General features: G+C 52.1%; 45 protein-coding genes and 1 riboswitch. Of the genes, 22 read left to right on the plus strand and 23 right to left on the minus strand.

Translation table 11 applies throughout. The annotated features are described in order from the left end of the window. On the plus strand, positions 1 to 498 hold a 498-nt coding region (locus tag AC2FNE_RS17465), incomplete at its 5' end, for a GlxA family transcriptional regulator (RefSeq protein ID WP_496805888.1). On the opposite strand, the gene AC2FNE_RS17470 is transcribed toward AC2FNE_RS17465, so the two are convergent. Further along, positions 495 to 1463: a GlxA family transcriptional regulator gene (locus AC2FNE_RS17470; RefSeq protein WP_496772907.1), complete on the minus strand. Its 969-nt coding sequence runs from the start codon at positions 1461 to 1463 to the stop codon at positions 495 to 497. The genes AC2FNE_RS17465 and AC2FNE_RS17470 overlap by 4 nt on opposite strands. Positions 1464 to 1517: 54 nt before the next feature. Here AC2FNE_RS17470 and AC2FNE_RS17475 point away from each other — a divergent pair, with 54 nt between their 5' ends. The 3 genes from AC2FNE_RS17475 to AC2FNE_RS17485 are packed head-to-tail and all read left to right on the plus strand — an operon-like array spanning position 1518 to position 5500. Continuing rightward, on the plus strand, positions 1518 to 2678 hold the full coding sequence (locus tag AC2FNE_RS17475) for an acyl-CoA dehydrogenase family protein (protein ID WP_170605738.1): 1161 nt from the start codon (positions 1518 to 1520) through the stop codon (positions 2676 to 2678). Between the two features lie 23 nt (positions 2679 to 2701). Next, positions 2702 to 4717 (plus strand): acetate--CoA ligase family protein, encoded by a 2016-nt coding sequence (locus tag AC2FNE_RS17480; RefSeq protein WP_496805889.1) that lies wholly within the window; start codon positions 2702 to 2704, stop codon positions 4715 to 4717. Positions 4718 to 4720: 3 nt separating this feature from the next. After that, positions 4721 to 5500, plus strand: a complete 780-nt coding sequence (locus tag AC2FNE_RS17485; protein WP_170479801.1) for a carnitinyl-CoA dehydratase — start codon at positions 4721 to 4723, stop codon at positions 5498 to 5500. Between the two features lie 74 nt (positions 5501 to 5574). Here the strand turns inward: AC2FNE_RS17485 and AC2FNE_RS17490 are convergent, their stop codons facing one another. Continuing rightward, positions 5575 to 5709 carry a hypothetical protein gene (locus tag AC2FNE_RS17490; RefSeq protein ID WP_302477830.1) on the minus strand — a complete coding sequence of 45 codons (135 nt, stop codon included), beginning with the start codon at positions 5707 to 5709 and terminating at the stop codon, positions 5575 to 5577. A gap of 216 nt (positions 5710 to 5925) precedes the next feature. Between AC2FNE_RS17490 and AC2FNE_RS17495 the strand changes: the two genes are divergently transcribed. The 3 genes from AC2FNE_RS17495 to AC2FNE_RS17505 all read left to right on the plus strand — a co-directional run bounded on the left by AC2FNE_RS17495 (position 5926) and on the right by AC2FNE_RS17505 (position 8380). Then, positions 5926 to 6831, plus strand: a complete 906-nt coding sequence (locus AC2FNE_RS17495) for a LysR substrate-binding domain-containing protein (protein WP_496805890.1) — start codon at positions 5926 to 5928, stop codon at positions 6829 to 6831. Between the two features lie 94 nt (positions 6832 to 6925). Continuing rightward, positions 6926 to 8080 (plus strand): aromatic ring-hydroxylating oxygenase subunit alpha, encoded by a 1155-nt coding sequence (locus AC2FNE_RS17500; RefSeq protein ID WP_496805891.1) that lies wholly within the window; start codon positions 6926 to 6928, stop codon positions 8078 to 8080. Between the two features lie 54 nt (positions 8081 to 8134). After that, positions 8135 to 8380, plus strand: a complete 246-nt coding sequence (locus tag AC2FNE_RS17505; protein ID WP_170605445.1) for a hypothetical protein — start codon at positions 8135 to 8137, stop codon at positions 8378 to 8380. A gap of 121 nt (positions 8381 to 8501) precedes the next feature. Here the strand turns inward: AC2FNE_RS17505 and AC2FNE_RS17510 are convergent, their stop codons facing one another. From AC2FNE_RS17510 to AC2FNE_RS17520, 3 genes are read right to left on the minus strand one after another with little or no spacing between them, the layout of a single operon-like run. Next, complete coding sequence (locus tag AC2FNE_RS17510) at positions 8502 to 9401, minus strand: metal ABC transporter solute-binding protein, Zn/Mn family (protein ID WP_496805892.1); 900 nt, start codon at positions 9399 to 9401, stop codon at positions 8502 to 8504. Beyond that, complete coding sequence (locus tag AC2FNE_RS17515) at positions 9398 to 10300, minus strand: metal ABC transporter permease (RefSeq protein ID WP_496805893.1); 903 nt, start codon at positions 10298 to 10300, stop codon at positions 9398 to 9400. Before AC2FNE_RS17515 ends, AC2FNE_RS17510 begins: the two co-directional genes overlap by 4 nt. Continuing rightward, entirely contained in the window at positions 10293 to 11051 is a 759-nt protein-coding gene (locus AC2FNE_RS17520; RefSeq protein ID WP_170605449.1) for a metal ABC transporter ATP-binding protein, read from the minus strand. The genes AC2FNE_RS17515 and AC2FNE_RS17520 overlap by 8 nt, the downstream gene beginning before the upstream one ends. Before the next feature lie 347 nt (positions 11052 to 11398). After that, a riboswitch (cobalamin riboswitch) is annotated at positions 11399 to 11608 on the minus strand. 239 nt (positions 11609 to 11847) lie between these two features. Between AC2FNE_RS17520 and AC2FNE_RS17525 the strand changes: the two genes are divergently transcribed. From AC2FNE_RS17525 to AC2FNE_RS17535, 3 genes are all read left to right on the plus strand, one after another. Further along, on the plus strand, positions 11848 to 13704 hold the full coding sequence (locus tag AC2FNE_RS17525; protein ID WP_496805912.1) for an SLC13 family permease: 1857 nt from the start codon (positions 11848 to 11850) through the stop codon (positions 13702 to 13704). A 390-nt stretch (positions 13705 to 14094) separates the two neighbouring features. Further along, entirely contained in the window at positions 14095 to 15816 is a 1722-nt protein-coding gene (locus AC2FNE_RS17530) for a type I secretion system permease/ATPase (protein WP_170605451.1), read from the plus strand. Further along, entirely contained in the window at positions 15816 to 17123 is a 1308-nt protein-coding gene (locus tag AC2FNE_RS17535; RefSeq protein WP_170479813.1) for an HlyD family type I secretion periplasmic adaptor subunit, read from the plus strand. The genes AC2FNE_RS17530 and AC2FNE_RS17535 overlap by 1 nt, the downstream gene beginning before the upstream one ends. Positions 17124 to 17144: 21 nt before the next feature. Here AC2FNE_RS17535 and AC2FNE_RS17540 read toward each other — a convergent pair whose 3' ends face one another. Beyond that, positions 17145 to 17627 (minus strand): dockerin type I domain-containing protein, encoded by a 483-nt coding sequence (locus tag AC2FNE_RS17540; RefSeq protein WP_496805894.1) that lies wholly within the window; start codon positions 17625 to 17627, stop codon positions 17145 to 17147. Between the two features lie 39 nt (positions 17628 to 17666). Beyond that, a complete protein-coding gene (locus AC2FNE_RS17545; RefSeq protein ID WP_496805895.1) occupies positions 17667 to 19190 on the minus strand; it encodes a beta-propeller fold lactonase family protein in 1524 nt (507 codons plus the stop codon). Between the two features lie 199 nt (positions 19191 to 19389). Between AC2FNE_RS17545 and AC2FNE_RS17550 the strand changes: the two genes are divergently transcribed. Beyond that, positions 19390 to 20697, plus strand: coding sequence for a beta-barrel domain-containing protein (locus AC2FNE_RS17550; RefSeq protein ID WP_496805896.1), 1308 nt, complete (start codon positions 19390 to 19392; stop codon positions 20695 to 20697). Between the two features lie 18 nt (positions 20698 to 20715). Here AC2FNE_RS17550 and AC2FNE_RS17555 read toward each other — a convergent pair whose 3' ends face one another. Together AC2FNE_RS17555 and AC2FNE_RS17560 are read right to left on the minus strand one after the other, a co-directional pair. Further along, positions 20716 to 21417 carry a response regulator transcription factor gene (locus AC2FNE_RS17555; RefSeq protein WP_170479816.1) on the minus strand — a complete coding sequence of 234 codons (702 nt, stop codon included), beginning with the start codon at positions 21415 to 21417 and terminating at the stop codon, positions 20716 to 20718. Further along, positions 21417 to 23312: a PAS-domain containing protein gene (locus AC2FNE_RS17560; protein ID WP_496805897.1), complete on the minus strand. Its 1896-nt coding sequence runs from the start codon at positions 23310 to 23312 to the stop codon at positions 21417 to 21419. The genes AC2FNE_RS17555 and AC2FNE_RS17560 overlap by 1 nt, the downstream gene beginning before the upstream one ends. A 237-nt stretch (positions 23313 to 23549) precedes the next feature. Here AC2FNE_RS17560 and AC2FNE_RS17565 point away from each other — a divergent pair, with 237 nt between their 5' ends. From AC2FNE_RS17565 to AC2FNE_RS17580, 4 genes are read left to right on the plus strand one after another with little or no spacing between them, the layout of a single operon-like run. Then, a complete protein-coding gene (locus AC2FNE_RS17565; protein ID WP_496805898.1) occupies positions 23550 to 24674 on the plus strand; it encodes an MlaE family lipid ABC transporter permease subunit in 1125 nt (374 codons plus the stop codon). Between the two features lies 1 nt (position 24675). Then, entirely contained in the window at positions 24676 to 25491 is an 816-nt protein-coding gene (locus tag AC2FNE_RS17570) for an ABC transporter ATP-binding protein (protein ID WP_496805899.1), read from the plus strand. Between the two features lie 5 nt (positions 25492 to 25496). Next, positions 25497 to 26813, plus strand: a complete 1317-nt coding sequence (locus AC2FNE_RS17575; protein WP_170605459.1) for an MlaD family protein — start codon at positions 25497 to 25499, stop codon at positions 26811 to 26813. Further along, the gene (locus tag AC2FNE_RS17580) at positions 26810 to 27466 is read left to right on the plus strand and encodes an ABC-type transport auxiliary lipoprotein family protein (protein WP_254442526.1); all 657 of its coding nucleotides are present in this window, start codon (positions 26810 to 26812) and stop codon (positions 27464 to 27466) included. The genes AC2FNE_RS17575 and AC2FNE_RS17580 overlap by 4 nt, the downstream gene beginning before the upstream one ends. A 21-nt stretch (positions 27467 to 27487) precedes the next feature. Here AC2FNE_RS17580 and AC2FNE_RS17585 read toward each other — a convergent pair whose 3' ends face one another. Beyond that, positions 27488 to 29068 (minus strand): FMN-binding glutamate synthase family protein, encoded by a 1581-nt coding sequence (locus tag AC2FNE_RS17585; RefSeq protein WP_496805900.1) that lies wholly within the window; start codon positions 29066 to 29068, stop codon positions 27488 to 27490. Positions 29069 to 29301: 233 nt separating this feature from the next. On the opposite strand from AC2FNE_RS17585, the gene AC2FNE_RS17590 reads away from it, so the two are divergent. After that, entirely contained in the window at positions 29302 to 29709 is a 408-nt protein-coding gene (locus AC2FNE_RS17590) for a fluoride efflux transporter FluC (RefSeq protein ID WP_367648136.1), read from the plus strand. Beyond that, on the plus strand, positions 29706 to 30068 hold the full coding sequence (gene crcB, locus AC2FNE_RS17595; RefSeq protein WP_170479827.1) for a fluoride efflux transporter CrcB: 363 nt from the start codon (positions 29706 to 29708) through the stop codon (positions 30066 to 30068). Before AC2FNE_RS17590 ends, crcB begins: the two co-directional genes overlap by 4 nt. Here crcB and AC2FNE_RS17600 read toward each other — a convergent pair. From AC2FNE_RS17600 to AC2FNE_RS17625, 6 genes are all read right to left on the minus strand, one after another. Then, entirely contained in the window at positions 30065 to 31486 is a 1422-nt protein-coding gene (locus tag AC2FNE_RS17600) for a DHA2 family efflux MFS transporter permease subunit (protein WP_496805901.1), read from the minus strand. The genes crcB and AC2FNE_RS17600 overlap by 4 nt on opposite strands. 91 nt (positions 31487 to 31577) lie before the next feature. Next, entirely contained in the window at positions 31578 to 32558 is a 981-nt protein-coding gene (locus tag AC2FNE_RS17605; protein ID WP_496805902.1) for an HlyD family secretion protein, read from the minus strand. A 36-nt stretch (positions 32559 to 32594) separates the two neighbouring features. Further along, positions 32595 to 32921: a cytochrome o ubiquinol oxidase subunit IV gene (locus AC2FNE_RS17610; protein WP_170605465.1), complete on the minus strand. Its 327-nt coding sequence runs from the start codon at positions 32919 to 32921 to the stop codon at positions 32595 to 32597. After that, the gene (locus AC2FNE_RS17615; RefSeq protein WP_496805903.1) at positions 32914 to 33546 is read right to left on the minus strand and encodes a cytochrome c oxidase subunit 3; all 633 of its coding nucleotides are present in this window, start codon (positions 33544 to 33546) and stop codon (positions 32914 to 32916) included. Before AC2FNE_RS17615 ends, AC2FNE_RS17610 begins: the two co-directional genes overlap by 8 nt. Continuing rightward, positions 33543 to 35633, minus strand: a complete 2091-nt coding sequence (locus AC2FNE_RS17620) for a cbb3-type cytochrome c oxidase subunit I (protein ID WP_496805904.1) — start codon at positions 35631 to 35633, stop codon at positions 33543 to 33545. Before AC2FNE_RS17620 ends, AC2FNE_RS17615 begins: the two co-directional genes overlap by 4 nt. Continuing rightward, positions 35630 to 36577 carry a cytochrome ubiquinol oxidase subunit II gene (locus AC2FNE_RS17625; protein WP_496805905.1) on the minus strand — a complete coding sequence of 316 codons (948 nt, stop codon included), beginning with the start codon at positions 36575 to 36577 and terminating at the stop codon, positions 35630 to 35632. Before AC2FNE_RS17625 ends, AC2FNE_RS17620 begins: the two co-directional genes overlap by 4 nt. Before the next feature lie 140 nt (positions 36578 to 36717). On the opposite strand from AC2FNE_RS17625, the gene AC2FNE_RS17630 reads away from it, so the two are divergent. From AC2FNE_RS17630 to AC2FNE_RS17645, 4 genes are all read left to right on the plus strand, one after another. Beyond that, positions 36718 to 37953, plus strand: a complete 1236-nt coding sequence (locus AC2FNE_RS17630; protein WP_496805906.1) for a lytic murein transglycosylase — start codon at positions 36718 to 36720, stop codon at positions 37951 to 37953. 325 nt (positions 37954 to 38278) lie between these two features. Continuing rightward, entirely contained in the window at positions 38279 to 39172 is an 894-nt protein-coding gene (gene galU, locus AC2FNE_RS17635) for a UTP--glucose-1-phosphate uridylyltransferase GalU (RefSeq protein ID WP_170479841.1), read from the plus strand. A 72-nt stretch (positions 39173 to 39244) separates the two neighbouring features. Next, positions 39245 to 40681: a mannose-1-phosphate guanylyltransferase/mannose-6-phosphate isomerase gene (locus tag AC2FNE_RS17640; protein WP_496805907.1), complete on the plus strand. Its 1437-nt coding sequence runs from the start codon at positions 39245 to 39247 to the stop codon at positions 40679 to 40681. Between the two features lie 218 nt (positions 40682 to 40899). Then, a complete protein-coding gene (locus AC2FNE_RS17645) occupies positions 40900 to 41976 on the plus strand; it encodes a DUF2793 domain-containing protein (RefSeq protein WP_496805908.1) in 1077 nt (358 codons plus the stop codon). Here AC2FNE_RS17645 and AC2FNE_RS17650 read toward each other — a convergent pair. The 7 genes from AC2FNE_RS17650 to AC2FNE_RS17680 form a co-directional block, all read right to left on the minus strand. Beyond that, positions 41973 to 43088 (minus strand): helix-turn-helix domain-containing protein, encoded by a 1116-nt coding sequence (locus AC2FNE_RS17650; RefSeq protein WP_496805909.1) that lies wholly within the window; start codon positions 43086 to 43088, stop codon positions 41973 to 41975. The genes AC2FNE_RS17645 and AC2FNE_RS17650 overlap by 4 nt on opposite strands. Positions 43089 to 43265: 177 nt before the next feature. After that, positions 43266 to 43943 carry a GntR family transcriptional regulator gene (locus AC2FNE_RS17655; RefSeq protein WP_170605477.1) on the minus strand — a complete coding sequence of 226 codons (678 nt, stop codon included), beginning with the start codon at positions 43941 to 43943 and terminating at the stop codon, positions 43266 to 43268. Between the two features lies 1 nt (position 43944). Then, positions 43945 to 44967 (minus strand): trans-3-hydroxy-L-proline dehydratase, encoded by a 1023-nt coding sequence (locus AC2FNE_RS17660; protein WP_170605479.1) that lies wholly within the window; start codon positions 44965 to 44967, stop codon positions 43945 to 43947. Positions 44968 to 44998: 31 nt separating this feature from the next. Then, positions 44999 to 45931, minus strand: coding sequence for a 4-hydroxyproline epimerase (locus AC2FNE_RS17665; protein WP_496805910.1), 933 nt, complete (start codon positions 45929 to 45931; stop codon positions 44999 to 45001). After that, positions 45922 to 46881, minus strand: coding sequence for a dihydrodipicolinate synthase family protein (locus tag AC2FNE_RS17670; RefSeq protein WP_496805911.1), 960 nt, complete (start codon positions 46879 to 46881; stop codon positions 45922 to 45924). The genes AC2FNE_RS17665 and AC2FNE_RS17670 overlap by 10 nt, the downstream gene beginning before the upstream one ends. Before the next feature lie 156 nt (positions 46882 to 47037). After that, a complete protein-coding gene (locus tag AC2FNE_RS17675) occupies positions 47038 to 48096 on the minus strand; it encodes an ABC transporter ATP-binding protein (protein ID WP_496772925.1) in 1059 nt (352 codons plus the stop codon). Further along, positions 48093 to 48899 (minus strand): IclR family transcriptional regulator, encoded by an 807-nt coding sequence (locus AC2FNE_RS17680; RefSeq protein WP_496805913.1) that lies wholly within the window; start codon positions 48897 to 48899, stop codon positions 48093 to 48095. Before AC2FNE_RS17680 ends, AC2FNE_RS17675 begins: the two co-directional genes overlap by 4 nt. A gap of 138 nt (positions 48900 to 49037) precedes the next feature. On the opposite strand from AC2FNE_RS17680, the gene AC2FNE_RS17685 reads away from it, so the two are divergent. After that, positions 49038 to 50297, plus strand: a complete 1260-nt coding sequence (locus tag AC2FNE_RS17685) for an ABC transporter substrate-binding protein (protein WP_170479858.1) — start codon at positions 49038 to 49040, stop codon at positions 50295 to 50297. Positions 50298 to 50570 lie beyond the last annotated feature (273 nt).

The following is a 50570-nucleotide window of genomic DNA, read 5'->3' on the forward strand; positions in this document are numbered from 1 at the left end:
GCGCGTTTTGTTAAGTCCGGCAATATTTTGACTTGTGGAGGTGCAAGTGCCGCGTTGGATCTTATGCTTGAGCTGATCAAAGAATTGTTCGGACCCGCCGCCGCGTTTGACGCGTACAGCATGTTTTTGTTTGACCCGGCCAGGCGACAAACTGCGACGAACGTTGCAAAGCCATTGAGCGACCGCGGCTCACCCAAGCTGTTGGAAGCACTGAATGTAATCGCTGAAAACGTCGAACAACCACTAACCACATTTGAATTGGCGCGTCAGGTGGCAATTTCAGAACGTAGCCTGAACCGCGTTTTCTCTGTTGAGTTAGGGATGACGCCCGGAAAATACTATAGGCTCTATAGGCTTCAGCATGCACGTTATTTGGTACAGGAAACGCGGTTAAGCGTGGAACAGATAGCGATGCGCTGCGGCTTCTCAGGGGCATCATCTTTGGGTCGGTCTTTTTTGCGCGAGTTTGGCAAACCAATTGGTGCGTTACGGGTTTAGGATCGCGACGCGTTTCGAATTGCTGACGGCGTCTGTCCAAATTCAGCCCTGAACGCACGCGTCATTGCGCTTGCGTCGTCATACCCGCAGCGGCTGGCTATTTCCGCTATAGATTGGTCAGTTTCACTCGCTAGTTTTCGTGCCAGATTCAACCTAAGCCGACGATAAAGCGCCTGTGGCGTTGTCTCAAGCGAAGCACGAACCCGGGTTTCAACCTTCTTTTGAGAACATCCAATTGTTTTCGCAATGCTATGGATAGACATAGGTGACTCGATGTTGTTTTGCATCAATGTCAGAATCCGGTTCACGATCGTATCCCTCGACTGCAGTGGACCGGAATATTGAGATGCTGCATCCTGGTTCATCAAAAGATTGGCAACCTCCATTGAAAGCAAGGCTCCGTGATCCTCGCGGATTAGTGCGGAAGCTAAATCAAAGGCGGCCATGGCCCCCATACAAGTCAGTAGATTTCCGTCTATGACGAACCTTTCCTGAACCGTTTCCACGTTTGGAAATTCTTCTTCAAAACGCGACAACTCATCCCAATGAATAGTCGCGCGGCAATTGTCCAATAATCCGGCGCGCGCCAATAACCAGCTTCCGGTGTCTAACCCTGCAATTTTTCCGTGCCGTCTCGAAGACGCGCGAAGCATTTTAGCGGTTTTTTCTGTGCTAAGGGAAACAAATCCATAGGACGGCATCACCACCAAAACGTCACCGGATTCGTCTTGCAACGCACCATTTGGCGATACCTGTAAGCCGCTGGAACTTTTGACTGGATGGCCATCCGGAGAGAAAAAGTTCCACGTATAAAGCCTTTGTCGAGACAAAGTATTTGCCGCGCGCAAGGGCTCCACCATGTTGGCCAGACAGTGGTTCGAAAAGCCATCAAATAAAAGAAAGTTAAAGATCTGCCCCAAAATTTTTGCCAACTCTGCATGAAAAATACTAACTATGCATTGCACTGGAATAGGCTCCGAGGTTTCATTCGTCAACTCCGTGCCAAAGGAATCCGCGCAATGAATTTTGGTTTGACCGACGAGCAGGAAATGATCGTCTCCACCGTTCGTAGTTTTGTGGAAAACGAAATTTACCCACATGAAAATTTGGTAGAACGCAACGGGCAAGTACCGCAAGAATTGGGGCAAGCGATAAAGCAGAAGTGCATTGATTTGGGCTTTTACGCCTGCAACTTTCCCGAAGAAGTTGGCGGCGCCGGATTGTCTCATCTTGACTTCACATTGGTCGAGCGCGAACTGGGCCGCGGCTCAATGGCATTGACGCATTTCTTTGGTCGACCTCAAAACATTTTGATGGCCTGTAAGGATAGTCAGCGCGAGCGGTACTTGCTGCCTGCCGTCCGTGGAGAAAAGATGGATGCCCTGGCTATGACAGAACCTGATGCCGGTTCAGATGTGCGAGGTATGAAATGCCAGGCCATGCGCGATGGCGGGGATTGGGTCGTAAATGGCTCAAAACACTTTATTTCGGGCGCGGAACATGCCGATTTTTTCATAGTGTTCATCGCCACGGGTGTAGACGAAACTCCCAAAGGTCCAAAAAAGCGGATTACAACTTTTCTGGTGGACCGCGGAATGCCGGGGTTTGAAGTTCGCGAAGGATACAAATCGGTCAGCCACAAGGGTTACAAGAACTACATTCTCTATTTCGACAATTGTCGCCTGCCTGATGCGCAGGTGCTAGGTGAAGTTGATGGAGGGTTCGCAGTCATGAATGAGTGGTTGTACGCCACGCGATTGACAGTTGCCGCCTTTTCAGTCGGACGCGCCCGGCGCTGCTTTGATTACGCGCTGAACTATTCGGCCGAGCGTAAACAGTTTGGTCAATCCATCGGCAAGTTTCAGGGCGTGAGTTTTCAGATCGCCGACATGATTACCGAGATCGACGCCGCCGACTGGTTAACACTGTCTGCCGCGTGGCGCTTGGATGAAAACTTGCCATCCAACCGTGAGATCGCTTCGGCTAAACTTTATGCCTCAGAGATGCTGGCGCGGGTCACTGATACTACGCTGCAGATATTTGGCGGTATGGGTTTGATGGATGATTTTCCAATTGAACGGTTCTGGCGCGACGCTCGGGTGGAACGCATCTGGGACGGCACCAGTGAAATTCAACGCCACATCATTAGTCGTGACCTTTTGCGTCCCCTTGGCGCGTAAGCTGGAATTTTGCGGTAAGAATTATGACGCCAGACCTTTCCCGATTGCTGCAGCCTGAGTCGATCGCTGTTGTTGGCGGCGGGTCGTGGTGCGAGCAAGTTGTCATGCAGTCGAAACGCATGGGTTATCAGGGAAGTATCTGGCCCGTGCATCCCAATGCTGAACAGATTGCTGGCCATGCTGCCTTTTCGTCTTTGGATGAATTGCCCGCTGCACCTGACGCTGCCTTTATCGGCGTTAACCGCCATTTGACCGTCGATCTTATTAAAACCTTGGCCACTATGGATGCGGGAGGCGCTGTTTGCTTTGCCTCGGGGTTTTCTGAGGCGTCGGCAGAGGATGAGACAGGGCGCTCTTTGCAGGAGCAGTTGATTCAGGCTGCAGGTGAAATGCCGATCCTGGGACCCAACTGTTATGGGTTCATAAATGCGCTGGATGGAGCCTTGCTTTGGCCCGATCAGCACGGGGCCAGCCCTGTGGACAAAGGCGTGGCGATACTGACCCAAAGTTCGAACATTGCGATCAATTTGACCATGCACAAACGGGCTTTGCCCATCGCCTATATGGTAACTTGCGGAAATATGGCGCAGACCTCGCAGGCGCAAATCGCGACCGCATTGCTTGACGATTCACGGGTTACAGCAATAGGCCTGCATATCGAAGGCTTCAAAGACATCCGCGAGTGGGAGGCACTTGCTTCAAAGGCTTATCAAAGGGGCATTCCCTTGATAGCACTCAAAGTTGGCGCGTCAGAACATGCACAATCTGCGACGGTGTCCCACACTGCGTCACTGGCTGGCAGCGATGCAGGTGCCCAGGCCCTGCTCAATCGGTTGGGGATACCCCGGCTTAGCGCGCTGCCCGATTTTCTGGAAACTCTGAAACTGCTGCATGTCTATGGCCCCTTGCCGGGGTTGAACATTGCAGCGATTAGTTGTTCGGGCGGCGAAGCCAGTCTGGTCGCGGACATGGCCATTGGCACTGGGCTGACTTTTCCCCCGCTCTCAGACGACAAATCAACTCGACTACGCCAAGCTTTGGGGCCAATGGTAGCCTTGAACAACCCTTTGGATTATCACACTTATATCTGGCGTGACGAAGACGCCATGACCAAAGCGTGGTCTGGCATGACAGGTGAAGACATTGATCTGACCATTGCCATTGTTGATTACCCTACGACCGATCCAACCGATTGGGTTTGTACAATCAAAGCAGCACTGAACACGCGCGCGCAAACTGGCGCCAGATTTGTTGTGGCCGCGACTCTGCCAGAGCTGCTACCGGAAGATATTGCCGAGGAGCTTTTGGTTGGAGGCGTAGTGCCCATTATGGGGCTGCGCGAAACTCTGGCGGCAACCCGTGCCGCTGGGCAAATCAGACCCCCATCGACGGTTCCCGTTTGCTTGCCCGGTTTAACTGCCGCGACCAGAACCTTGACTGAAGCGGAATCCAAACAAACACTGGCCGCCATTGGCTTGCGGGTTCCGCAAAGTCGAACTGTGACTGACGAAGACGGTATTTCGCTTGCCATTCAAGAACTGGATGCACCGCTTGCAGTAAAAGGTGTTGGCCTTGCGCATAAATCCGAACACTCTGCCGTAAAGTTGAACGTTCAGCCGGAGGACGTGCCAAAGATCGCGCTCGAGATAGGTACGTCTGAGATATTGATTGAGGAGATGATCGATGGAGCTGTTGCTGAGCTCTTGATTGGCGTTATCCGAGATTCAGCTCATGGCTTTGTCCTGACCCTTGGTGCAGGAGGGACACTTACCGAACTGCTACGAGATTCAGTTTCGCTTTTGGTTCCCAGTTCTTCCGAGGAAGTTCGTTCAGCACTTGGACACTTGAGGATTGCGCCTTTGCTTAATGGATATCGCGGCCAGCCAGCGGCTCAATTACAAGGGATTCTTGAAGCTGTCGAGGCAGTTCAATCCTATGTCATAAAAAACGCCGAAACGCTCGGCGAGGTTGAAATTAACCCGCTTCTCTGTACGCCTGAAAAGGCCGTAGCAGTAGATGCCCTTATTCGAAAGGCCTGACAAATGAACCCGATCAAAACCAGACGTGACGGAGCTATCCTCGAAGTTACTCTGGACCGTCCCAAGGCCAACGCTATCGACCTAGCCACCAGTCGGATTATGGGTCAGATTTTTGCCAAATTCAGAGATGATCCCGAACTTCGCGTGGCAATCCTAACCGCGACCGGCGAAAAGTTTTTTTGCCCTGGCTGGGATCTGAAAGCAGCGGCCGAAGGGGATGCGGTGGACGGCGATTACGGTGTCGGGGGTTTTGGCGGCCTGCAAGAACTGCGTGATTTGAACAAACCGGTTATCGCTGCGGTTAACGGCATCGCATGCGGAGGTGGACTGGAGTTAGCCCTGTCAACAGACATGATCCTTGCTGCTGAACACGCAACCTTTGCCCTGCCGGAAATCCGTTCCGGAACTGTTGCGGACGCAGCCAGCGTCAAACTGCCAAAGCGCATCCCCTACCATATTGCGATGGAACTGTTGCTTACCGGCCGTTGGTTTGACGCAGAAGAAGCTCACCGTTGGGGGTTGGTCAACGAAATCCTGCCTGCAGATCAACTTATGGACCGAGCCTGGGAATTGGCGCGGCTGATTGCTTCAGGGCCACCGCTTGTGTTTGCGGCGATCAAAGAAATTGTGAGAGAATCCGAAGATGCCAAGTTTCAGGACATGATGAACCGTATCACCAAACGGAAACTGACAAGCGTCGATGTTTTATATGCCAGCGAAGACCAATTAGAGGGTGCCAGAGCCTTTGCTGAAAAACGTGAACCGGTTTGGAAAGGAAAATAGACCCACCAGTAGACTTTTGACGACGTTGTTGGCGGCACCCAAATCGGCAGCGCCTATTTTAATGGCCGTTCGTGCTAGGCATCCTGTGCAGCGACGTAACCATGACCGCCCCTGTACTGCGCGTTGGCGAGCGCGATCGCCGGACCCTTTTTTGAGATCGTTAAAACGGCCCCTGCAACAGCCGAGGTAATTGAAAAGCCCATGGTCATGATCAGTCCAAGTAAACAGGCAAACGGATCGAACAGATTTCAATCCGGCCAGAAACGCGTTTTTCAACGCATTTGCGACTATACGCATTGAAACATCTTCACTTAAGCGCGGTAAAGTTGGGTGAAATAACAATCATATCTGGATTTTAGCGTTAAAAAAATTAAACTCAGGAGAACTAGTTCAACACCACTCCAATCAGTTGCCACACCTGAGCCATGTCGCGCCGCCACTATAATTTCCCCCCGCTTTCCACCTTGTCTGTTTTTGAAGCCGCCGCCCGGCACTTGAGTTTCAAAAACGCAGCAGTTGAACTTCTGGTGACGCCGGGGGCAGTCAGTCACCAGATCAAGGCGTTAGAAGGAGAGTTGAAGACCAACCTGTTCGAGCGGCGGCATCGTGGCGTTGATCTGACTGAAGACGGCAAGGCTTTGTATGAAGCTGTATCAACCTCTTTTGGCCGTATCTCTAAAACTCTTGAAGCAATCCGCAATCGCCGTTCCAGCGAAAAGGTAACAGTCGGGTCCACCACGGCAGTGGCGGCACTGTGGTTATCATCTTCCATCATAAGGTTCTGGCGGGATACTCCTGATCTGAACATTAACCAAATTACTCAGGACCGACCGTTCAAGGATCGGCCAGATATCGATTTTTTTATTCGTTACGGACGCGATTTTGACCCTCAACTGTCTCACACAGCGCTCTACCGAGACACGCTGGTACCGGTCGGCAGCCCTGAGCTGGCAGATAACCTGAAGGACGCAAACCTTGAAACTTTGGCCCGCCAGCGCCTTATACATCTGGATTCCGAAGATCGGACTTGGACGACTTGGATGGATTGGTTCCGACAACTCGGCTCATCTGAGCAAATACCTGTAGAAACAAGCGTCAACAGCTACTCTGTCGCGCTGCAATTGGCGCGTAAGGGCGTTGGATTGGCGCTGGGTTGGAAGCGTTTGATCGCCCCGATGCTCGAATCCGGTAAACTTGTGCCAATTGGGACAAATGAACTTGATGCGCCGGAACAGTTTTATCTGGTGGGACGACCCGATGAAGATTTATCGGGAAATGCCCGCAAGTTGAAATCTTGGATCATCGAAGAATTCAGAAAGGACAAGATTTAGGTCAGATCAACTCTCGATGAGATTTTCTAATATTGAGAAAACATCTGGTGATCGGTCAATATGGTGCAGCGCAATTTTTCCGCAGGAGAGGTCGATGAACAAGCACAGCGTACTTTCTTCGGTATTTTCCGATGTGAATACCGCCAATGGATTGCCGAACGAGCATTATATCGATCCAGTTGTTTTCGCTGAAGAGAAACGTTCTGTTTTGTTTGCTAATTGGTCAGGAATCGGATTTGGCAAAGACGTTCCGGAAGTGGGGGATGCCAGACCGATAGACTTCCTTGGTATGCCTCTTTTGGTTGTGCGTGACCGTGATGGAGAAATTGGGGTTTTCCAGAACACCTGCCGGCATCGCGGTATGATACTGGTTGACGAACCTAAGAAAATCAGCGGCGCAATTCGCTGCCCTTATCATAGTTGGTGTTACGACCTGAAAGGCAAACTGCGCGCTACACCCCACGTCGGCGGTCCGGGCCAGAACAAACACGATGATGTGGACCCAAGTGATTTAGGCCTTATCCGTGTTAGATCATATGTTTGGCGGGACGTAATCTTTGTAAACATCGACGGACAGGCGCCAGAGTTTGAACAGGCACACGGCCACCTGATGGCCCGGTGGGCGGAATTTGAGCAACCGATTTTCCATGGCGGTGCGCTCTCCTCCTTCAAATTGGAAGTCAAAACGAACTGGAAGCTCGCAGTGGAGAATTTCTGTGAAAGCTACCACCTGCCATGGGTTCATCCTGGCCTCAATAGTTATTCCCGGTTGGAGGATCATTACAATATCGAGGAACGCGATCTTTACTCCGGTCAAGGGACAATTGTCTATCGTCAGTTAACTGATGATGTCGGTTCCAAGATGCCTGATTTTCAGGGACTTGGTGAAAAATGGGATCAAGGAGCGGAGTATATCGCGGTTTACCCCAACGTCCTGTTAGGTGTTCAACGTGACCACAGCTTTGCTATTGTTCTGGAGCCCGTCGATCAGGAACACACCGTAGAGCATATTGAGCTTTACTACGCAGCTGGCGAACAGGAGACGCCTGAGTTTGATGAGCTGCGTTCGTTGAATGCTCAGCTGTGGAAAACAGTGTTCGAAGAAGACATATTCGTGGTGGAAGGTATGCAGAAAGGTCGCCATGGGACACTGTTTGACGGTGGCCGTTTTTCACCAGTCATGGACGGACCAACACATAACTTTCATCACTGGGTTGCGTCCCAAGTTGAAAAAGGTAGGTCCTCCTAACTTGATTTGCAGAAGACACGTCTTGATAGCAAACCGCTCGCTACGGGTAAAATTATGGAAATTGATCTATTGGATCGCGCTTTACTGGAAGCACATGCAAGACGCGACACCACGGAATTGATACGTCTTTACTCATTGGCGGCCGAGGAGTGTGAGGCAAAGCAGGATATAGGAGCAGCTTGTTTTTTTCTAACACAAGCCTTTGTATTCGCGTTGGAATCTGGCGCTGAGGAAGCCTTTGAATTGAACCAAAAACTAGCAGACCGAGGTCGCGTTCACCGTTTCACTTCATCAACGTGACAGAAAATTTCCCAACCAAAACATCGCCTTGGCTCTGGGACCAAAGCGAATAACTTATTGATGATTGACCAACAGATTCCTGTCACAGCGCGGGTGGCACCATCAAGGTCTAAGAATTCCCCTAGGTGGCAGGTTCGCGCGCCAATGAATCCAGAAGTATTCCCAAGTTATGTTGAAACATTGCAAGATAACTTGTGGCCGGGCCACCACGTTCAGAAAGCGCATCGGAAAACAGTCGTCCGCCAATCGCAATTCCAGTTTCCTCTGAAATCTGCCGCACCAATACAGGGCTGGTGATGTTTTCTACAAACAACGCAGCAGCGCCTTCTGCCTTCAACTGATCGATCAGTGTGGCAAGTTCTTTGGCCGATGGTTCCGCTTCGGTATCGATGCCCACAGGTGCGAGGAAAGTCAGACCGTATGCATCTGCAAGATAGCCGAACGCGTCGTGCGCCGTCACAACCGTTCGACGATTTTCAGGAAGGTTGGCCAATTTCGATTTCGTTTCGGTATCCAACGCCGTTAGCTTAGCGATGTAAGCGTCAGCATTGGCGCCAATCTCATCGGTGTGCTCTGGCAATGCCTTTTGCACAGCTGCCGCAACGTTGGTCACGTAGATTACACCGTTGGAAAGCGAGTTCCACGCGTGAGGGTCGGTTTCACCGTCAACTTTAATCGGAGTTATACCATCTGTGGCGACGTGAACGGACGCTTCGGTACCAGATTCTGAGATCAGTGTGTCAGACCATGTCTCAAATCCCAAGCCGTTGACAAAGATGATGTCTGCCTCGGCCACGGCGCGAGCGTCAGCAACTGAAGGCTGATAAACATGTGCGTCGGCGTCGGGACCTACGATTGTTGTGACAGTGGCTAGATCGCCCACCACCTGTTCGACCATGTCACCAAGTATAGAGAAACTGGCAACTATCTTAATGTCGTCTTCATCAGCGGGCACCGGCCATGCGACCAATGCGAAGCAAGCCGAGACTACGCCGGCATAAAGGGACTTAGTAAGAGTCATCTTGCTCTCTCTTCGTGTTGAATTTGCGCCAGAGGAACTTCTTTGGAAACTGCCGATTTGCGCATTTGTCTCCCAAAACCGAGTGGACCAAATACGGCTGACACCAAGAAAAAACAGCCTGAAACCAGGACTATTGCCGGGCCTGACGGGGTTTCCGGAAACAAATAGGACAATGTCAGCCCGATCCAGCAACTGGACAGGGCGAAAACAAATCCCAGAACCAGTTGCCCTGTGATTGTGTTGGCCCAATAACGGGCTGCTGTAGCAGGCAGAATCATCAGGCCAACGGCCATTAATGTACCCAGAGTTTTGAATGCTGCCAGCAGGTTCAGGACCAAAAGCAACATGAACCCCTGCTCGGTCAACCAAGGTCGCCGTGTCCGCGCCTCAAAGAAAACAGGATCACATGTGCTTACGATAAGCGGGCGCAAAAGAATGGCGAAGGAAATCAAAGTCACGGTCGCCACTCCGCCGACGAGTATCAAAGATGCATCGTCGATACCCAGAATTGAACCAAAGAGAAAACTTTTTAAAGGAACAGCAGAACCGGCCGCGGACAATATGAAAATTCCGACCGCCAGTGCGATAAGGTAAAGTGAGGCAAGACTAGCGTCGCTGCGTAGTATCGTTCTGCGTGCCAAAAAAGCTGTCAAAATAGCAACGCCAACACCTGCGATTAGACCGCCGATCAGCAGTGACATAACTGAAAGGCCAGTTGTCACGAAACCAATTACAATTCCCGGAGTGATTGCATGAGCCATCGCTTCGCCAGCAAGCGACAGGCGCCGCAGTACAAGAAATGCACCAACCGGGGCAACCGATGCGGATAGAACCGTTGTCGCAACAAATGCACGACGCATAAAGGTGAAGCTCCACATCTCAGTCAAAAGATCAAGCATTCGCGGGCTCCACTATCGAAGGCGCACTACGGAACATCCAAGATGCCTGACTTTCCGAGAGATAGCCCTGAGCGACTAAACGGTCAGGCGTAAGTACATCGTTTACTGTGCCGTGTGTTGCCTCTTGCCTACCCAGCAGCAGCGCGTGGCTACAATGGTCCAGCACAGATGAGAGATCGTGAACGACCAATACCACAGCGCGCCCTTCTTCTTGCCATCGACGGATTATCCAAAGCAAATGAGCCTCGGTGCTTTGGTCGACCGCTGCAAATGGTTCGTCCAACAGTATCAGCGGCGCGTCCTGCATGATCACACGCGCGAACAGGGTTCGCTGAAGCTGGCCTCCGGATAGCATGTGCAGAGGTCGATCCGCGATGTCGAGTACACCGACCTCGTCCAGCGCAGTTTCCACCCGAACCCGGGACGCGTTGTTCAACCCTGAGCGAAGGCCAAATCCGCGCCAAGATCCCATTGCCGCAAGATCGCGAACACGCAAGGGAAACCGCCGATCGAATTCCGTCATCTGCGCCAAATAACCGATTTCACGCGGTTTACCCATGGGCCACTTAAGGTTTCCAGACAGTGGTTCCATCAAACCAAGTAGCATTTTGACAAAGGTACTTTTACCCGATCCGTTGGAACCCAGAACAGCCAGCGTCGTGCCACATTCGATATCCATTGATAGACGGCGAAACAGAGTCAGATCGCGGTAGCCGAGCGAAAGATTTCGGAGTTGCAGGACTGTAGACATCAAAGCACCGCGAAAATCGCGGACCAAAGCATGGCCGAAAATAACAACGCGCCTATGATCAAGTTCACAACGCTGAATTCGGTGAGGCAGCGGCTCTTGGCCCCGTCAGATTTAAGTTCTTTCACGCGCCGCATTAGTCATTGAACCATTCTGAAAAGGTAGACCGAAATGCGCCTTTCGACGAGGACATAGAAAGTAACCGCTCGGTCTCGCGTGTTCTAAAAAGTGGGTTTGAAATGCAAGCACGCTTTTCAGCTGTCGATTGGACAGGTGAAACAAATTCAGCTCTTTGGACGGCATTAACCGCTGTGAACATCTTAGCCCCCCTCTGGGTCACCCCGCCCAGGTTGATTCCACTTATGATGGCAGGTCTCCTGACTTACGGGTCATCGCTTTCCCGATCCTTCCCAGGCCAAGCCCAGTGGACGATCTCGGGTTGCTCACCGCCTACAGTTGCGGGGGCAGTCTCGGATTTGGACACATAAGCGGGCCCGCACCGTGTTCCCTTTTATCCCAAACCGACAAATGCGGTCGGGAACCATCCGGGCGACAGAACACGAATTGGTTTGATTCGCCAAGGCCTAAAGTTTCTTCGAATGGCCACGTTAAAGATTTCGATCGGTTTACCCCGTAAATCTGTCATTTTTATACTGTGGGCGATCTGAAACTTTTTCCAGATTTTTGCTTTTTTGTGAAAGGTAATGACAAAATGACAGCTAGTGCCTTAACTTTCTTCTAACCCTCCAAATTCGTTATCCGGGTGGTTTTAGTGGAACAATTGACGTTTTCTTTTGAAATGGGGGTGGTATGTGCTCTGCTGGCCTTCACCGTTTTCCTGTTTGTTTCGGAAGTAGTACGAATTGACCTCTCCGCTATATTGGTCCTCGTTCTGATCGGCCTCCTTAGCTATGCGCCCGGGTTGGAGAATCTTGCAAACGTTCCGCACCTTTTTGATGGGTTTGCATCAAACGCCGTGATCTCAATTATCGCAGTCATGATTGTGGGCGCTGGATTAGACAAGACAGGTATTATGAACCGGGTCGCGTCTGTCATATTGAAATACGGCGGCACGTCTGAAAGCCGGGTTCTGCCGATCGTGTCCGGCACTGTAGGGGTCATTTCGTCATTTATGCAGAACGTTGGTGCCGCGGCGTTGTTCCTGCCGGTGGTCAGCCGCATCTCGTCCAGATCCGGCATCGCTTTGTCCCGCTTGCTAATGCCCATGGGATTCTGCGCAATATTGGGTGGCACCATGACAATGGTGGGTTCTTCGCCGCTTATCCTGTTGAACGACTTGATCCTTACCGCAAACGAAGGATTGCCGGACGATCAGAAAATGCAACCGTTTGGCTTGTTTTCAGTGACGCCGGTCGGTGCCGTACTGATCCTGACGGGAATTTTTTATTTTATGCTGTTGGGCCGCTGGGTTTTACCTGACGATACCGGCTCGGATAATACTGGAACAGGACAAGGCACACAGGAATACTTACAACGTGTGTATGGTCTGAAAGCAGACGTTTTCGAAGTCATCGTTCCAGCAAACAGTCCTTTGGTTGGCCAAATCCTTGCTGACATAAACCACGAAAACCATCTTTACATCATTTCGACTTTTTACCGTGGTAAAACATCTATGGTGCAAGTTCTGACTGCTGAGATAGCCGCGCCTTGCAGGTTAGCGATTATTGGCCGCCGATGGGTAGTTGAAGAATTCGCCCGTAAATTCGGGTTGAAAGTCCTTCCAGAGCTGGATGTATTTGTCGAAGAATTTGCACCCACAAATGCAGGTATTGCCGAAGTGGTGATAACGCCTGACAGCAAACTGATCGGGAAGTGTCCTCGCGAACTGTTGTTCAGGAAGACTTATGGCATGTCGCTACTTGCGATACATCGGGGGGAGGAGACGCTTAGCCACGTAGAAACCGATACGCACGAATCCACTCAAATCGGCCTTGAGAAATTTCATGCCGGCGACATGTTGGTTGCCCATACCCGATGGGACAACCTGACGCGAATAACTCGGGATCCGGATTTTGTTGTCGTGACATCCGACTTTCCGCAGGACGAGTTGCGACCGCAGAAGGTTGGTTGGGCTCTTGCTTTCTTTGTCATTTCACTTTCGTTGATATTGTTTACCGACGTTCGTCTATCGCTGTGCCTTTTGACGGGCGCGGCCGGAATGATGCTGACAAAGGTCTTGAGTGTTGACGAAGCCTATCGCGCAGTTGGTTGGAACACGGTTTTCCTGCTCGCCTGCCTGATACCACTTGGGCAGGCGGTTCAAAATACAGGGACTGCCGCTTGGATAGCTCAGCAGATCATGATCTTGTTGGATGGGTGGCCGATATGGTCGCTTCAGGCAGGTGTCGCTATATTGGCCACTGCATTTTCACTTGTGATGTCAAATGTAGGAGCAACAGTATTGCTCGTTCCCTTGGCGGTCTCAATCGCCATGGCTGCAGGTGCTAATCCAGCGCTCTTTGCATTGACCGTAGCGATTTCAACTTCAAACAGCTTCATTATCCCGACCCACCAGGTTAATGCTCTGATTATGGGACCGGCAGGTTATAAGGTCATGGACTTCGTTCGGTCAGGCGGAGTAATGACGATTTTGTTTCTTGTGGTATCGCTTTTGATGCTCAATCTGCTGTTCTAAGGCTGTCAGCGAGAAAGACAGAACTTTCAAAGTTAATTCAAACCAATCGCGAACGCCTTGGGCTATAGCCGAGATGCGGCATCGGGATTGTCTTGTCTATTTCCTCATCGGTAACGCAAATTAGGTGTCGCATTCGACTGTTGAAATAAGCGAAGTGGCTTCAATCAGGTTAAGGGCATGCAGACAGTTCGGCATGATCTTGCTTGTGGCAGCACGCAAATTCCGCCTAAACTCAACGTTAAGATTGAAACGCCCGTTGTTCAAAAATCAACGTGTGGATATATAGCGGGCAAACAGCGGGCAGCCGTCCGGTTTTCGTTACCCGTTTGGCTTTTAACGCATTTACCGATGTACAACTGAGGGCGTCAGCTCGTGAAATCGAAGAACCGAATGTCTGCTCCTTCTCTGAACGAGCTGCGCAAGGCGCGCAATCAGGGGATGGCTTTCCTTTCCCTGGCCTTTTTGTTCAGCGTTTTTGTGAACCTTTTGATGCTGACGGGTCCGTTGTTCATGCTGCAGGTCTATGATCGCGTTCTGGGATCCCGCTCGGTTGAAACCTTGGCGGCTTTGTTCCTGTTGGTCGCTCTGCTTTACGGGTTGATGGCGATGCTGGACTTTGCCCGGGGACGTATCGTGGCACGTTTCGGCGCCCGCTTTCAATCTTCTTTGGATGAAAGGGTTTTCGAGGCGACCATGCGGCGTGCATTATACCCGCAAGCCCGGTCGGCTCCTGCCACTGCGTTGCGTGACTTGGAATCAATCCGCGCTTTGTGCGCTTCGCCCGTTTTGCTTGCCGTGATGGACATACCTTGGACGCCGATCTTTATTGCGGCAATTTTTCTGTTTCATCCTTTGCTTGGATGGCTAGCGGTTGGGGGCGGCACACTGTTGGTCGTCATCGCCTTACTTAACCAGATGCTGACCCATCGCAAAGTTGCGGAAGCTCAGGCCGCATCGGCCCGCGCGAACTCATTTTCCGAACATGCCCGACAAGCAGCCGAAGTAGTTCGATCGCAAGGAATGCAAGCGGATGTGTCGAACCGTTGGTTGAAACAACGAACAGAAGCATTGTCGCAAACGATTTCGGCAAGTGATTGGACCGGCAGCTTTTCGTCGCTCACCAAATCGCTTCGACTTTTCTTACAATCGGCAATGTTGGCTCTGGGTGCCCTTCTCGTGCTGAGAAATGAAATGACAGCGGGCGCGATGATCGCAGGTACGATCCTATTGGGCCGAGCACTTGCCCCAATCGAAATGGCAGTTGGTCAGTGGTCTATGATTGAAAGGGCCCGGACGGCGTGGACAAACCTGAACAAGTTTCTCGACGCCACCCCACCGGAGCAAAAACGCACAAGATTACCGGTTCCAAAAGCTTTCATGGAAGCCAAATCCCTGACAGTGATCCCTCCAGGAATTTCCACGCCAACGCTACGCAATGCAGCACTTAGATTGGAGCCTGGGACCGCCCTTGGTGTAATCGGCAAAAGCGGATCAGGCAAAACAACACTCGCCAAGGCGCTGCTTGGTCTATGGCCCCCAGCAGCTGGTGAAATTCGTCTGGGCGGTGCGACGTTAGATCAATATGATCCTGACGCGCTTGGACAGCATATTGGTTACCTACCGCAGCAGGTCACTTTGTTTAATGGGACCGTTGCTGAAAACATTGCTCGCATGTCCGAAAACCCGGACCCCGATGCAGTGGTTGCCGCGGCCAAAACGGCTAACGCACACGAGCTGATCCTTGGCTTGGAAAAAGGTTATGATACATTTTTGGAAGGCAATGACAGCCAATTGTCGGGCGGCCAAAAACAAAGGATCGCGCTTGCGCGTGCGCTTTATGGAAACCCTGTTCTGCTAATTCTGGATGAGCCGAACTCGGCGTTGGATGCTGACGGGACAATGGCGCTGAATAACGCAGTGCGTGAGTTCAAAGCTGCCGGAAAATCAGTGATTATCATGACTCACCGCCCGCAGGCCATTTCGGAATGCGATGAGCTTGTCGTGGTGGAAAAAGGGCAGGTCGTCAAAGCGGGCAGCCGAGACGAGGTATTGAACACAATGGTGCAGAACGCCAACGTCATCAAACGGCACCTGAATAAGGTGGGCGAATAATGTCCCAAGCAGTAAAAAAACCAGCGTGGAGCATTACTATTCCCGCGACCGTCGGATTGGCGGCTCTGGTTATTTTGGTCTTGGGCCTGGGACTTTGGAGCGTTCGAACAGAATTGGCGGGCGCAATCATTTCTCAAGGCGTGGTCGAAGTACAAAGCAACAGGCAAGTGGTCGAACATCCCGACGGCGGGGTAGTTGGCGAGATTTTTGTACGCGACGGAGATTCGGTTGCTCGCGGCGATATGCTACTGCGTCTGGACGGCACGTTTCTGGCGTCTGAAATGACAATCGTAGAGTCTCAATTGTTCGAGTTGCTGGCCAGGATGGTCCGTTTGGAAGCTGAACGCGATGGTTCCGATGCCGCCGGGCTGACCGAGAGGATGAAGGAACTGCAGGCCCGGGAAGGCATCTCGCCTGAACTTTTGGCAGGGCAGGAACGCCTTTTCGCCGCGCGCTTGAACACATTAGCGCAACAAACAGAACAACTTGGTAAGCAAAAAATTCAGATCCAAAATGAGATTGAGGGCATTCAATCACAGTTGGTCTCATTACGCACACAGGTGGATCTGATCAAGAGTGAGTTGGAGGACCAAGAAGGGCTTTTGAAGCGCGGATTGACCCAGGCCAGCCGGGTGTCAGCGCTGCAAAGGGAGGAAGCCAGTCTTCTGGGTGAAATCGGACGGCTGGAATCCGCAGTCGCGCGACTTCAGGGAGAAATTTCAAGCACCGAAATCCGGATTGTAGAACTGAAGGCCACACGACGCGAAGAGGCAATTACTCAATTGCGGGATGTGCAAGCTCGGGTTGTTGAATTAGCCGAACGACGTTTGTCCCTGAGTGAGCGCATGTCCCGGCTAGATATCCGTTCACCTGTCGCGGGAACAGTTTATGACAGCCAAGTTTTTGCACTTCAGTCTGTTATCCAGCCGGGGGAACCGATGATGTATGTGGTCCCACAAGATACCCCCCTGTTGGTAGCCGCACGCGTGGATGCCTTGCATGTGGACCAATTGCATCGCGGGCAGGAAGTCGCATTGCGGTTTCCAGCCTTCAACCAGCGGGAAACGCCTGAACTGAATGGACAGGTTATCAATGTTTCGGCGGACACCTATACCGATGAAAGTACTGGTTTTACTTTTTACAGGGCCGAAGTCGTTCCAGACGACGGCCAGTTAGAGCTATTGGCTGGGCAAGAATTGTTGCCGGGCATGCCAGTCGAAGCCATGATAAAAACGGATGAGCGCACACCGCTTTCCTATTTGGTCAAACCGTTGGCAGATTACTTTTACCGGGCGTTTCGCGAGTAAATTGGGACACGCCGGACTTGGTTAAATTAACTCGATATTACCCAACAAAATTGACGTCATTTCTGTTGCGAATTCTCCATCGGTAACGGTCACTTGAGTGCCAGAAACATAGCGAACGTTGGTCTCGGAAATCGCTGACAAATCCGTTTCTGCGTCCAAAAAAACCCATCTTGCCGGGTATTCCGTCGGCAGGCCAACAGCGTTCCGCAAAACGATCAACGCATCCATTGAGCTAACGATACCGTCCTGGTTTAGATCGGCGGCGATTAAATTCTCGGGCGTGGCCGGACCGAAGGTTGGATCGAGCCCAACTGCGATCCTCAGAATTTGCAAGGCATCCAAAGAGGATACTTTGTAACTGTCGATGTCGTAGGATTTGACGATCTCCAACTCACCCGAAAAAATACCGTCGGGCATTTCCAGATCAAACTCTCCAAGTGCGTTGGCCTGAACCGTAATGGTCGATCCACTATTGGGTGTGAACCTAAGCTCAGCACCTGCCAAAGCAGGATTGGCGGCCGATGAATCCAGTGAAACCCGTCCTTAAACCCCAGGTGCGGCATTGGCATCAGGTCCAGTTTCTATAATGACTGGTACGTGGTCTGGCCCTTCGAAACCTGTTCCGAAGATATCGGCGCTGGTTAGCGGACCGTTGCCGTCCGAAGTTATCTCAACGCCTTCGTCTCGATACCAAATTTGCGCTCCTTGTGCCGTACTCGTGAACTCAAGCTGAGACGGGGTCCGCAGCAAAAAGAAGTCCGAGAGGTCCAACGTGTCGGTTCCCGCCTCGAAATCCGTGATGATCGTGTGGCCGCTTCCTTGACGTAAAACAAAGATGTCGGCCCCAGAACCGCCTGTCATCGTCGTGGAACGGGTTCCGGTGATCAGTATATCGTCCCCTGCCCCACCATTCAGAGCCGTTTCAAAGATGCCGCCACGCAGCATATTACCACCAGAAGTTCCCGTTAGTGTGCCGGAACCTTTCTGAACGACACCGAGGCCCGCCAGCGAAACATTCAGTTGCGTCAGCCCGGCGTCATGTTGCGACGCTGCAAAAATCTGCAGCTCTTGTCCGATATGCGCGACGCTCAGGGTTTGGACGTTCTGCAGGCCACTTGCAAGCGTGTCCGCGAAACTGTTCAAATAGATCAGCTGACCATCCTGCGTCATTGTAAAAAGTGTGACACCGTCGTCGCCCCCTCCAGCAATTACAAAAACACGCCCTTCAACCTCAAGAACGGCCAGATCCTGAACCGACTCAAAGCGGATATGCAGCGAATCCAAAACGTGGTCCGTGGGTGTCAATCGTCCGTCAGTGCCAAGCTTCATAACACTTAAAGAACTGCTTCCAGCGCTGGCGACAACGACCCACGACTTACCGTATGCCTGCACGACCTCAACCGCAGTTAGAGCGTTGATACCGAGAGTTTCAAATGCGGAATTTGCTTCAATTTTAGCTAATTTACCAAACGTATGGTGCACCCGGTAGGTAGTGATCTCACTGCTTGTGGTATTTGCAGCGATCACAAATTGGTCCGCTCCGGATTGCAGCGTCTGCAGCACGTCAGCGTGCCCCGAAACCGTTCCCACAACCGCCAAGTTTCCAAAATCATCGACGCGATACGTACCGAGTCGACCAGTATCTGAGTGTGAGAGCACCAAAAGATCGTTCAATTCGCTCGAAACTTGTGCAGCAGCCGAGATGTCCCCACCGCCAGTAAGCCCATCGGTTTCATGAAGGTCGCCAATAGTTCCGCTCGCGCTTAAGTCGTAGCTAACAAGCCCAAGGGCGTTGTCGACGTCCAGAATCAGATGAGTTTGGTCGCCAAAAGTTATTGATACCGCACTGCGACCCACCTGTTGACTGATTGCCACATCGTAAAGTTGTTGGTCTGCCGCCAAGGGACCGGCACCTTCCACCAACTTCCACGAGGCAATGCCACCATTCACGCCGGTGAAGCTGAAGATATAAGTGTCGCCGTTAACAATTTTTAAACACGTGTCACCGATACCCGAGTCGAGCGCTGCGAACCCCGTTGCCACCACTCTGTCAAATCGAAGCATCATCTTCATTCTCCTAACATTGCCAACCTTGGCAATAAGCGCGGAATGCCTAACGCCAAGATAAGACAAAGAACAAAATGTGGTGAAAATAATAAGTTAAGTTCCAGTTTAGCTCGAATTGTCTGCTTCGCTACGGCAAGCAGGCGGATGAAAACAAAACGACACCTATTAGGTGTTCACGGCCAAGTATGTGAGAGGCACGATGACCAAAGGATCTCAATCGAACGAAACCCCGACTGATGCAGCGCGCGCGCGCCAGATTCGTGGGTGGATTGATGGAAAACTGAAACGCTTGGCCGGTCGCGGAGTGTTGGGCGGACTTGGCTCGACCCTTCTGGCTCTGCCTGCTCTCGCGCAAGCAACTTCTGAACAGCTTGAGGAATTCCAGTTCGCTTCTGCCATCCCTGGCGTCAAGGGCGTCAAGCTCCTGTCGAATGGTGATGTGCAACTGACTATGATTGATGGCCGAACACTGATCGTTTCCGCTGAAGATGTGGAAATTCTCGACAGTGGCGCAATCATGATTGCGGACGACATCGCTGCACAATTCGCGCAATTTGCCGTTGTAGGCGAAGCTGGCGCAGCTGCCGCCGCCGCAGAGGCCGCAGGTACAACCGCTGCCGGTACTGCGGCCACCGGAGCTGCCGCGGCTGGTACGGCTGCTGCAGGCACCGCCGCAGCAGGTACAGCTGCAGCCGCAGCCGGGGCCGCAGCCGCCGCAGTAGGTGGAATTGGAGCCACTGGCCTCGCTCTTGGTGGATTGGGTCTTGCTGGCGCAGCTGCCGCAGTTTCCTCGGCGGGCAGCGGAGACAATAGCGGAGACGATGACGACCGCCAAACTGTTGACCTCCCCGATTTGAACCTTGCCGGGCTTCAAAGCGGCGCCATTAGCAATACCAGCACAAATTACACCGCTCCTGAAGGGACCACCTCGGTCGAGGTCACAATCGGAGAAGTCACTAAAACCACGACTCTGGACGACGAAGGAGCCTGGAGTGTTTCCTTGACCGAAGAGGAAGCCCTCCCCGCCTTGCAAGATCGTGCATCGCGCGCTCAAATTCGCGCCCCCGTCAGGGGCATCGTCAATAGGGTTCACCGTACAACAATTGGCGGCTTGGCCAGAAGCGGAGAAGAGTTGATAGAAATCGTTCCGTTGGACGATTCCTTGCTGGTTGAGGCGTATGTTCGCCCAAAAGACATAGCATTCTTGCACGCAGGTCAGTCGGTAAAGGTTAAGATCACCGCCTATGACTTTTCGCGATACGGTAGTCTCGACGGCGAAATAATTCGTATTGGCGCCGACACGATCACTCGTTCGGAACGTAGTGAGGAAGAGGTATTTGTAGTGGAAATCCGAACTTCCAGCACGATACTTGACGCGGGCGGCGAAGCTGTTGAAATCATCCCGGGAATGATCGCCGAAGTGGATATTCTGTCAGGGCAGAAAACCGTTCTGGATTATCTGATCCAGCCAGTCTTAAAGGTCAAAGAGAGTGCTTTTCGAGAGTGAAATTAACGTACCTGTTTATCAAAGCCACTCCACATCACCCAGAAAGATATACCCAGCCCCATAAATAGTTTTGATGAGGCGAGGATTCTTGGGATCTTCGCCCAGTTTTGTCCGCAATCGCGAAATTCGCACATCCATCGCTCTGTCAAAACTGTCGCCGACAACGCCGCCCAACGTTTCCTGCATCTGTGCCCGGCTGAGCAAACGTTTCGGGCTTTCAAGGAACAGGCGCAAAACCTCGCCTTCAGCGTGGCTGAATTGCGTTTCGTTCCCAGCATCATCCACGAGAACATAACGATCGAAATGAGCGGCCCACCCGTTGAAACTTGCAACATCTGAACTTTGAAGAGCCGGGCGCGTTGATCGCAAACGAGCGCGGATACGGGCCACCACTTCGGCAGGATCAAATGGTTTGGTGATATAGTCGTCCGCCCCAAGCTCAAGCCCGGTCACGCGGTCCTGCACCTGCGCCCGACCCGAAATGATTATAACCGCTGCGCCGCGTTCCAACGCAAGGCGATGCACCAGTGCCAGACCGTCTGTGTCGGGTAAAGACAAATCCACCAAGCAGACGTCCGGAGTCACTCGGTTCAACGACGCTTCAAATTCGCGAGCCCGGGCAAAACTCTGAGTACGAAACCCGGCTTCTTCCAGAGTATTAGTTAAGATGCGACGTATCTCAGGCTCGTCGTCCAAAATGGTCACCAAAGGTAGGGACATCAAGCAGCCTCGGTTTGAATAAGCGCGGAAAGCTGCGCCCGCGTGAACGGTTTGCGCAAAACAGGTGCCAAAGCAAGTGCCTGCCGATGCAAAGGGTCGGAATAAGGCAACGACGTCATTAGAATGCAATGCAACCCAGGTTCTAACGAGTCAATCAAGTCCAGACCAGTCCCGGTGCCTTCCAGCCTAATATCGGATAGAACCAAAACGATGTCATCAATGTCTGAAACCAATGCCTTCGCTTCTTCTGCGGATGTTGCTTCGATAACTGCAAACCCAAGATCCACAAGCATTTCGCGGAATTGACTACGCAGCTCATCATTGTCCTCAACCAGCAAAACCAACCCCTCTTGGACGGACGGGGCTGGCCTATAGGGCAGTCGCAAAACGACGGACGCCCCAGAAGGTGTGTTGCGCAAGTTCAAGTCGCCGCCCGCCAGCTTGACCGTGTCATACACCATCGGCAATCCCAAACCGGAGCCTTCCGCGCCTTTGGTGGTGTAGAAAGGGTTCAGCGCCTTTTCCAATGCCTCAGAAGAAAACCCTGTTCCCGTGTCCGACACGGTGATTTCCACCCATATGGTTCCAATTGTATGAGCGCTGACAGTTATTTGGCCCGACGTACCACAAGCGTCACGGGCATTCAAAACAAGGTTCAGCAACGCGTCTTGAACCATGCCGGAATCCATCAAAATCATCTCATCAGGAAGAGTGTTTACAACTGACAACCCTACCCCCCGTGGCAGCGAAGGCGACGCCAATACACGCAGATCTTCAAGCAATCCGCAAAAGTCTGTGGCTTTGGGGTGGGGCGTACGGTTGCCCGTCATATCCGCAATCCGGTTCAGCAACTGACCACCCCGTCGGGCCGTGGTCTGCGTTGCTGCCACAAGTTCACGAGCTTCAGCAGGAAGATCCATTTTGTCCAACCGGGACTGCATACCAAGAATGATTGTCAAAAGGTTGGAAAAGTCGTGTGCTAGTCCGCTGGTCATCTGGGCAGCCATTGCACGACGGCGGGACTGTTGCAGGGCGACGCGCGCTTGAGTTTCTTCGGTGATATCCACGGACATCACATAAACCCCACCTTCACCGTCCGGAGTAAACGACACACGCAAACGACGCGCATCCTGGTCTTCGGTAAACTCGAAAACCGAAGTTTTTCCTTCGTATGCGCGCTGAAAATGGGGCTCGACCCGCTGAAACGCTGTCGCCCCCAAAGCTTGGGATATATGCAGTCCAAGTATCTCAGACGGGCGGCCCGGCATGACCGAACTGAGGCGACGGTTCGAATAATCGTATCGGCCGTCAGCGTCCAAATGCGCAATGTGAGCAGGCATCATTTCTGTCGTCAAACGCGTACGCGCCTCAATCTCTGTTAGTTGGCGCTTAGCCTCTTCCAGGGCGGTTATTGTGGCCGCCAATTTACGGTTGGTGGCGGATAATTCCTCTGCCCGACCAAGTAGTTGTTCTGATAACTCCTCTGATCTAGCCCGCAAGAGATCTTCGGCCTGTTTGGTTCGCGTAATATCCGTATAAACCGCCACCCAACCACCCGTTGGTAGTGGAGCGCCTTCGACTGAAATTACCTGACCATTTGGCCGGGTTCTCTCCATATAATGCGGCTCGAAAGCCAGGGCTTGTTCGACCCTCTGTCTGACCACCTCGTCGACTTTCTCCACATTTCCATATTCGCCGCGACTTGCTAGAAAATGTATTGTGTCGTGAAAACTCGCACCGGGTTGCACCAGATCAATGGGTAGGTCGAACATTTCCTGAAAACGAGCGTTGCACAGAACTAGTCTCAGCGAGCTGTCATAGATAGACAATGCCTGCCCGATCAAATTCAGGGCTGCTGTAGTCATAGCCTTAATGCGTTGTTCGACAATGTTCAATGCTGTTCTCCCCGCATACCTGCCTAGCATCACTGTAGGCGCTGTCAAAGAGGGTCGCTGGTTTCGAGTGCCTAATACGGCTGAAGTGAGCAATTTCAGAAGGATGGGACATGGCGCACCGCAGCAAACGGCTACAGCGGGCTAAACTGTATCGCTGAGGCAATTTTTTAACATGAAATCTGGATCTGGTTGCATAAACCCATTGCAGCCTTAGTGCTTTTCCCATCACATAAGTCCATGACAAAGCCAACGGTTACCTCCGATCGGAACGCCGAGGGCGTCTGCATCCGAATTGCGGGCGATCTGAGGACACAATCGCTTGACCAGATCGAAGGCGCATTCAAGTCCATTAGTCCTGATGGAAAGGATGTAATTGTCGACCTGTCAGGTGTTCAGTCTATCGACACAGGCGGCGCTTGGCTGGTGGCCGATTTGGAACGACGCATAGATACCAGCGGAGCAACAGTTCACCTTGAGGGCCTACAAGAAGCTCACGTCTCGCTGATCGAAACGGTGTCGAAGAACATTCCTGAGGCGGTAGGCGAACAGGCCCCGCCCAGGGGATTAGTTGAAACGGTCGCACGAGTCGGCGAACGCACGGCTGGAGCTTGGAAGGATTCGGTTTCGATTGTCGGATTCCTGGGTCTAACCCTGCATCGCCTTGTAAGGACGCTGATCATGCCATGGCGTCTGCGTCGGGCGGCTCTGGTTTCGCAGATGGAGCAAACCGGTTTCAAGGCTCTTCCCATCGTCTCTCTGATGGGATTTCTGATCGGTGTCGTTCTGGCCTTTCAGGGCGCAACTCAGTTGAAACAGTTCGGCGCTGAAATTTTCGTCGTTGAACTGATCTCTATCTCTATCCTCCGTGAGTTGGGGATATTACTGACGGCCATCATTGTTGCAGGACGGTCAGGTTCTGCTTTTACCGCATCTATTGGGTCAATGAAGGTACAGGAAGAGATTGACGCCATGCGGACATTGGGTTTGGACCCCATTGAGGTACTGGTAATTCCACGTGTACTTGCGTTGTTGATTATGCTTCCAATTCTTGGATTCGTCGCCGACATAGCGGGTTTGGTTGGCGGCGCTTTGATGAGTTGGATCGACTTGGGTGTTAGCCCAGGCATGTTCCTGACACGTTTGAAGGAAAACACCGATGTTTGGCAACTTGCTATCGGATTGATCAAGGCACCTTTTTTTGCGCTTGTGATCGGAGTCATAGCATGTTGGCAAGCCATGCAGGTCAAAGGTTCATCTGAAAGCGTGGGACAACGCACAACGGCTTCGGTCGTTCAGTCCATCTTTATGGTTATTGCAATTGATGCGTTGTTTTCAATTTTTTTCTCGGAACTGGGGATCTGACATGGACGGTGCGACCTTGCAGCAAGACTCCCAGACTGGCGCGCAGCGAGAGGCAGTGATCAAAGTACGCAACCTAACCAACCGCTTTGGCCCACAGGTTGTGCATGAAAACCTGAACTTGGATGTATGGCGGGGTGAGGTTCTGGGTGTCGTTGGTGGCTCGGGCACGGGGAAGTCGGTTTTATTGCGTACCATTGTGGGTCTCAATCGCCCTGCTGCGGGAAGCATTGAAGTATTAGGGGTCGACGTCCTGAACGGACCAGAGGATGAGCGCAAGCGGATCGAGAAAAGCTGGGGCGTGGCCTTTCAGGATGGCGCGTTGTTTTCGTCGCTAACGGTTTTACAGAATGTGATGGCGCCTTTACGCGAACATACCGGCATTAGCGAAAGTTTGATGCAAGCTCTTGGCGGTTTAAAAATCAGCCTTGTTGGGCTGCCACAGTTAAGCTGCAGCAAGTTTCCATCAGAATTGTCGGGGGGGATGCGCAAGCGGGCGGCGCTGGCGCGCGCATTGTCTCTGGACCCGGAGATCGTTTTTCTAGATGAACCTACCGCCGGATTGGACCCAATAGGTGCCGCCGCATATGATGATCTGATCAGGGAGTTGCAGCAGGCATTGGGGTTGACCGTTTTTATGGTAACACATGACCTCGACAGTCTTTACGCCATTTGTGACCGTATCGCCGTGCTTGCGGAAAAACGCGTGTTGGTTGAAGGTCCGATAGAAGAAATGAACAAGGTAGACCATCCTTGGGTCCAGGAATATTTCACCGGTCCCCGGGCGCGGGCGGCGCAACAGAAGGGGCAGGACAGGTAGAGGCAATGGAAACCCGGGCAAATTATATTCTAATCGGCGCATTTACACTGGCAGGAATTCTTGGTGCATTCGGCTTTTTCCTGTGGCTTGCCAAGTTCGAGGTCACGCGGCAATACGCCTATTATGACGTGCTGTTCGATAATGTATCTGGGTTGTCGGCAGCTGGAGGCGTCAATTATAATGGATTGCCAGTTGGACAAGTCATATCCTTGAAGCTGGACGAGGACGATCCGTCCAAGGTGCGTGTGCGCCTGGAAGTCGATGCTGACATCCCCGTTACCAAGGAAACTATTGCGCAACTGCAATCCTTGGGGGTGACAGGTGTTGCGTATGTTGAGTTGTCGGGCGGTTCAGTAAATGCTGAACGCCTTCCGCAAAACAGCGTGATACCCAGCGAACGAAGCCCGATTCAATCATTGCTGGAAGGGGCGCCCCAAGTTCTTAACAAAGCACTTACATTGCTTGAGGACCTGAACAAAGTGGTTGATGATGAAAACCGCAAGGCCGTTTCGGATATCCTTGGAAACTTGGCCGATGCATCGGGCAAATTGGACAAAACTTTGGCCGATTTTGAATCCCTTTCCAGCGACCTTGGAAACGCTGCGAGCGATATCGGAGAATTCACGAAAAAGCTCGACCCTTTAGTTGCCACAGCGGAATCGACCTTAAAGACCGGCACAGAAACGCTCACCAGTATCAAAGAGGCGTCGGACTCTGCAAAATCAGCGCTGGATACAGCGAACACTACGATCGCCAACGCCGATCAGGTGATCCAACAGGATGTTCGGCCTTTCATCGAAAAAGGGTCACAACTCGCCGACAGGTTGTCGGCCTTGTCTGATGAAGGCAGCTATGCGCTTGGTGTGTTCACGGAGACGGTTAACAACGCCAATTCCACACTTGAATCGATAAACTCGGCGATGGACAGCGCTGAGGACACGTTATCTTCCGCTGAAAAGGCTTTCGATTCAGCTAACCAGGTATTGGATACCGATATTGCACCTGTTGCCGCTGACGTCAGCAACGCAGCAAAGCAGGTTGCTGACACTGTTTCAAATGTCACTGCCAAGATCGATCAGATTTCAGATGACGTTTTAAGTGCATCTAAATCTGCTTCCGAATTGTTGGGAACCGTGGACGGCATTGTGCAAGACAATCGTAGGCAAGTTTCAGATTTTCTACGAGTCGGACTGCCGCAATTCGTCCGATTTGTCGAAGAGTCGCAACGTCTGGTCGTCAGCCTCGACCGATTGGTCGACAGGGTTGAACGCGACCCGGCCCGTTTTCTGTTAGGCACGCAAGCATCGGAGTTTCGCCAATGATCCGGCCATTTTTTATGATAGCCATCTTGGCCTTTCTGTCGGGGTGTGCGGGTCTGGGCACTCTGCGTCAAGCTTCAAAGCCAAACGATCTGTATTTGCTAACACCTAAAAGCACTTTCTCATCAACGCTGCCGCGTGTGCAAAAACAGATTGTCGTACAGGAACCCACTGCGACTGCCGCTGTTAATACAGATCAGATTGCGGTTCAGCCCACCCCATTGCAGGTTCAATATCTTCCTCGCGCCAGATGGGCGGATCGAGCCCCGATCATCGTTCAGTCCTTGCTAATTGAAAGTTTCGAGAACACAAACAAGGTGGCTGCAGTTGGGCGATCCACAGTTGGTCTGCGACCAGACTATGTTATTGCACCTGACCTAAGGGAATTTCAGGGGCACGTTCTCAGCGAGACCGCAAACGGCCAAACCGTTCAGATCAAAGTTCGGATCAATATCAAAATCATCGACGAATATGACGACAAAATAATCGCCTCTTCATCTTTCGAGGAAAACGTCCTGGCCAAATCTGATCAAACTTCGGATTTGATTGTCGCCTACGACGAAGCGTTAGGCGACACCATGCGTGACGCGGTAGAATGGAGCATTCGTAGAATCCACAATCACAGTGTCAACAATCCTAGAAATTTACCCAATTAGGGCGCCAAATTGTTTGAGAACCTAAAAGTGCGCTGCCGTCGCAGCGTTCCAATCCGACGCGAAACTCGGCGGTAATTTCTTGTTCAAAAGTGCTCCGTCATCAAGAAATTCGTACATCTCACCATACGACTGCTCACCTTCATCGGCCATACGGCGACGAATGTCAGAAGGTCGAAGTTCGGAAACCGTCGCCTTACCCATTGCGCCCAGTATCTCGCGAAAGCTCTCAAGCGTTGCGTCATGATAACGACGCACGCGCTGGCGCTTCTGCGGAACGTTGACCGCCCTCCCCCGCACCGGATCCTGCGTAGCAACTCCGGACGGACAGCGATTTGTGTTACAGTGCAGCGCCTGAATGCAGCCAATCGCAAACATCATGGTCCGCGCGGCGTTGCACATGTCTGCCCCAAGTGCGCATTTCTCAACCATGTCAAAGCCGGTTGCCACTTTACCGGAACAAATCACGCGGATTTTGTCCCGCACACCTATCCCGCGCAGGCAATTATTCACGAAAATCAACGCCTCATTCAGCGGAACGCCCAGCCGGTTGGTAAACTCTACTGGAGCAGCGCCAGTACCGCCTTCAGCCCCATCAACGGTGATGAAATCAGGAAGAATACCTGTTTCCAGTATGGCTTTGCAGATTGCCATAAATTCCGATTTTTTACCGATACACAGCTTGAAACCAACTGGTTTGCCACCTGACATTTCCCGCAGATGCTGCACGAATTCCATCAACCCAGTCGGTCCTTTAAAGGCTGAATGGACAGGCGGCGAGATCACATCCTGATGGACAGGGACGCCGCGAATATTGGCTATTTCTTCGTCAACTTTGGCGGCCGGCAAAACACCCCCATGTGAAGGTTTAGCACCTTGAGAAAGTTTGATTTCTATAGCTTTTACAACTTCTTTCTGCGCTTTTTCTGCAAACTTGTCCTTATCGAAATCACCTTCAGCCGTCCGACAGCCGAAATAGCCAGTTCCAATTTGCCAAATGATATCACCACCTTCGGCGAGATGATGAGGTGACAATCCGCCTTCGCCAGTATTGTGCGCGAACCCACCGTCCTTGGCCCCACCATTGAGGGCGCGGATCGCATTAGCGCTGAGCGCGCCAAAGCTCATGGCGGACACGTTCAACCGAGATGCGCTATATGGTTTGTCGCATTGTGGGCCTCCCAAGGTTACCCTCTCTTCGCTTTCAGCGACATGTTTAGGAGCCAATGAGTGATCAGCACGATGATACCCGACAGTCATAATGTCGTATTGGGTGCCGAATGCCTGGGTATCGACCTGCCCTTTGGCGCGGGAGTAAACCAAACTACGAATGATCCTGTTGAATGGCCGCCCGCTTTCATTCGTTTCAACGAAATACTGCCGGATTTCAGGGCTTACAAACTCTAACATGTAACGGAAATGACCGAGAACCGGATAATTATTCAGCACATTGTGCTTAGTAGTCAGCATATCATAAAGGCCGATCACCGCGTACGGGATCAGAATAATTAGCAGCCAATATGCTGGTGGCCAGAAATACCCCACCAATACTGTCAAGGGCAGTACGATATAAGTTAGTACGTAGTAAATCTTGCGGACAATCATTCCTGGTCTCCTTCGCTTTCGCCTGTCCGGGCGAGGCCTGGAAATATCGGATTTACGGATCCCATAGTTGTACCCAAACGTGGAACAGATTGCCTTTTAATTGCAAGTCCTTGTCCATCGCGTAAGCCAATCTTGACGAAACGTGAACCGCACCAGCTTGACCTATGCTAGTTGATCCGAACAGACCCAGCCTGTATGTCGTAAAAAAGCAGGTCAGGGCAGGATCAGTCACAGTGGCAAACTCAGCACCTGCCAGTGGGAATCGCGCCATAATGTACGGAGCCGTTTTTGTCGGTGGGGCGGCTGGTTCTTTGTTGCGAGAGTTATTTGCTCTTGAGATCCCCGGTGCGCCGTATTTAACGTCGACATTCGCCATCAACATCGTCGCCTGTTTCGTCTTAGGTTGGTTGTATTCCATCCGAAACAAGGTCCACGCTTACGTTTTGCACTTAGGCGCCGTCGGGTTCTGTGGGGGGCTATCAACTTTTTCTTCGTTTGTTGCCGAGTTGGAGCGGCTGGCTGAAAACGCTGGAGGAATCGTGGTATTTGCCATTGCAGCGGAGATTTCCGTTGGATTGTTCGCAGCTATTTTGGGCGAAGCCGCCGGTCGTCGGTTTCACGGTACGAGGGTCCGCGAATGACCGAGTTTTACCTGCATGCCATGTTCTGTCTTGGTGGCGGATTGGGCGCGGTTCTTCGCCATTGGCTGGCACAACGGGTCACCCACGACCTACCTTTTTCAACGCTTATCGTAAATGTTATTGGCAGCCTGATATTGGGACTCTGGATTGGTTATCTGGGCGGTTCAAATGAGATGGGAGAAGAGGAAAAGCGCCTTGTATTCGGCTTCTGCGGTGGGTTCACGACGTTCTCCAGCTTTGCGTACCAGTCGCTGGAACTTCACCGCAATCGTACAATAACGCTGGCTGCGGGCAACATCCTGCTGAGCCTCGGACTCTGCTGGTTCGCGTTGTGGTTGGGTTTGGTTCTGACCGTCTAATGCGCCACCTGTGGTGCCGAAGCCCCGGGTTTCGGCGCACGACAGAAAAATAGTAATGGAATTGTCGCCAAAGCCAGGAAACCAAGATTGTTGAACACGGTAAGATACGAAATCATTTCGGCCTGACGGGAAATCTCTTGTCCTAGAATTGCAGCACCTTCTGCACTATCAGGTGTTAAACCAAGAGGTTGAAGATATGCTTGTGCGGCTGGATTGTAAGGTGTGACATTTTGGTTAAGCGTAGCTGTATTTGTTTGCAGCCCTCGAACCACCCAAGTTCCAACCAGTGAAATTCCAACAGATGAGCCCAACTGGCGTGTTACGTTGAACAAACCCGAGGCTTCGTCCTGACGACGTTTGGTGATGCTTTCGAAGGCAAGAATTGACATCGGTACAAATACCAATCCCATTCCAAGGCCGCTTACCGCGCCCGGCCAAGCCAACTGCCAAAATCCCGCATTCAGATTGAGAGTTCCAACCATGAAATTGCCTATTGCGGTCAGTAACAACCCAATACCGGCTAATACCCTTGGGTCAAACCGGGTAACCAAAGCCGAACCCGTCACTACCATTGATATCCCTGCTGCGACGCCGCGTAGAATAAACAAATGGCCAGATTCTATCACTGGATAGTTCAGCAGCGTTTGTACAAATGTTGGAATAATCGCGATGCCACCGAACAATGACACGGCAAATCCAGCAATAATAAGGTTGCACAAGGCAAAGTTTCGATCCGCAAACAGCCGAAGATCAACGATTGGATGCTTTGTCGTGAGAGAGTGGTACACAAACCCAATCGCTCCGAGAGCCGCAGCAAGCAGCGCAACCTGTATCACCCTTGACGACAGCCAATCTTTTGACTCGCCTTGATCCAGAATGAATTGCAGGCAGCCAATACCAACCGCCAACAGAGCAAGCCCTGTCCAATCGATGACAACTTCTTCGGTTTCGTCCTGTGGAAGTTCGCCCGTCAGCAATAGCAATGCCATTGCTGCAACCGGCAAGTTGACAAAAAACACCATTCGCCAAGAAAAATACTCGGTGAGAATTGCGCCTATCGTGGGACCCAGAACAGGAGCAACCACAACCCCAAGCCCGAAAACGGCCATAGCCTGCCCTCGTCTGCCTCTGGGAAACGCGTCAAACAGAATTGATTGAGAAAGAGGGATCAGAAAGGCACCGAACATACCTTGAGCCAGCCGAAAGGCGACGATCGTTTCCAAGCTCCACGACAATCCACACATCGCAGACATCGTCGCAAAACCAGTCACCGAAGTAAGTATCAACCGCCTTCGCCCGACACGTCGGGCTACGAACCCTGTCAAGGGCATAATCACCACAGCGGAAACGATATAACTGGTCAATATCCAAGTTGCTTGATCAGTTGTAGCACCAAAAGCGGCTTGAATGTGCGGCAACGCTACATTGACTATGGTGCCTCGAGAATTGCGCTTAGCACAACGGCGACCACTATCACCGGATTGATGTGGCTAACCGCCGCCACGTTCATTATTCGGACGTCGCCACTGTGGTGTCGACGACTACCTTGCTGCTTCCACCCACTCGTAACGGCGCGTCCGTCGGATCAAGTTGAATTCGAACCGGGAAACGGCGCGTTACCTTAACCCAATTTCCGCTGGAATTTTCTGACGGCAATAGTGAAAACGTATATCCGGACCCACGCCCGATGGATGCGACCGTTCCTGTCAGAGTCGTTCCCGGCAACATGTCGATTTCTACCACCACGGGTTGTCCGGGTCGAATGCGGGGCAAAGCGGTTTCCTTGAAGTTCGCATCAATCCACCAACCCGCCGCCTCAACGATGGAAAACTGCGGGGCGTTTGCTGATACGGATGATCCTGGTCTCAAGGTCAGGTTGGCGATCCAACCGTCGGCCGCAGCGACAACATTGGTCCAAGTAATATTGGATTTTGCGATTTTGAACTGCGCCCTGGCAGATAATATTTCGTCCTGCTTGGCCGCCAAACCGCTTTGCAAGGCTAATAGACTTGATTGACTTGCAGTAAGCTGCGCGGCCGCCGACGCGAAGTCCGATGTTGTCTGATCCAAAGTCGCCTGTGCCAAGTCACCATTTGAAAACAGGGCTTTGGCGCGCTCCAGATTGTTTTGTGCCGTATCATAAGCTGACAGTGCGCTATCAACCGAAGCTTGCGCTGCAGCAATCTGCGTAGAATAAGATTGTGCCTGTTGAACCACAGCGTCCAGATTACTCCTGGCTTGATCAAAAGAAGCACTGAATTGGGTGTCGTCTATGGTGAACAGCAGGTCGCCACTTTTGACGAATTGGTTTTCTTCGACCAGAACTTCGGCTACCTGCCCAGTCAATTGCGGTGCAACAGAAATAATGTTTGCACCGACATATGCATCTTTGGTCGAAGGATACCGTTCTTCGTGCCGCCAAAACAGTAGTAGGGCGATTGTAATCACCCCCAAAATTGCGACGACGGCAACTGCCTTGAGTGTTCGCATGGCATTTCTCCCTTCGTCAACGATGCGCGTTGGGCGTTACATCGGGTGAATGTGCATCCGAATGGCAAGGTTCCCAAGTATCCAAACGGTGCCCAAAATGATAATTAACAGTACCAGAGTCGAAAACAGGATCAGATCCAGATCCTCCCTGCTGCTACGGCGACGGTCAATATGCAGAAAGTATACCAATTGCACGATCAGCTGTGCCAGACCCAGCAATCCAATTGCAAGATAAACGCCGCGCGTTTCAATCCCGAATAGATGGGCAATTGAAAACACAATCAGGGTCAGCAACAGCGACCCGCCATAACCGATAACATAGCGGCGACGTTCGCGCCGATGCATTTCGGTACGTCTATCCATATGAAAGGCCTCCGAAATACACGATGGTAATGATACCGATCCATATCAGGTCGAGAAAATGCCAGAACAAAGCCAGTCGCACGACGCGAGACATCAGTAGGTCGGTCAAACCCATGATGCGCAACTGAATTCCAAGAACAATCAGCCAAAGACATCCCGCCGCAACATGCAGTCCGTGCAACGGAACCAACCCATAGTAGGCTGAAAGAAAACCACTACGCTGGGGAACCCCTCCCTCATCGGCCATTGCCATGAAATCGCGGATTTCCAACACCAGAAAGGTAAGACCAAGAATAAGGGTAACCCCAAACCAAAACACAATACGCACGCGGGGTAAGTTGTATTTCAACGCCAGCATCGCCAACCCAACAGTCAAACTGCTGGTCAACAAGATAATCGTTTGGGCGAAGATGCTTTTAAGGTCAAACAAATCGTGCGGACCCGGCCCCCCCGCTTGCGCATCGATCATTGTGATGTAGATGGCAAACATTAGTCCAAAATAGACCAGATCGCTCATAAGAAAGACCCAGAAGCCAAACGTAACGACTTCAGCGAACTTGTCGGCACTGGCGTGATCCTGCCCGAGGTTTATTCCGGGGTAACTTTGTGGTGGGGCGCGTCTCATACCGCCGCCTCCATATCCGGCCTTGCAAGACCCTTGTTTTCTGATGCTACCTCGTGGTCTCGATCAACAGCGACAGTGCTATGGACTAGCCCAAGCCACGCTTCGTGATCCTTGCGCACCTCTTCTGCGGGGATGGTGATTTCGTTGTTCGTGTCAAAACTCCAAACAATTAGCGCCAGGATCATCAAGATCGTCGTAAGGATAACCAGCCACCAGATCCACCAAACCAAAGCGAACATCCAGATTCCGCTGAGCACGCAAAGTATGAAACCAATCCCGGTTTTGCGAGGCACATCGATGTCCTCATAGGCATCCGGAGTTGGGTAAGCCACGCCGCGGCGTTTAGCTGCAGCAAAGTCATCCCTATCCCCGACTTGCGGGATTACCGCGAAATTATAGGGTGGGGGCGGCGACGGGATCGACCATTCCAACGTCCGCCCATCCCACGGATCACCGACAGGTACCCGGGATTTATCACGGTCCCGGATGCTGACCCAAAGTTGGATCAGGACCGAAAATAGACCGCAGGTAATGATAAGCGCGCCTATGATGGCTACGACCATAAAGGGTTGAAACGAAGGATCGCTGTAACTGAATGACCGGCGCGGCATTCCCATCAGACCTACGAAATATAAAGGCATGAAAGTCAGCAAGAACCCGACCGTCCAGCACAAAACTGAAACGCGGCCCCAAAACTCGTTCAACCGGAAACCAAAAGCTTTTGGGAACCAGTAATTATATGCAGCCAACATTCCGAACAACACGCCCGGCAACAGCACGTTATGGAAATGTGCTACAAGGAACAGAGTGTTATGAACCTGATAGTCGACGGTTGGATTAGCCAAAATGACCCCGCTCAGCCCACCTATTACAAACAGCATCAGAAATGAAAGGCTGTACAGCATCGGCACCGAAAACCGGATTCTTCCACGATAAAGAGTCGCCATCCAATCGTATACTTTCACCCCGGTTGGGATCGCGATCAGCATCGTGGCAATGCCAAACACAGCATTGATCAAGGCGCTTTGTCCCATTGTGAAAAAGTGGTGCAGCCAGACGGTAAAAGACAGCACAGCTATACACATCGTCGCGATAACCAGCGAGTTGTAACCATAAAGTCGCTTGGCTGAAAAAGTCGCAAATATCTCGGAATAAACTCCGTAAGCCGGCAAGACTAGCAGATAGACTTCGGGATGACCAAACAGCCAAAAAAGGTTGGCATAGTTCATCATGTTGCCGCCCATATCATTGGTGAAGAAATGAAAATCAAGATAACGATCGGCCGCCAACAAGAGTGCCGCCACACCCAAGGGAGGCATGGCAAAGATAATAAGGATTGAGCTGCTGATAATCGTCCAGCAGTACATTGGCAGACGCATGAACTTCATGCCGGGCGCCCGCAGTTTGTAAATTGTTACAGCAAAATTTATTCCTGTAAGTGTTGTGCCTACACCGGACACAACAATCGCCCAAATCCAATAGTCCGGACCGACGCCAGGATTGAAAGCCGCCCCGGTAAAAGGTGGATACGCGGTCCAACCACCAGTAGAAAACTCTCCCACCACCAAGGACACCATAAGCATCATTCCTGCGGAAACAGTAAGGCCCAGCCCAATCTGATTCATCCGAGGGAAAGCAACGTCGCGAGCGCCAATCATCAGGGGGATCAGAAAATTCGCGACACCAAAGACAAAGGGCACCGCTACAAAGAAAATCATGATTGTCCCATGTGTACTGAACAATTCAGCGAAGTGTTCAGCTTCCAAAAACCCGTCCCCTGGCCCGGCAGCTTGCTGGGCGCGCATGGCAACACCTTCCAGTACTCCGCGGGCAAGCATTACAATCGCAAAGACAATGTACATTATGCCAATTTTTTTGTGATCGACGCTTGTCAGCCAGTCTCGCCAAAGAGGTCCCCAAAGTCGAAAACAGGTCAAAAGCCCGACCACAACGATGACTCCGATTACGACGATGGCAGCTGCCGCGTTCGCGACGATTTCATTTGCGCTGGGGTTTTCAATCAAACCGGATACCGGAAAGGCATCCCAGCTTAGGCGGCCAAAAAAGCCTGAACCAGTGGAAGTCATTGGCTGATCTCCTCCCCGAACGCAGTGGTCCCGGGTTGCTGGTTCAACTGCAGGGGCTTCCCGCTGTGGTAGCGGCCCAAAATCGTGTGAAACAAATCATCGTCTTCTAAACTGAAATAGAGTGCATTGTCGGGCATGTCTGAATTGCCCAAATCAGCTTGTACCTCGTCTCGGTCCGTTCGCTTTGCAAGCGTCAGATAGGTGGGCGCGTCAAGCAAGATACCCTTGCTCCTCACAGTGTTGACCCAAGCATTGAAGTCTTCCTGTTGCATCGCCACAGTAGCGAATTTCTGCTTGGTAAAGCCGCGCCCATTATATTGTGTGTTCTCTCCCTGCATTGTCTGGGGTGAATCCGCGACGAGGTGCAACTGAGTTGTCATTCCCGGCATCGCGTAGATTTGACCTGCTAGCGCCGGGATCATAAACGACTGCATCACCGTATCGGTCGTCAGACTCAACGATATTTGCTTTTTGACCGGAATCCCAAACTCGCCAACACTGGCGATGCCCAAATCGGGATAGATGAACAACCATTTCCAATCCAACCCAACGACCTGCACACGCAGGGCCGGTTCTTCACCAAAGGGTGACGCGTATGGGTCCAGCCTGTGCGTCGCTTTCCAAAGATAATAAGACAGAATGGCCACTATCAGAACAGGTACACCCCACATCATGAATTCCAGTCCGGCCGAAAAATCCCAATCGGGTCGGTAGGTAGAGGTGCAGTTCTTGCGACGTCGGTACTTAATCACAATTAACGGGACAAGAACCAGAACTGGAACAACCGCTATCATTATTAGTGCCGTTGCACGCAGCAAATGGGTCTTTTGTACTGCCGCAATAGGCCCTTGCGGCTTCATGAAACTATCGCTTGCGCCGGCTATTTGAACCGATGCTAGGAATGCTGCAGCGGCAACCAGTATCAGCGCCATTGCAATGGGCATTTTGGATATCCGCAAGCCTGCCTGCCCCTCTGAGTTCTCGATTTCGGTCAACTATCGACAGAGTTGGCAGAATTCTCAAGGATTTTTCAAATCTTACCATATCAGTTGACATAGGGTCTCGCACCAGAGACACCGGAAGCATGCGTTTATTTGCGATTATCATCGGTCTGATCTTTAGCGCTACGACGGCTTACCCACAGGATCGAACCGCGGTGGAAAGGCAATTTCAGACTTGGTTGCAAAATACAATTGGTCCTGTAGCTAGGGAAAATGGGGTTTCCGACAGAACGCTGAACCAAGCCTTCGCAGGCATTACGCTGAACTGGAAACTGCCTGATCTGATTCCTCCCGGGGGTCAGGCAACAACACCCAAAACCCAGAAACAGGCGGAATTCGGTTCGCCGGGGCGGTACTTTAACGCAAACTCGGTTAAGGGGGCAGCTTCGGTCGGGAGAAAGATGGCTCAACGTCACGCTGCCACTTTAGCTAAGGTTGAAAGGCAAACCGGCGTGCCCGGACGTATCATATTGGCGATTTGGGGACGAGAGAGTGGATATGGGCAAGTTCCAATTCGCCATGATGCGTTTCAGGTTCTAGCAACGAAGGCATTCATGAGCACTCGCGCGGAATATTTCACAGGTGAACTGATCGCCGCGCTTAAAATAGCAGAGGATGGGCACACCCCCGCGCACGGGTTGAAAAGCAGCTGGGCTGGGGCATTGGGGCAGCCGCAGTTCATGCCCTCAAGTTTTCTCAAGTATGCAGCGGACGGAACGGGAGATGGCCGCGCTGACATCTGGAACTCACCCGAGGATACAATAGCCTCAATCGCGAATTATCTGATGCAACACGGCTGGGTGTCCGGACGGGACTGGGGTTTTGAAGTATTGGTGCCCGAGAACGTAACATGTGCGCTTGAAGGTCCCGATCAAGGTCGCCCAATCCGCGATTGGGTAGCCGATGGGGTAAAAAGGGTATCAGGTCGCCCGTTTCCTGCCCACGAATTGATTGCCGAAGGATATCTGATGATGCCAGCCGGCAGGAATGGACCCGCCTTCTTAGTTACCCCGAACTTTTATGTTTTGAAGGACTACAACACCAGCGATCTTTACGCTCTTTTCGTGGGCCATGTAGGTGACCGGATAGAATTTGGCGTAGGCGATTTCAGCGGTGATTGGGGTAATGTTGGTGGGTTTTACAGATCCGACATTGCAGCTATGCAAAGAGCATTGGAAGACATGGGGCATGATGTCGGTGGCGTGGATGGTCTACCTGGATACAAAACCCGACGATCGATCGGGCGGTGGCAACAGGACACTGGCCAGGAACCCACGTGTTTTCCAAAAATCGAAATGAAAGCCCACTTAATTCCCTAATATCGGGCCCATAAACCTGAATGGAGTTTCGAAGAAACCCGGAAGTTACAGAAATACTTGAACCGGCAGCCTGCATCTTTCGCAATTGCCATGGAGCATTAGTTCGATGAAACGATTGTTGCACACGTCTGATCAAGTTCTTCCAAGGCTCCTGTTCGGATTTTGGCGCAACATCTGTCTTTGACTCGCATAGCGGGCGATGGCAGGTTCTAAACTGTTGATGCCTGAAATGGCGAGTGAGATTGATTGATACGGCTGGGCGTCTTATGAGTGGGCGCCGGCCATTTTGCAAAATGCCGGATTACGTTCGAGTTTGAGAGGTCACATGGCACGCAAAGTCACCAAGGCGATATTCCCAGTGGCGGGATTGGGTACGCGTTTTTTGCCGGCAACAAAATCTGTGCCAAAAGAGATTATGACATTGGTCGACAGGCCGCTGGTCCAATACGCAATCGATGAAGCCCGCGCTGCTGGGATCAAAGAGTTTATCTTTGTGACGTCCCGCGGAAAATCTGCGCTTGAGGATTACTTCGACCACAACTTGGTCCTTGAACAGGAACTAAAGGCCAAGGGAAAAAGCGAACTGCTGGAAACCCTGAACGCGACGAATATGGAAAGCGGAGCCATCGCTTACATCCGTCAACACAAAGCCCTGGGATTGGGTCACGCTGTTTGGTGCGCCCGACGCTTGATTGGTGACGAACCCTTTGCAGTCATGTTGCCAGATGATGTCATCGCAGCGAGCAAACCTTGCCTACAGCAGATGATAGAAGCTTATGAGGAAACCGGTGGCAACATGGTCGCCGCCATGGAAGTTCCAAACGAAAGAACAAGCTCTTACGGGATTCTGGACGTGGGCGACAATGTCGGCACCGTAGTACGGGCCAGAGATATGATTGAAAAACCAGACCCGAAAGTTGCTCCATCGAACCTTGCTGTTATTGGTCGTTATGTGCTGGGCCCGTCTGTCCTGTACAATTTAAATAAAAAGAAGCAAGGCAGCGGTGGTGAAATACAACTGACTGATGCAATTGCGGAAGATATCAGTAACGGCGTTCCCGTATTTGGATACAAATTTGACGGTCAACGCTTTGACTGCGGTTCCAAGTCGGGTTTTCTACAGGCAACCGTTGCGTTCGCCCTAGCGCGTGAAGAGTTGCGCGACGATCTGCATCAATATCTGCAAGATGTCATCGCCTCAGACAAAGCCGCTCAATAGCGCAAATTTCTTCAGTTGTTTGTCGGCAATAGCGATACTTCGAGGGATTGTTGATCAAAGGGAATGGATACTATGAATAACGTCTACCCGGTTATCCTGTGTGGAGGGTCGGGCACGCGCCTTTGGCCATTGTCTCGCAAGAGTTATCCCAAACAATTCGTTCCATTGATTGGCGAGACGAGCCTACTACAACAATGCGCTGAACGGCTGAAAGGCCCAAACCACGAGCCCTACTCTAACCCTTTGATTTTAACCAATGAAGCCTTCCGGTTCATTGTTCCTGAACAATTGGCTGAAGTTGGCGTTGATCCTGGTCCGGTTTTGATAGAACCCAATGGTCGCAACACGGCTCCGGCCGTGCTAGCTGCAGCTTTGTATCTTGCCGCTGAAAATCCAGAAGCAATCATGTTGGTTGCGCCTTCAGATCACGTTCTACCAGACACATCAGCATTTCATAATGCCGTTGAAGAAGGAATACGCGCCGTTTCAGAACGTCAGGAACTAGTTACTTTCGGTATCACTCCAGATCGACCAGAGACAGGTTATGGTTACCTGAAACTCAGCCATGCTCCTGACAAATCTGGCGCGGCAGTTCCATTGGAACGGTTTGTTGAAAAACCGGATGCCGAAAACGCCAAGTCCATGGTGGCTGATGGTACCTATTTGTGGAATTCCGGCATCTTTCTGTTCGCGGTCAGGGACATTCTTGCAGCCTATGAAGAGCACGCAAAGAATCTAATTAACCCAGTTCGGCAGGCGGTCGAAGATGCCCGGACCGATCTGGGTTTCTTACGTTTGGACCAAAAGGCTTGGGACACGATTGATAACATCTCAATAGACTACGCGGTAATGGAAAAGTCCAATAATCTCAGCGTGGTACCCTATACGGCAGGTTGGTCCGACGTGGGTAGTTGGTCAGCAGTTCAGGAATTGGGCAAGCCGGATGCGGATGGCGTTGCGACCATGGGCGAAGTCACCACGATTGACTGCCGCAATGTTTTGGTACGTTCAGAATCAGACGCTCAAGAGGTGGTCGCTCTGGGACTAGAGAACATGATAACCGTAGCTATGCCAGACGCCGTGTTGGTTGCCAGTATGGATCGGGCACAAGATGTCAAACTGGCCGTTGAAGCCCTTAAGGCAAAAGGTGCAAAACAAGCCGAAGCTTTGCCAGTGGATCATCGGCCATGGGGCTGGTTCGAAAGCCTGGTGATTGGCGACCGTTTTCAGGTCAAACGCATTCATGTTCACCCTGGCGCCGCATTGAGCCTTCAGTCACACCACCACCGTTCAGAGCACTGGATTGTGGTGGAGGGAACTGCCGAAGTAACGATCGGCGAGAACATACAGCTCGTTTCGGAAAATCAATCGGTATACATCCCGCTTGGGGCCAAGCACCGAATGAAAAACCCAGGCAAGGTGCCAATGGTGCTGATCGAAGTGCAGACAGGCAGTTACTTGGGTGAAGACGACATTATTCGATACGAAGACGTATATGCTCGTAGCTGATACCGTCGAAACTAGTACCCAAAATTCGAATCAATTTGTTAGAGGCAATTTTCTCTATTGGAAACAATGGGCAATTTATCAAGTTTTTGTCTTCATTTCTGCACTTAAGACGTAAACAAAATCTTCCCAAGGCGTTCGGCCAAATCAGACCAGATTCACGCGATGTCAGGCAAATTGGCACAGATCAATGTCTGGCCATAGCCACAGGAGGACGCCGCGTGCCGCAGAACACACCTAGATTGAACCTACCATTCCTACAACCTTCCCAGGCGCAGAAACATGTCACGCACAACGAAGCCCTGCGCAAGCTCGATCTAACCGTGCAACTTTCCCTTACGTCTCTGAACTCCATCACGCCGCCTGCTGTTCCAAATCAGGGTGACATCCTCGCGCTTGGGGCAACACCAACGGGCGATTGGACCGGACATGCCGGAAAGCTTGCTGCGTGGATCGATACAGCCTGGCATTTCATAGCACCCGAAACCGGATGGCGCGCATGGGATCTTTCGTCGGGCAATCTCAAGGTCTGGGATGGATTCCTTTGGATTGACCCGCCTATCTCCACGGACAACTTGCCCGGAGTTGGTGTCGGAAAGAACCATGACAGTGCAAACAAACTGTCAGTGCGCGGAGCAGCCACATTACTCAGCCACGAAGGTCATGGTCACCAATTGAAAATCAACAAGGCGAACGCGGGCGAGACCGCCTCCTTGTTGTTTCAGTCCAACTGGACAGGTCATGCCGAAATGGGCCTGTCAGGAAGCACAGGATTTTCAGTCAAGGTATCTGCAGATGGTGACACTTGGAATGAGGCCTTGCGGCTCGACCCCGCAACAGGGCTGGCTAGTGGGTCAGCAGTTCAAGCCAGCGCCAACGACACCACAGCCGGACGCCTGATGCGAGCGGACTACGGATTCGGACCAGGAAATCTGTTGGGAACAGTTTCAGAACTTGCTGGTGCGCCGACACGCGCGGTGATCGAACGCGGCGGTAATGCAAGCGGCGATTACGTTCGTTTCGCCGACGGCACACAAATCTGCTCGGGGAGTTTAAGTGCCGTTACTTGCCAGACGCCAGAAGGCTCCCTTTTTGCAAGCCAGACATCCAACTGGACATTTCCCATGGCCTTCGCGGCTGATTCTACTCCAGCGGTCAGCGGTAATGGAGGAGTATCCGGAAGATTCCTTGGATGCGATGCACCATCAACGACACAGGTAGTTATCAAGGTATTGTCCACCATCGCAGATGCCACTGAGGCAGCCCCGACAGTTCTTGCCCTAGGCCGGTGGTATTAATCTTGTCGCAAAACCGGATCACGCCCGGCGGCTGATAAATCAGCGGTCCAGACCCTGTAACGTCCTTGACCAGTTACCTCGCGGATAAGGTCTCGTTGCACAAACAAATCCAGGTTTCTTTGGATTGTAGCTCGGGACGCCTTTGTCAGCTCTGCGGCAAGTGGGGCTGACACCATCGGCCATGCCCTCAACGCGTCGACTAAAACTGGCGGGGTTCGGCCGCTCAGGTCGCGCGTCAAGTCACGCGCACGATCCTCCCAAACAGCTACGCGTTCAAGATGCAACAACGCGGCCAACACTGCTTGTCCTGCGCCTTGTATCCAGGCTGCCAGCCTCTCGTGTGGCTGACCGGATCCGCGCAGCGCAGAGGGCCCAGACAAGGCCAGCGGCATGAACGTGGCGCCACCCCGCCCCATCTTCGCACTGTGACGGGCTGCGATGACAGCCGCTTCGGTATCTTGACCGACTCTTTCGGACAATGCGCGCCACGCGTGAAAGGAAATCGCAGCCTGCGTAACCGGATGCAAACTGAATGCGTCATGCATTACATCTGCGAGATCGGCAACCGCCTCGGGGGTGTCTTCGACACCTTGTGCCTGCCGGTCCAGAAAGGAAGTCAGACCGGACCTCCAGCCACCTTCGGAGGGACCTGCACCCTGAGCAAGGCGACGCACTGCCCATCCAGCGCGAAACAGGGCTTGCGAGTCGTCAGCCGTTGCTCCGATGCGTAAACCACACCATAAAGCCAATCGGTCTACACCAATACGATCACCGGTCCACCAACCAAGATCCGAAACGTCCATCAACGCTAATCGGTGCACCCAGCCTTTAGGTCCGTTCCGCAACCTTTCGTCCAATGCTCCGAACGTCACAGCCAGTTCTGCCAGTTCCGACGATAGCTCCGCCTGTGCAGTACGCCAGTCGCGTGGGTCGAACAGCATTTGGCGATCAACCCGAGGCCCAGGCGGAAGGAAGTTATCCTGTCCCTGATTTTCGGGAGGTGGAATAAACCATAGGTCATCCTCGTCGGGCTCATCTGTATCATAGATACTGCGCGGAGCTTCATCCGCTTTGTCCTCATCAGTATCTGGATAGGTAGGTATTGGCTTCATACCCTCTATTCTTCGGACATTTTCGAACGTTAACAAGGGATTTTCTAGTTTGAGGCCGGCAGTCACTTAAATCACTTTTTAGCCTGCCAAACCTGATATTACCTTTAAATGAAAGCGTAATACGGGTCGCGCACGAGTTGCATGGTTGGACGAACATTCTAATTCTGCTCGATTAAATTAGAGCCGATCAGTGCGACGATCTGCAATCAGGGCCACCAGTTGTTTTTTAGTGCGTCCTATATGTTGCGCCAAAAGTCCGCATGCCGCGTCGACCTGACCCGCTTTCGCCAGCTCCAGCAGTTCGCGGTGTTCCTTTCGGGCCCGTTTGCGCTTTTTCATTACGCTCAAATGCATTCGGATATATCTGTCGGATAGCAATGACACCTTATGCAGCAGGTCATTTGTCAAGCTGCGCCCGGCTGCCGCGTAAAGCGAGGCGTGAAACCGTTGATTCAGCATTCCCCACTGGCTTACGTCGTTAACGTCATATGACAACTCCATTTGATCCAGAATGCCCTGGCATTTTTGGAATTGTGCCGCAGTCATCGCCGGAATGGCACGACGAAAGAGATCAACTTCGATAAGCGCTCGTAAATCGAAGATCTCGGAAATTTCGTCAAGCGAATGCTCCGTAACCGTGGCACCGCGATTGTTTTCCAACTGCACCAGACCTTCGGCATCCAACTGCTTCAACGCTTCCCTTACCGGCATACGCGAGACATCATATTCATCAGCTAGCGCTTCTTGCCGAATCGTTTCTCCTTCCACTAGCTCGCCTCTCAAAATCCTCTCTCGCAGATCACTCGCGATTACGTCTGGAAGGCTTTGCCGATGGATTGCGCGTTTTGCCGACATCCTACGCGCCCCATGTGTCACTTAGGCGATATCCGTCCGGCCAAGGATCGTCGGGGTCCAGCATGTGCTGGTGAATTCCCGTGATCCATCCTCGGCCCGAAATTTCCGGGGTGATCGCAACCCGCCCGCTCAGATCGATCTTGTCGATAATTCGGCACCGGAACTCACTGTCGATGACAGAACGCGCGTAATAATAATCTGTTAGTTGCATCTGCCCCTTCGCCAGAAAAACGGCCATCCGGGCCGAAGCTCCGGTGCCGCACGGTGATCTGTCTAATTTTCCGGGCTTGATTGCGACTGTATTTCGGCTGGTCAGCACGTTGCCCTCTCGCTTGAGCGGTCCGGCAATCTGGCAGAACGAAATATGGTTCCAGTCTCTGGTCGGGTGGTTGCAACCCAGTTGTTCGTTGGCCGCGTCGGTTATCCTCGCGCCTGTTCGTGCCAGTTCTTTTCCCTCGTCTGGAGTTAACTCAAAATCCAGATCCGCAGCGTCGACGATAACAAAACTGTCGCCTCCAAACGCAGTGTCTACTCGCAACGTTCCAATACCAGCCACTTCAATCCGCGCGTCCAGTTGGTCAACAAAGCTGGGAACGTTCTGAACATAGATACGCTCGGCCTTACCATTTCGGCACTCTGCCCTTACGCGCACCAATCCACCCGGAGCCTCGAGCGTCAGATGTGTCTCTGGTTCTTGCATTGGGAAAATCCCGCCGTCCAACAACACGGTCGAGACACAAATCGAGTTTGATCCGGACATAGGCGGCGTATCTTCCGGTTCCATAATAATGAATGCCGCATCGGCCTCAGGATTCTTGGGGGGGACCAGAAGGTTGACGTGGCGAAAGACGCCTCCGCGCGGTTCGTTCAGTAAGAAATTTCTCAGCGTCTGGTCATTTGCTACAAAGCCCCGCTGGTCCCAAACTGTGTTCCCAGGAGGGGGTACCACGCCGCCCACTATTACATCGCCTACCTCGCCTTCAGCATGGGCAGAAATCACATGAATGGTTTTGCTGCTTCGCACGGCGCGTCCTTCTGAAAACGGATGATCGGCATTAAATCTCTATCCCGGAACGGAAGGGATCATGCGGATCAAACATCAAATTCGCCTCAGACATGATGAATGCCTGACCTTTAATCCTGGGTATGATACCTCCGTTTGGCCCGAGCTTGTACGACAGGTGATAAGTGCTGCCGATAACGCTTTCCTGAATAATCTCTTCGCTTTCGGCTAATTCGCCTTCCGCCGCAAGACAAGCCAAACAAGCGGAACAGCCAGTACCACAGGGTGATCGGTCATAGTTGTTGTCTGGGCAAAGAACAAAATTGCGGCCACTTACCCCTTTGCGAGGGGATGGTTCTTGTAGGATTACGTGATCCACCGGTTCCGAGTTCTCACCTCTTAAGCCGCTGGCCATCGCAGCTTTGCGAATAGCGATTGTCAGCTTTGTCATCGCGGCAATATTGCTGGTTTCCACTGGTATCGGGCTGGGATCAACAATGAAAAACCAATTCCCGCCATACGCCACATCCCCAACAACGCACCCATGACCGGGCACATCCAAATTCACAGCTCGTCGCACTCTGCGGCTTTCGATGTTGGTCACGCTAACTGTGTTCTCGTTGTGCAATTCGACAGTTACCACCCCAGCAGGAGTTTCTATCCGATGTATTCCGGTATCAATCCGACCCAAATGCGCCAGCGTCACAGCCAACCCAATTGTGCCATGACCACACATGCCCAATACTGCGTCGACATCGAAATAGATGACACCAGTCACGCATGAACGGTCGACTGGTTCCACCAGCATCGCACCGACCATCGCCGGTTGGCCGCGCGGCTCCAACAAGATCGAACGATAAAGTTCTTGGTAATCTTCAGCCAACCGTAGGGCTCGCTCCGCTAAGGTGCCAGAGCCCAGATCTGGTGCACCCGTGAGGACAACTCTCGTAGGTTCGCCTCCTGTGTGGCTGTCAATCACATGCATTCGGCAATGACCCCGCCCTGGTTTGACCAATCTGCAAACCATTTGCGAAACAAGTCATATTGCTGTGCACAATAGTTCCTCTGCGCATCCGTCAGAGAGTCAGAGGTGTTGAAATGGAGACGGTATTCCTGTTCGCCATTCAGAACCAGCAAGTGTTTGTAGTAAAGAACAAGGTCCGGACCCTCGTCAAAACTGGACAACACCTGAATTGCCTCGGTCAATTCTTGCGCACGCTGACGTGCCTCGGCATGACCGTTCGCCGCTTTTTCGGACAAAGCTCCCAAAAGCAGTGTTTCAACAGGCAAAGCATTACCTATACCCGTGATAGAACCAGTTGCTCCGCAATTCACATAACCATGATAGACTTCGGTATCCACACCGACCATTAGGGTAACCTGATCATCCTTGCTGGTGATGTTTTCCGCTGCATAGCGCAAGTCTTCACCGCCTCCGAACTCCTTGAACCCGATCAGATTTGAATGTTCGGCGCGTAGTTCAAAAAACAGATCTGCACGCGTAGCAAACCCATAATACGGGCTATTGTAGATAATCGCAGGTACGTCCGGCGCAGCGGACAAAACTTCCCCAAAATGGTTCTTCTGAGCCGCAGCCGAGCTGCCACGCGATAGAACCCGCGGGATCACCATCAAACCCACTGCACCGCATTTCTGCGCATGAGAGGCAAGGGCCACTGCGGATTTCGTATTGATTGCCCCAGTACCAACAACCACTGGCAGCCCTGCATCTGTCAATCGCTCGACGCCTTCCATTCGCTGTGCATCGGTCAGCAGCGGCCAGTCACCCATCGAACCGCAATAAACCACGGCGGACATACCTGCCGCAACTAACTCACTCCCTTTTCGAACAAGCGCATCGAAGTCCGGAACGCGACCTTCTGTGCAAGGGGTCATGAGAGCCGGCATAGTGCCGGTAAAAACGTTTGAAACCATAGTTTATTCCTCGGTGAGTCAATGTCCGGCAAACCAGAATTCAGCGAATTTAGTTTCATTATCGGATATTGGATACAATATCCATAGTTTCCGCAAATCAGAAGAATGTGCCCGATTGTCATTCGGGCACACTGTCAAGTAACCAGAGCTTTCTGACTACCGCAACCGAAGACCATTCTCCGGATCAAATAGCATCGCGCGCTCGGGTTTGACCGATATACCTATCCGTTCACCCTGCGCGCTACGCTCATCTTCACGTTCTTCTACGATCAGTTTATCACCGTTCGGCGTCAATAGGTAAGAGTAAGACACGCCGCCCAACGCTTCGGTCAGGTCCACCGTGCAACTGTCACTTGCTCGGTCGATTTGAATGTGCTCCGGGCGAATCCCAAGGGTCACGCGGCTTGCATTCGCAGGCACGCTGCTTGTGACCGGTATCGCATCCGTCAACGCGGGATGGCGGACCATGCCATCCACAACATCACACTCCAAAAAATTCATTGCAGGAGAACCGATGAAGCCTGCGACAAACTTGTTGTCTGGGTCTCTATACAGATCCATAGGCGCGCCGACCTGTTCAATTCGTCCGTCGCGCAAGACGACGATCTTGTCAGCCATCGTCATCGCCTCGACCTGATCGTGTGTCACGTAAATCATCGTTGCGCCGATTTCGTTGTGTAAACGAGCGATTTCAACTCGCATTTCCACCCGAAGCTCGGCGTCCAGGTTCGACAGAGGTTCGTCAAACAAAAATACTTCCGGACCACGGACGATTGCACGGCCAATCGCAACTCGCTGCCGCTGGCCGCCGGAAAGCGCCTTGGGCTTTCGCTTAAGATATTGGTCCAGTTTCAGGATGTTCGACGCCTCCTGAACTTTCTGATCAATTTCCGATTTAGCAACGCCGTTCATTCGCAATCCGAAGCCCATGTTCTCTGCGACGCTCATATGCGGGTAAAGCGCATAGGTCTGGAACACCATCGCCACACCGCGCTTGGCAGGGTCCATATGGGTTACATCACGGGCGCCAATGTGAATTTCACCCTCTGAGGTTTCTTCGAGTCCAGCGATCATTCGTAGTAGTGTAGATTTGCCACAACCCGAGGGACCCACAAAAACACAAAATTCACCGTCCTCGATTTGTAAGTCGATTCCATGAATGACCTGAGTCTGGCCGTAGCGTTTGATTGCGCGGTTCAGAGTTACACCTGTCATGTCGCTTGCATCCTGTCGTTGCTTACCTTTGCGCGGGCCTCGGGGAACCGCCATGCCTGAACCTCGGCCCCTATCTGCTCTGCCACTCGGCGAACTCGGGGGACCCAGGCCTCTAATTGATTGAAATCCATACGTTCGGTCGACCCTGTGACCGAAATTGCACCAAGCATCCGGCTACCGGACGTCAAAACCGGACAAGCCACACAAATGATGCCAGGCTCATGCTCTTCGTCGTCTATTGCGTAGCCGCGTTGACGGATCAGGTCGAGGTCAGCCCGCAGCGCGGCCTCGGATGTCAGGGTTTTATCAGTAAAACGATGGTAGCTTTGCTGCGAAACAGCCTCATTCAGAGAGTCTTCATCCAGAAAGGCCATCATCGCCTTACCAACACCCGTGCAATATGCTGGCCCGACTTTGCCCGCCTGCGAATACATTTCAATAGGCTGGGCGGCGTTCCGCTTGTCGACGTACAGCACCTGGCTTGAGTCGAGCTGAGCCAGATGCACTGTTTCACCGGTGTCCTTACTAAGAGCATCCAAAAAAGGTCGTGCAATTGGCGCCAGAGAACTCTGCGTCCATGCCGCATGTGCCAATCGGACCAAACGCATACCCGGAGCGTAGGTTTGTCTTTCAGGGTCGTAGGACAACATGCCCTGATTGGTCAGAACCTGCAGAAATCTGTAAAGCGTCGCCTTGGGAAAATTGCTGCGGTCCAATAGCTCCGCAAACCGAACAGGTCGCTCAAAAGCAGCCACCTGATCCAGCACGTCACATGCCTTACCTATGGTTCCGTCACCAGCCACAGCTGTCTTATCTCCTCCCATTCCCTCGGGCCAAAGGCACGAGGGTCTTGACAAGACTAACCGAGTTGATGTGTAGTTTTCAATATATAAAACCAAGTTTCACTATTTGGAACTAAATGGAAGCTAAGGGAGGAAACCATGCATTCCATGTTCAAGCGTACTGCCGCCGCATTGGCGGCCAGTGTCGCACTTGCTGCGCCTGTTGCTGCTGAGTTGACCGGTGAGTTGCGAATCTTCCTCGACACGTCAAACCCGGCGCCGCGTGCGACCATGGAGGCGATGATCGAGCGGTTTGCAGAGCAACATCCCGGTCTGGAAATCGAAACAACGGTTATCGACCGTGAGGCGTACAAAACACAGATCAGGAACTTTCTAACAGCTGACACACCGGACGTAGCCACATGGTATGCGGCAAACCGTATGAAACCATATGTCGAAGCCGGCCTGTTCGAAGATGTTTCTGACCTGTGGGCCGAGCCAGAAATCGCAGAAAACCTGGCTTCGACCAAAGGTGCGATGACCATAGACGGAAAGCAATGGGGCGTTCCCTACACTTACTATCAGTGGGGCGTTTACTATCGCAAAGACATCTTTGATGAACTTGGCCTAAGCGAGCCTACCACCTGGGAAGAAGAGCTGGCCAACTGCCAGAAGATCGTGGATTCGGGTCGTGCATGCTACACAATCGGGACCAAATTCCTTTGGACTGCTGGTGGCTGGTTTGACTACCTGAACATGAGAACTAACGGCTACGATTTCCACAACCAGCTTGCGAATGGTGAGATTAGCTGGGAGGACGACCGGGTCAAGCAGACCTTCGCCAACTGGAAGCAACTGATCGACATGGGTGCGTTCATCGACAATCACCAGACCTACAGCTGGCAGGAAGCATTGCCGTTCATGGTCAACGGTGAAGCCGCAGCTTATCTGATGGGTAACTTCGCGGTCGCTCCGCTGCGTGAAGCAGGCCTGACGGATGATCAGCTGGACTTCTACCAGTTCGTTTCCATCAACCCCGATGTAGAACTTGCAGAAGATGCGCCTACGGATACATTCCACATCCCCGCGAACGCCTCGAATAAGGAAGCAGCGCGTGAATTCCTGCGTTTCGTTGTATCGGCAGATGAGCAGACCGAGATCAACAACGGCTCAAATCTCGGCCAGTTGCCGGTAAACGCCCAATCTTCGGTGGACGATGACAAGTTCCTTCAGCAAGGCTTTGCAATGTTGTCATCCAACAGCCCGGGCGGTGTCGCCCAGTTCTGGGACCGCGACGCACCAGCTGAAATGGCAAAAGTATCCATGGAAGGTTTCCAGGAATTCATGGTCAAGCCAGATAATGCGGACCGCGTGTTGGCAAAACTGGAACGTGCGCGTCAGCGTATCTACGATAACTAATCTGGTCAGGCCGGGCACAGACCGGCCTGCTCCAAGACCTGCGTAAGGCAGGTGCTTACCTGCCTTACTAATTTGACCAAACTCCGAGTTTATCATGTCCCTCGTAGACGTCCCCGAACAAGAAAGCTGGTTTCACAGAAACCAACAGCGTATTGCGCCCTGGCTGTTTCTGGCGCCGGGCCTGCTGTTCTTTATGGTTTATGTAATCATACCTGTTTTTCAGTCTTTCAACTTGTCGCTCTATGAATGGGACGGGTTGGGTGCAGCAGAATA

The organism is Ruegeria sp. YKSD179 (assembly GCF_059612885.1).

Excerpts from the sequence above, each read along its gene's own strand:
- AC2FNE_RS17485 (WP_170479801.1), top strand. The coding sequence starts at position 4,721 with ATGAACCCGATCAAAACCAGACGTGACGGAGCTATCCTCGAAGTTACT.
- AC2FNE_RS17480 (WP_496805889.1), top strand. The coding sequence starts at position 2,702 with ATGACGCCAGACCTTTCCCGATTGCTGCAGCCTGAGTCGATCGCTGTT.
- AC2FNE_RS17565 (WP_496805898.1), top strand. The coding sequence starts at position 23,550 with ATGACAAAGCCAACGGTTACCTCCGATCGGAACGCCGAGGGCGTCTGC.
- AC2FNE_RS17555 (WP_170479816.1), bottom strand. The coding sequence starts at position 21,417 with ATGTCCCTACCTTTGGTGACCATTTTGGACGACGAGCCTGAGATACGT.
- AC2FNE_RS17685 (WP_170479858.1), top strand. The coding sequence starts at position 49,038 with ATGCATTCCATGTTCAAGCGTACTGCCGCCGCATTGGCGGCCAGTGTC.
- AC2FNE_RS17655 (WP_170605477.1), bottom strand. The coding sequence starts at position 43,943 with ATGTCGGCAAAACGCGCAATCCATCGGCAAAGCCTTCCAGACGTAATC.
- AC2FNE_RS17625 (WP_496805905.1), bottom strand. The coding sequence starts at position 36,577 with ATGCCCATTGCAATGGCGCTGATACTGGTTGCCGCTGCAGCATTCCTA.
- AC2FNE_RS17650 (WP_496805909.1), bottom strand. The coding sequence starts at position 43,088 with ATGAAGCCAATACCTACCTATCCAGATACTGATGAGGACAAAGCGGAT.
- AC2FNE_RS17550 (WP_496805896.1), top strand. The coding sequence starts at position 19,390 with ATGACCAAAGGATCTCAATCGAACGAAACCCCGACTGATGCAGCGCGC.
- AC2FNE_RS17505 (WP_170605445.1), top strand. The coding sequence starts at position 8,135 with ATGGAAATTGATCTATTGGATCGCGCTTTACTGGAAGCACATGCAAGA.
- AC2FNE_RS17530 (WP_170605451.1), top strand. The coding sequence starts at position 14,095 with ATGTCTGCTCCTTCTCTGAACGAGCTGCGCAAGGCGCGCAATCAGGGG.
- AC2FNE_RS17490 (WP_302477830.1), bottom strand. The coding sequence starts at position 5,709 with ATGACCATGGGCTTTTCAATTACCTCGGCTGTTGCAGGGGCCGTTTTA.
- crcB (WP_170479827.1), top strand. The coding sequence starts at position 29,706 with ATGACCGAGTTTTACCTGCATGCCATGTTCTGTCTTGGTGGCGGATTG.
- AC2FNE_RS17610 (WP_170605465.1), bottom strand. The coding sequence starts at position 32,921 with ATGGATAGACGTACCGAAATGCATCGGCGCGAACGTCGCCGCTATGTT.
- AC2FNE_RS17570 (WP_496805899.1), top strand. The coding sequence starts at position 24,676 with ATGGACGGTGCGACCTTGCAGCAAGACTCCCAGACTGGCGCGCAGCGA.
- AC2FNE_RS17510 (WP_496805892.1), bottom strand. The coding sequence starts at position 9,401 with ATGACTCTTACTAAGTCCCTTTATGCCGGCGTAGTCTCGGCTTGCTTC.
- AC2FNE_RS17675 (WP_496772925.1), bottom strand. The coding sequence starts at position 48,096 with ATGACAGGTGTAACTCTGAACCGCGCAATCAAACGCTACGGCCAGACT.
- AC2FNE_RS17475 (WP_170605738.1), top strand. The coding sequence starts at position 1,518 with ATGAATTTTGGTTTGACCGACGAGCAGGAAATGATCGTCTCCACCGTT.
- AC2FNE_RS17520 (WP_170605449.1), bottom strand. The coding sequence starts at position 11,051 with ATGTCTACAGTCCTGCAACTCCGAAATCTTTCGCTCGGCTACCGCGAT.
- AC2FNE_RS17670 (WP_496805911.1), bottom strand. The coding sequence starts at position 46,881 with ATGGTTTCAAACGTTTTTACCGGCACTATGCCGGCTCTCATGACCCCT.
- AC2FNE_RS17580 (WP_254442526.1), top strand. The coding sequence starts at position 26,810 with ATGATCCGGCCATTTTTTATGATAGCCATCTTGGCCTTTCTGTCGGGG.
- AC2FNE_RS17665 (WP_496805910.1), bottom strand. The coding sequence starts at position 45,931 with ATGCATGTGATTGACAGCCACACAGGAGGCGAACCTACGAGAGTTGTC.
- AC2FNE_RS17585 (WP_496805900.1), bottom strand. The coding sequence starts at position 29,068 with ATGATTGTCCGCAAGATTTACTACGTACTAACTTATATCGTACTGCCC.
- AC2FNE_RS17620 (WP_496805904.1), bottom strand. The coding sequence starts at position 35,633 with ATGACTTCCACTGGTTCAGGCTTTTTTGGCCGCCTAAGCTGGGATGCC.
- AC2FNE_RS17525 (WP_496805912.1), top strand. The coding sequence starts at position 11,848 with ATGGGGGTGGTATGTGCTCTGCTGGCCTTCACCGTTTTCCTGTTTGTT.
- AC2FNE_RS17535 (WP_170479813.1), top strand. The coding sequence starts at position 15,816 with ATGTCCCAAGCAGTAAAAAAACCAGCGTGGAGCATTACTATTCCCGCG.
- AC2FNE_RS17615 (WP_496805903.1), bottom strand. The coding sequence starts at position 33,546 with ATGAGACGCGCCCCACCACAAAGTTACCCCGGAATAAACCTCGGGCAG.
- AC2FNE_RS17630 (WP_496805906.1), top strand. The coding sequence starts at position 36,718 with ATGCGTTTATTTGCGATTATCATCGGTCTGATCTTTAGCGCTACGACG.
- AC2FNE_RS17640 (WP_496805907.1), top strand. The coding sequence starts at position 39,245 with ATGAATAACGTCTACCCGGTTATCCTGTGTGGAGGGTCGGGCACGCGC.
- galU (WP_170479841.1), top strand. The coding sequence starts at position 38,279 with ATGGCACGCAAAGTCACCAAGGCGATATTCCCAGTGGCGGGATTGGGT.
- AC2FNE_RS17575 (WP_170605459.1), top strand. The coding sequence starts at position 25,497 with ATGGAAACCCGGGCAAATTATATTCTAATCGGCGCATTTACACTGGCA.
- AC2FNE_RS17495 (WP_496805890.1), top strand. The coding sequence starts at position 5,926 with ATGTCGCGCCGCCACTATAATTTCCCCCCGCTTTCCACCTTGTCTGTT.
- AC2FNE_RS17545 (WP_496805895.1), bottom strand. The coding sequence starts at position 19,190 with ATGATGCTTCGATTTGACAGAGTGGTGGCAACGGGGTTCGCAGCGCTC.
- AC2FNE_RS17515 (WP_496805893.1), bottom strand. The coding sequence starts at position 10,300 with ATGCTTGATCTTTTGACTGAGATGTGGAGCTTCACCTTTATGCGTCGT.
- AC2FNE_RS17500 (WP_496805891.1), top strand. The coding sequence starts at position 6,926 with ATGAACAAGCACAGCGTACTTTCTTCGGTATTTTCCGATGTGAATACC.
- AC2FNE_RS17605 (WP_496805902.1), bottom strand. The coding sequence starts at position 32,558 with ATGCGAACACTCAAGGCAGTTGCCGTCGTCGCAATTTTGGGGGTGATT.